Source organism: Bacillus sp. 11C, assembly GCF_055486375.1.
The window spans coordinates 315,227-372,897 of sequence record NZ_JBUPVZ010000001.1; the positions used below are offsets into that span (position 1 = coordinate 315,227).

Here is a 57,671-nt window from a genome sequence, read left to right on the forward strand (position 1 = left end):
AAAGACACAACCGGAAACAGTATAACAAGAACAAACAAGTAAAGCGCAAGCAATATGGCAAACGGCCAAGAGAAGAAGCCAAGCGCGATTACTGAAACAGCATACAGAAGCAAGGCCGAGATCGCAGGAAAAATCGTTTTTAAGAAGGCATCCTGCAAATGCTCAATATCCTCCGACAAAATGCCGAGCATATCCCCCGTGCGAAATCGGGAACGCAGCATCAAAGCACCCGGCTCAAGCATGTTGTAAAGGCGGACGCGCATGTCGGACACGATTTTTAAAATGATGTGATGGCCGACAAGGCGTTCCGCATATCGTGACACAGACCGTGCAATCCCAAAGGTGCGCACAGCGACAATCGGCACATAAATGAGCAGGATGTTTTCCGGCCTTGTCGCCGCCTTCGAGATCAAAAACCCTGAGGTGAACATAAGAAAAGCAGCAGAAAAAATCGTCACCGCGCCCAACAAGATAACCAGAACGAACAGACGGGCATTTTGCTTGATATACGGCAGAATCCATTCTTCTTTCTTCATGCTCTTTCCCCCAGTTGTGCCTTCACGAGTTTGGTGTACACACCGTTTTTCTCCAGCAATTCATCGTGAGTCCCGATTTCCGCAACCCTGCCCCCGTCAAGCACGATGATTTCATCCATATCGAGCATCCAGTGAAGGCGGTGTGTCGCGAGAAAGACGAGCTTATCCTGAAATAAATCCAGCATCGTTTCTTTTAATTCATATTCTGTTTCGATATCAAGATGGGCGGTCGGCTCATCCAGCAGCAGGATCGGACGGTTACCTAAAAAAGCGCGGGCCAGTGCGACACGCTGAGCCTGGCCGCCGCTGAGCGCCCGGCCGCCTTCCCCGATCCTTCCCTCTAATCCGTCCGGAAGTTTGTCCACCAGCTCCGTCAGCCCCGCCGAGGCAGCGGCGCGGGCTGTATCCTCAGCCGACGCGCTTGGATGGTAAAAGCGAATGTTGTTCGCCAGCGTGTCATCAAAAATGTACGGATGCTGCGGGATATAAAGGAGGTTTTTCTGCCAGCTTCCGTCCTGCAAGTGGGACCGGCTTGAACCATTGACCTCGATCATACCGTCATCAGGCTCCAAAAATCCGCCAAGGACATCAATGAATGTTGATTTTCCGGCACCGCTTGCACCGATGATGCCGATTTTTTTCTTGCCTTTCAATGACAAATCAATATCGGACACCGACCGGCCGACTGACACACCTGACACTTTCAGCTCATCCTGACCGGACCACGTCCCAAGCTGAAGCGGCGCCTCTTTTTTAAAACCAGGCTGCGACAAGATCTCTTGAATGGTCTTGCCTGCTTCCTGTCCGTTCAGCGTTGCATGATAATCATTCCCCACTTCCCGCACCGGCAAAAAATACTCAGGTGCCAGAATGAGCGCCGTTAAGGCAGGACCAAGCAAAATATCTCCGTCAATAAGGCGCAGGCCCAAAAACACTGCAACTGTCGCCACTGACAGCATCGTGAAAAAATCGAGGGCGAATGAAGATAAAAATGCCACCCGAAGTGTGCTCATCGTTGCTTTGCGATACCGCTCACTAACGTAGAAAATGTTTTTACTGTGCGACTTGCTCAAACCTAAAAAACGCAATGTCTCCAGCCCGCGAAGAGAATCAACGAAATGATTAGAAAGTCTCTGATAGGATTTCCACTGGCGATCCGCTTTTCTCTGCGCGACAAGGCCGAGGAGAATCATAAAGATGATCAGAATCGGCATCGCAGCAACTAAAATGACAGCTGACGTGCGATCCTGAAAAAACACATAAATGACAACCGCCGCCGGCACAATCGCCATGCTGACCATTTTCGGCAGAAATAGCTCCAGGTAGCGGCGGAACTGGCTGATGCCTTCCATCGCCAGCGTTACCATTTGCCCCGTCCCCTCTTTCTTTGCAAAGCGGGGACCTAACCGGAACAGCTGATCAAGAAAACTCTTTCTCAAATCTGCTCCTGTCCGGGCGGCATATTGATAGACGATTTTCTGGCGTGCCACCGTCACCCCGTGCCGGGCGACAAAAGCGATGAGGAAAAAGCCGATCACCGGAAACAGGGAGGCCATGCTCTTCCCGTTGAACAGCCCGGTTACGGCTTCACTCAGCCACTCTGCCTGCATAATAATGGCAGCTGTCTGAATCAGCGTTAAACAAGTAATCACGGTGAGAATCCGCTTCATTCCTTTATATCGAAACAGGTCTTTTCCCATTAATAAGTCATAGGCTCCTTATGGCTGACGCGCTTCCGGAAGACATAATAGCTCCAGATCTGGCTGCCGATGACAAACGGCAATAGGGTTAATGCCGCAATTGACATGACTTTAAGCGAATAATCACCGGAAGAAGCGTTAGCTACTGTTAAATCGTACGCGCTTTGAAGCGAGCTGACCATGACCCGAGGGAATAATGAAATAAAGATCATCCCTACCGTCAGCCCCAGCCCCGCGCCAGTCATCCCAAATGTCCAGCCGTCTTTTTTCTTACGGATAAAGACAGCTGCGAGCATAAAGCAGATGACAATCAAAACAACGAGCGGAATGGTTATCTCACCGCGGCGGGTAAACATGTCTGTCTGATAGGCAGAAAGAGCCGCGAAGGCAAGAACCGCTATAAAAACAATACCCATTATCTTTTGCGCCATGTTCCGGGCGCGTTTTTGCAAATCACCGATCGTACGCAGCGTGATAAACATTAATCCGTGCTGGAAGCAAAGAAGTGTTACAGTCACACCGCCAAGTACAGAGTACACATTGAAATAATCGGATACTTGCGCGTGAATGTTCATATCGGCATCAATCGGCATCCCGCGGAATAATGTCGCGAACAGCACACCAAGCACAAACGGAGGAATCAGACTGCCGAAGAAAACGACCCAGTCCCAAACCTTTACCCATTTTAAATGATCAACCTTGCCGCGGAACTCAAACGCGACCCCGCGGCCTATTAATGCAAGCAGCACAATGACAAACGGAATGTAATAACCGCTCAGCATCGTTGCATACCAGTTCGGAAATGCCGCGAAAATGGCGCCTGCACCAGTCAAAAGCCATACTTCATTCGCGTCCCAAAACGGTCCGATCGTGTTGATCAGCACTCTGCGTTCTAATTCATTATGGCCAAGAAAACGGGTCGCCATGCCGACCCCGAAATCAAAGCCTTCCAAAAAGAAGAAACCTACAAACAATACAGCAACGAGTATAAACCAAAGATCATGAAGAGACATGGTATACCTCCTGACTAAATGGATCTGTTGATACAGGAGCATCATGATGATCACCATGCTCCGCACCTTTTTTAATTTCACGGACGAATAAGAAGGCAAGCAGCGCCCCCAGAATCAAGTACATCACACCGAACGCGATGATTGAGAATAACAGAGAGCCGGCTGTTACGTTAGGCGACACAGATTGAGCAGTTGTCATTAAGCCCATAACCGTCCACGGCTGACGTCCGATTTCTGTCATAATCCAGCCCGCGGAGTTCGCAATAAACGGGAAGGAAATCAGCGCGATCATGATGCGCAAATACCATTTGCTGTTTTCAAGCTTTTTGCGGCGGTTTAACCAAAGGCCGCCTAACGCAGCAAGAATCATGACAACACCTGCGCCAACCATGATGCGGAAGCTCCAGAATGTCGTTTTTACAGGCGGAATGTAATCGCCTTTTCCGTATATTTTTTCGTACTCAGCCTGAAGTGTTTTCATCCCTTTGACACTTCCGCTGAATTTTTGATACGCCAGGTAGCTCAAAGCATAAGGAACTTTGATTTCATTTGAGCTTTTTTCATTTGTTGTATCGATCGTGGCAAAAGCTGTCCAAGCAGCAGGGTCACCGCTGTCTTCCCAAAGGCCTTCGCTGGCAGCCATTTTCATCGGCTGTGATTCCATCAAGTGCTCAGCCTGCGCGTGTCCGCTAAGTGCGACGCCAAGACCGGCACAAAGGCCGACAATCATTGCGAGTTTAAAAGATTGTTTGAAAAACGGCACTTCTTTTTTCTTCAATAGTTTAAAAGCACTCACTCCGGCGATAAAGAAAGCCCCGGTGGCAAGCGCACCGAAAATGACGTGCGGAAATTCAACCCAAAGCTGAGGGTTTGTAATCAGCGCGGCAAAGTCGTTCATTTCCGCGCGGCCGTTTTTGATCGTAAAGCCGACAGGCTCCTGCATAAAGGAATTTGCGGTTAAAATCCAGAAAGACGACATAATCGTTCCAAATGATACGAGCCAAATGCAGAGAACGTGAATTTTTTTCGGCAGGCGGTCCCAGCCGAAAATCCACAATCCGATAAAGATCGATTCCATAAAAAACGCCAATAATGCTTCAATCGCAAGCGGAGCGCCAAATACATCTCCGACAAAACGGGAGTAATCAGACCAGTTCATTCCAAACTGGAATTCTTGCAAAATCCCCGTTACAACACCAACTGCGAAATTTATTAAGAATAAGTGTCCCCAAAACTTTGCCATTTTGAGGTACAGCTCATTTTTTTTCACAAGATAAAGAGTCTCCATCAACGCAACCATAAACACAAGCCCAATAGACAACGGCACAAACAAGAAGTGAAACAATGTTGTTGATGCAAATTGAATGCGGGCTAAAACTAATTCACTCATGCTTTCTCCTCCATTTCCGGTTAAAAACTTCTATTTGCTCACTATTTCACAAATAGAAGCGATACTTTGATCACCAATTCACAAAGTAGACGAAAAAAATATTTGTTCAACATTTCACAAATGTGTCAAAAAATCATTCAATATGATTCCTGATTGCCAGACTGATCAAATGACACATTCTCTTACTGGTTCATATTAAGTACTTTACAACGATTTATTTCAAAAATAAAGACCAAAATACCTAAAAAGTCCCGCACTGTGTGACGGATTATTGTCTATTTTGTTGATGATTTATGACGGACGCTAGGATAAATGACCCTTTATTATCGTACATCAACATTTCGTTCCTTGCGAATAAAATGCTTGTCCGTCACCAGCCCTCGCTTCTCAGCACTCCGTCATAGACCGTTTTTAGTCGGAATGCCTCTTTTCATTTGAACCGGGAAGATTTGAAAACCTGAATAGTAAATTTTTAATATATTAAACATTTCAATTTTTTAGTATAATTCATGTAGTGAACAATTTTACTACATCAAGAATAGGGGAGGTTTTTCAATGGGAGAGCTTCAAACCCAAATGCAATTGCAAACGGATACAATTCACGAAGGGGTTCGAAAAGAGAATTGGTTTGCGAGAGCCATGAATATAAAAGTAGGCATTATACCGCTTCCTGTGTATGCCTTGCTGTTTATATTAATCACTGTTTTTGTTATGCATCACGATGTGAAAAGTGACATCTTGACATCCATTGCCGTCATGGCTTTTTTCGGGTTTACCTTTGCCCAAATCGGTAAATCGATACCGATTGTTCGTTCTATCGGCGGCCCGGCCATCCTAGCTACTTTTATTCCGTCCGCTGTCGTCTACTATCACCTGCTGCCTAATGATATCGTCAAATCCACCACAGAATTTACAGAAAACTCAAACTTTCTTTACTTATTTATCGCTGGGATTGTTGTCGGAAGCATCCTCGGCATGAAAAGAGAAACACTCGTAAAAGCATTCATGAAAATCTTTATTCCGCTTATTGCCGGTTCTGCCGCGGCCGCTATTGTCGGACTGGCTGTCGGCACATCGCTCGGGCTCGGATTTCAGCACACATTGCTGTACATCGTCATCCCTATCATGGCAGGGGGTGTCGGAGAAGGCGCTATCCCGCTGTCCATCGGTTATTCTGACATCATGCCGATGTCTCAAGGGGAAGCGTTTGCACTTGTTCTGCCGTCGATCATGCTGGGCAGCCTGTGCGCGATCATTCTAGCGGGATTGCTGAACAGAATCGGTAAGAAAAAACCGGAATGGACAGGCAACGGCAAAGTGGACCGATCTGAAGAAGAGCCCCCTGCGCTGGAGGAATCGCAAAGCGGACAGCAAATGTTCAACCTTTCCTTATTTGCGTCAGGTGGTATCCTTGCTGTTTCTTTATACTTAGTCGGCATGCTCGCCCACGACTTTTTTGGATTTCCGGCACCCGTTGCCATGCTGTTACTGGCTGTTCTGATTAAGCTGTTCAGATTGGCGCCTGCCTCAATTGAAAATGGCGCGTTTGGGGTGTCCCGCTTCTTTTCAACCGCTGTGACCTACCCGCTGCTCTTTGCGATCGGGGTGTCCATGACGCCGTGGGACAAGCTTGTCGCCGCCTTTAATCTCAACAACATCATTACGATTCTGTCTGTCGTTGTGACCATGATGGCCGTCGGCTTCTTCACCGGAAAGTGGCTGAACATGTATCCGATTGAGACCGCCATTATCAATGCGTGCCACTCAGGACAAGGCGGCACCGGGGACGTCGCCATTTTAAGCGCCGCAGAAAGGCTTGAATTGATGCCTTTCGCCCAGGTGTCTACCCGAATCGGGGGAGCCATTACAGTGTCCTTAACCTTATTGCTGCTTCACCAGTTTTATTGATACACCGCAAGCAAGTTCTTCGTCAAACGAAAGAGCTTGCTTTTTTTACATATTCCTGTTTTTGCAAATTCCCGCGCCATGGTATAGTAATAGTTGGAAATACCAGATAGAAAGGACTCTAGCATGCCTATGGGAATAGATCTATTTCTCGTTATGATTCTCGGGCTGGGATTATATTTTATATCAGCCCTGGCAGCAAAACTCATTCCGTTCATAGACTTCTGGATTGACATCGTTCTTTGGGTTTGCGCTGCTGTTTATATCTTCTCTCATCAATCATTCATGGACGGCATTGTCTCGATCGCGACAATGTTCTACTGTTACTGGACCGCAATGGATCTCACAGTCTCAGAACGTGCGGAAAAACCTTCGGGAGACTGGCAGGAAATCGAGCTTGCCAGAAACAAAACACGCCTCCTGTCAGACATCATGCTGACCGCCGTTGTGTTTGCGGGCGCCATTATTTTTTTCATCTATGGACCTGATCCAAGCGCTCTCAAATATGTGATCCTTTTCGGCATGATCTCCGGCGGAGGAGCACTGGTGAAACGAATCTGGAATGTTTTCAGTGTAACCGTTTTGTATTCGGCGTCCTTAGAAAAATTGCACATTAGCTCGCGTTACGAAACCCGTACATACCCGCTTTCCGATTTGAAAGACATCCAGCTTGAATCAACAGCTGATCTCTTAAAGCTCCATCCGCTTCTGACGATGTATTCATCTCGTTTAGATTTGACAACAAGCTTTCAGCAAGTCATCAAACTGTCCCTTCCCGGTGAAACGCTGTTTCTGACGGTGAAGGAACCGCAAAGATGGAAAGCGATTCTCCGGGGATACACAGACGTGGAAAACAACGAGGACACTATGATTTCTGTTTTGCCGTTTTATCATAGAAAAAATGTGAAGCGGCTGCTTGGGAAGCTTTATTTTGCTGCCAGCGTAAAAGGCGTGTCAGCTTACGCCTTACTGGTGCTCGCATTATACGGATTACAAACCTCTCCATGGGTCATGGCCGTTGCCGTGATGTTGTACTGGATTTTCAATATGTACCTGTCAGACATTGTTTTGCGGGCGGCAATGGATGCCAAGCCTTGTGATCATCCGCATGTACAGGCAGCGGCCGACAAGATTTTCCGCAAAGCCGGCATTTCCCATGTCCGCATATACGAAACAGAGAGTGATGATTACAACGGAATGGCAGTCGGCATGAATGTCGGAAGGTCGATGGTCATACTGACAAGCGCCACACTAACACTTCCGCAGCGTGTCATCGAAGGCATTCTGGCCCATGAAGCGATTCATATTAAAAAACGTGACGTTTTGTCATCACAGCTTTTGCGTTTTCTATATCTTGGAGCCGTCGTTGGGATCATCCTCTTATTTGAGCAGCATATCGCCCATCCCGCGGACCATAAAGTGGCGCTTTGGGTCTTCATCATGGCAATCATCATCCTGTTTCAGCTCTATCAATCCTTTTGTTCACAATGGATGGAGGTGCGCGCTGACAACCTTGGCGCCTCACTGTTGGAAGGCGGGTACAAACAAATGGCGGAAGCATTGAGGATCTTGGCGGTTCGGCAGGATGAGGATATACAGAAACAAAGCGCCTACAGCTCTGAAGCAGATGAGGACGAGCTTACCATTGACTCTCTCTCCCGTGATAAAAGCTGGCTTTTCAGATTCATTGATTTTCAGTTCGCACCTCATCCCCCTATGTATTGGCGTGTCAGCACGTTATTGTCAAACAAAGGACACGGGGTGTTGAAGCGCTGGTTCAGAGACCGGCTGAAGGAATCGATTTCTCTGAAATGAAACCGGCCAGCGTTTCGTCCGTATAACATATATGGTGAAAAAAGGGAGTGACCAGAAGTGATTGTGATTATCTTATTCATTATAGCGATTATTGTTTTCGTTTCAGTCGTACAGCCAAAGCCCTTGGAAAACAAAAGCCGCCAGCATGCGGACAGCGGGTTTTTCGGCGGTTATTCAGACCATGGCTCGCACCATAACGGAGGATGCGGCATTGACGGCAGTTTCAGTGATTCCGGCTGCGGAGGAGGAGACGGCGGCGTTTAAGCGCCGCCTCAGATTGTTGACAAAATCCTAAAACGGTTTAGTTTTAGGATTTTGTCATCTTTTCAGCGTGGTTGAAAACCCTTGAAGTCTAGGAAAGGCGAGCATTGGAGCGGAGCGAATGTCCTAATTCGTGAGCACCAACGCACAGGCTTGACAACGAATGCAAGGGTTTGTCGACACGCTGCGGCGGCGTTTAAGCTCCGCCTTTTTTTATTTCATCGATTCAATGTATGCGCCAAAAGCCGCACCCGACATGCCCGGAGACACGCGCACTCGGTGGAGGGCGTACATTCCCTGGTCTCTCGATGCCGCGCCCGGTTCTGTCGTCACGCCCATTTGATAGCCTGTTTCTTTGGCTGCCTTCAGCGTCTCCTCATTGTAGCGCCCCACTGGATAACTGATGATGGAGGTTTGCTGGTGAAACATGCCGTCAAACAGCTTTTTTGAATCGGCCATCTCACTGTATTGCTGCTCAGGTGTTAACCCGTTCAGCTCTAAGTGGTTAATCGTATGGCTTTCAATTGATATGCCATGCTTCGCCATTTCTTTCATTTGGTTCTCTGTCAGATGATGTTTATGTCCGATCGATTTGCCGATCATAAAAATCGTCGCCTTCATCCCGTACAATTTCAGCACCGGATACGCGTCTTGATAATTGTCGGTGTATCCGTCATCAAACGTGATCAGCACGCATTTCTCACTCGGCTTTTTGTCCTGCGTCAGCATGAGATACGCCTCTTTCGGCGTTAATGTCTGATAACTGTTATCGTGCAGCCATTTCATATGCGCTTCGAATTCTTCCTTCGGGACACGGAGGCTGTTTCCTGAGGAAATGCTGTGGTACATTAAAATCGGCAGCTTTGCCGGTTTCTCTGTTTTGATCCATGCGGATGTATCATCCTCTTTTTTCTGAACATGTATTGTCTTTTCTTCCGGTTTCTGTTGTTCCGCTTTCGGCATCTGCTGCTCCGCTTTCGCCTCTGTGTCAGCGCAAGCGGCGAGAGCCAAGCAGCTGACCAAGAGAAAAATGCTTAGGATAAAACGTTTCATCGGTTCCCTGCTTTCTGTCTATTTCTTCCTCCTTTTTCATCGGTTTTTTTCTGAAATTTTCAAGCAAAAAAACCGGACATGGAAGTATGACCGGCTCACATTTAAGAAAACTGATTCAGAACCAGCGAGGTTAACAGCCCAAGAGCAGCGATTAAACCTGTCATTGGACCGCTGTCTTCGTACGCCTCGGGCATCATCGTCGACGCAACCATCGCAATGATCCCCCCGCCCGCAAACGCCGCGATTGCTGACATCACTTCTTCAGAAGCACCGTTTAGAAAGAAATAACCTGACCATGAAGCGAGAATTGAAATCACGAGCACTGCGGCCCAAAGCAGCAAAATTTTCGTTCTGGTATACCCGCTGCTTTTCATTCCTGTTGTACTGGACAGCCCTTCAGGTATATTGCTGATAAAAATAGCGATCACCAAAAGGAAACTGACCGATTGTTCTTCGAGAAGACTGGCGCCAATCATAATCGATTCCGGGACAGCGTCCATGACGGTGCCGATAAAAATGGCGATTCCTCCTCCGCCGGCAGCTGCTTGTCCCGATCTTTTTCTATGTGACGCGCCTCTTTTAGAAACCGCGTAATCAAAAATCGTAAAAACGACCGCCCCTGCAATAAATCCGGCGCCCGTCGACACCATCCCGCCTTCTGCCGCTGCATCCCCAAGAAGTTCGTAAGCGGCCGCGCCAATTAATACTCCTGTGCCAAAAGCCATAATATAGCCGATGATCTGCTTGCGAATCGAAAAAAACATGGACGCCAGCGCGCCCAGCAATACAGCAGAGCCTGAGATCCCGCCCCACATTGCCGCATGCCACATCTCTATCTCTCCTTTCTTACCAACCACTACCCCCTGCGGTTTTTTCTGTAAACCTTTTAGAGAACACAAAAAAGCCGGGCATGTCTCCATGTCCGGCTTTAGAACTTATCGAATTCTCACTTCTGTCTCACTGTCAAAGAAATGGCTTTTATTCATATCAAACGCAACCGTCAGCTCATCACCTGATTGAATATCGAGACGGGCGTCGATCCGCGCAATAAAGTCTTGGTTTTCGATCTGCGAATAAATCATGATTTCTGAACCTAGCAGCTCTGCGACATTGATTTTCGCTTTAATCGAAGAGTTCTTATACGATTCCACGACAATCAATTCATCATGAATATCCTCAGGACGAATGCCGAAGATGACTTCTTTGCCGATGTAGCCCTTTTCACGCAGCACCTTCATTTTTCCTTCCGGCACGGTTAATGCCGCAGAACCGATTTTGATGACGCCATCCGTCAACTTTCCTTTGAAAAAGTTCATCGCCGGTGACCCGATAAAACCGCCGACAAAGACGTTTTCAGGGAATTCATATACATCCTTCGGCGTCCCGATCTGCTGGATTTTTCCGTCTTTCATGACCACGATCCGTGTCGCCATCGTCAGCGCTTCTGTCTGGTCATGCGTCACGTAAATCGTTGTGGTTTGCAGTCTCTGGTGGAGCTTAATAATTTCCGCACGCATTTGCACCCTCAGCTTGGCGTCCAGGTTCGACAAAGGCTCATCCATCAGGAACACCTTTGCATCCCGCACGATCGCCCGTCCAAGCGCGACCCGCTGTCTCTGTCCGCCTGACAGCGCTTTCGGTTTGCGGTGCAAATATTCCTCCAGCCCGAGAATTTTAGCGGCTTCCTCTACTCTTTTTTTGATTTCAGGCTTCGGCATTTTCCGAAGCTTCAGCCCGAATGCGATATTATCGTAGACCGTCATATGCGGATAGAGCGCGTAGTTTTGAAAGACCATCGCGATATCCCTGTCCTTTGGCGCTACATCATTTACCCGTTTCCCCTCAATATAAAAATCACCTTTTGAAATTTCTTCAAGTCCTGCCACCATCCGCAGCGTCGTTGATTTCCCGCAGCCGGACGGGCCGACGAATACGATAAATTCCTTATCGTCAATGTGAAGGTTAAAGTCATCAACAGCCGCTTCCTTCTGCTCATAATATTTATAAATGTGCTCCATCCGCAATTCAGCCATCTTGATTCCCCCTTTGTTATTGTAAACGCTTTCCTAACTTGAGTGTAACAGCATTTCCATATCACTGAAATGGGCAGTGTTCATAAAATCAACCAGCCATTTTCGTGCATATTTCCAATTTATTCTGAACCTTTGCTTTGCAGGCAGATAAAATAGGCGAGCAACGCGCCTTTATATGTTTTAATGTCTATCCCTGACCGCTCAACAAACTTGTCAATTCGATATTGCAGGCTGTTGCGGTGCAGATGCAGCTGTTTCGCCGTTAACGTCACGTTTGAGTTGTTTTCAATAAAGAGCTTGATGGTCTTTCTCAGCTCAGATTCATTTTCAAATAAAAGCTCAGCTTCTTCAGAGAGCAGCGTTTGCAGCTTTTCTTTTTCTGTTTCTAATAATAAAAAAGGAAAGATCATGTCAAAGGTCACACTTTGCATCTGAGGCAGCCGCTTTTCAGCAAAGAGGAAATACGTCTGTTCACGGGCGTAATGAGTACGGAGACTCTCATCCGGTTCATAAAATCTCCCGGCGTAAAAACGGACACTGAAGTAGAAATCACTCTCAAGAACCTTAGCTAGCGATTCCAGTTCATCCTTCCCCGCCGCCGCTTCACTTTCCTGCTCGACAATCACGCCTCTGTCCTCATGCATCCACACAATCACAAAAGACACCGGCCAAAAATGGCGAACAGCTTCCGCAAATGACGTCCGCTCTATATCACCGATCAAATGAAAATGAACAAATCTCGTTCGCTTCTTTATATCCGCCGGCACTTCCCCTCTAGAAAAAAGAAACGCAAACCACTTGTTTTCTTCCGCCGACTTCAAAGACATTTGATTGACCTCATCCGCAGGCGTCAAAAATGACTGCAGCAGCATTATTTCTTTTTCGCTGATCTCTGTTTTTGGAATGGAGATATATCTCTGACTGTTCTCATCAAAAAAACATAGACAGCCTTCCTGTACGCAAAGCTCTTCAGACACAATCGAACCGGGATAAATAGCCAGCAGCGATTTCATATGGTCTCCTCTCTTTATGTAAGGATCTGTATATCCAGTATAAGGCGAAACACACATGTTCTCCAATAAAAAAGAGTATATCCGGCACAACAGACGAGAAACTGAAAGGGAAACCCCATTCGTTTACATATCGGTCTCAACGGAAATAGAAGAAATAATACGGGACCAAAGGAGGATGATCATCAATGGCTTTAGAAACGTCAAACAAAAGTTTTATCAACGGAAAATGGACAGAAGGGGAAAGCGGACGTAAAGAGGATATTTTGAATCCATACGACCAGTCTGTGATTACAACAGCATCTTTGGCAACAAGCAAGCAGCTGGAGGATGCGTTTGACATTGCACAGCGGGCGCAAAAAGAGTGGGCCAAGAGCACAACAGAAGATCGAAAAGCAGTTCTGCAAAAAGCGCGAGGCTATTTACAGGAAAACCGCGATGACATCATCATGATGATCTCCCGCGAAACTGGCGGAACGATCATTAAAGCCACGATCGAGCTTGAACAAACCATTGCGATTTTAGATGAAGCCATTACGTATACCGGCGAATTAGGCGGCATCAAAGAGGTTCAATCCGACATTGAAGGGAAAATCAACAAGATTTACCGCCTTCCGCTCGGCGTGATTTCATCGATTTCTCCATTTAATTTTCCGATGAATTTATCAATGAGAACGATTGCGCCTGCGATTGCGCTGGGAAACAGTGTTGTTCACAAGCCTGATATCCAAACCGCTCTTTCCGGCGGAACCATCATTGCGAAAGCGTTCGAACACGCCGGCCTTCCTGCGGGTGTCCTTAACGTCATGTTGACGGACTTAAAGGAAATCGGAGACGGCATGCTGACAAACCCAATCCCAAGATTAATCAGCTTTACAGGATCAACCGCAGTCGGGCGCCACATCGGTGAAATCGCCGGGCGCGACTTCAAGCGAATGGCCCTTGAGCTCGGCGGCAACAACCCATTTGCCGTCCTTTCCGACGCGGATGTCGATCGTGCCGTAGATGCAGCGATTTTCGGGAAATTTATTCACCAGGGACAGATATGCATGATTATCAATAGAATCATCGTTCATCAAGATGTGTACGATGAATTTGTTGAAAAATTCACCGCACGTGTCAAAGAGCTTCCGTACGGCGATCAAACCGATCCGAAAACCGTAGTCGGACCGCTGATCAATGAGGGCCAAATCGAGAAAGCGCTGGAAATCATTGAGCAGGCAAAAGCAGACGGCATCGAGCTTGCGGTTGAAGGAAAACGCGTCGGAAACGTACTCACACCGTATGTCTTTGTCGGCGCCGACAACAACAGTAAAATTGCCCAAACCGAGCTGTTTGCCCCGATTGCCACCATTATCAAAGCCTCCAGCGATCAGGAAGCGATTGATATGGCAAATGATACTGAATATGGGCTCAGCTCGGCGGTTTTCACTTCTGATTTAGAAAAAGGTGAAACGTTCGCCCTGCAAATTGACAGCGGCATGACCCATGTCAACGATCAGTCTGTCAATGATTCACCGAATATCGCCTTTGGCGGAAACAAAGCAAGCGGTGTCGGCCGCTTCGGAAATCCGTGGGTGGTCGAAGAGTTTACCGTGACAAAATGGATTTCGATACAGAAACAATACCGCAAATATCCGTTCTAAACGAACAAATCCCTCTGCTTCAAACGCAGAGGGATTTTTCTTTATTTCGATATATCAACAAACCCTTCGCCAAACACATCGCGTACGTCATGAACGATTACAAATGCTTTTTTGTCACAGCTTCTGATAATTTTCTTCAGTGTGGATAGCTCCTGTTTGTTAATGACAATATATAAAATCTCTTTTGACTGGCCCGTATAGCTTCCCTTCCCTGATAAAATCGTCACGCCCCGATCCATCAAGTTATTTACCTTCTCTGAAATCTCACTTTTCTGTTCTGAAATGACCGTAATGGCTTTTTTCGTATTCAAGCCTTCAATAATGAAGTCCATCACTTTCGTACCGATATACAGCATCACGATCGTAAACATCATTTTTTCCGCGCCAATGATAAAATAAGAGCTAAATACCACGATTAAATCAAAAAACAATAACGCATAGCTAATATTCCAATCTAAATATTTATTAGCGATTCTGGCCAAAATCGCAGAGCCGGCTGTCGTCCCGCCGACCCGGATAATCATTCCGATCCCGACTCCCGCAAAAACACCAGCGAAAATCGTATTAATGATCAATTCATCAGACGGAGTGCTCCACCCATGTGTCAGATGGAGGAATAGCGAATTCGCCGCAACAGCAATGATGGTATAGACCGTGGTTTTACCGTCTAGAAATTTGTAGCCGATTAAGAGCAAAAATGCATTTAAAATAAAGTTTGTCACACCGGGAGACCATTGAAAGATATAGTATAAAATCAGCGTAATCCCAGTGACCCCGCCTTCCCCAAGGTCATTGGGAATCGCAAACAAATTCACCGCAAGCGCGAAGAAAAAAGCGCCAATCACAAGCATCAGCACATCAAGCATTTTCTTTTTCACCACAAAACACTCCTTCTCCAGATAGTATCAACAAAAAAGCCCAGGAGTACGCTCTCGCAAAAGAGCAGAAACTCCTGGGCTTTTATCCCACCGTGTCATAACAGCCGGGCTGTTATGTGTTTTCTCTCGGTCACAGTCCAATATGCATTGCGGAACCCTAGAAAACCAATGTTTTTATCCTATCATTTTTTCTTTCCAATATTAGCATTATAAGGGACGGTTTGAATTGGTTCAAGAGGTATTTGCGGAGATTTATTCAAGAAATTAAGAGAAACAAAAAAGATCATCAACTGTTAATAAATGAAAGATTCGGTCGATATGATACAAAGTACCTTTTTAACCAGATATAAATTAAAAGATTTTTTCCAATTTATCATTGACTACATGAAAATATATAGGCAAAATAGAACATATATTTCGAGAAATTAATTACATAGGAGGAAATATAATGTCAGGAAAGCTACTACACTGTAAAGCTTGCGGCCAAGAGATTGCAAAAGGTGTGAAGAAATGTCCGAATTGCGGTAAAGACCAACGTAATTTTTTTATGAGACATAAAATCATTACGTTTATTCTAGCAATAGTAGTCATTATCATAATTGCGAACATCGGAAACAGCGGAGACTCTCAAGCTTCTACTACAACCAGCTCCGACTCTACAAAGTCAACTAAAACAGTACAAAAGGCTGATATCGAAAAACTATATACTAATGCCGATCAATTTAAAAATTATAAAGTCGATCTGTATGTAAAAGTTTTTGACGTTGAACAAGACGACGATGGTACATATCTTCAGGGCTATAATAATCCGGAAAAGTTAAGCAAAAATACTCTCATTATGATCGACGACTCTGATTTAGATATTAAAGATGACGACATTATTCATGTAGTAGGTACGGTGAAAGACAAATATGATGGTGAAAACGCATTGGGCGGTTCTGTTTCAGCGCCGAGAATCATTGCCGATTCCATTGAAAAAAGCGACTATGCAACAGCTTTCGCCCCAGCTCAAAAAACAATTAACGTAGATAAAACACAGAACCAGCACGGATTTGCGCTCACACTTCAAAAAGTTGAACTTGCTGAAAAAGAAACTCGCCTGTATGTAAAGATAGAAAACAAATCACAAGATGAAATCAGCTTTTATGACTTCAATGCCAAAATTACAGCTGATAATAAACAGATTGAGCCTAAATCCGACCTTTCAGAGTATCCTGAAATTCAAAGTGAAATCTTACCGGGCGTTAAAACTGAAGGAATTATTGTCTTCCCTAAAATCGAAAGCAAAACAGCAAATGTTATTTTAGAAGGTTCTTCCGAAAACTACGATATTACAATTAATCCATTTACATTTGAAGTAAACTTGGATCAATAAAAGAAGGGCTGGGGAAAACCCCAGCCCTTTTGTTTATAATTTTACACTCTTATACCCATTCACATTCAAAGACTGCCATCTCCAGGAGTCGGCACACATTTCCTCAAGGCCGCGTTTCGCTTCCCAGCCCAGTTCCCGCTTGGCTTTTGCAGGATCTGCGAAGCAGGTCGCAATGTCTCCAGGGCGGCGGTCCGCAAAACGGTACGGAACCTCTTTCCCTGACACTTTTTCAAAGGCTTTGACCATTTCTAGCACGCTGTAGCCTGTGCCTGTTCCGAGGTTGTACGCATCTGCTCCTGTGGTGTTCAGTACTTTTTCCAGCGCTTTGACATGGCCTTCTGCGAGATCAACGACATGAATATAATCGCGTACGCCTGTCCCGTCTTTTGTCGGATAGTCATTCCCGAATACGCTTAATTGCTCCAGCTTTCCTACCGCTACCTGCGCTACATATGGCATGAGGTTATTCGGAATGCCGTTCGGGTCTTCACCGATCCGTCCGCTTGGATGAGCGCCGAACGGATTAAAGTAACGAAGCAGCGCAACGCTCCACTCATTGTCGGCTGTATACAAATCACGCAAAATTTGTTCCAGCATGAGCTTTGTCTGCCCATAAGGATTGGTCGCACCTAATGGGAAGTCTTCGGTAATCGGCGATGTTTCCGGAACGCCGTACACCGTCGCGGATGAACTGAACACGATTTTCTTGACGCCGTATTTCTCCATGACCTCACATAACATAAACGTTCCCGTCAGGTTGTTATGATAATATTTGAGCGGAATCGCAACAGATTCACCGACCGCTTTTAACCCCGCAAAATGAATCACAGCTTCAATTTCATTTTCCGCAAAAACAGAATCTACCGCTTCCCGGTCCAATAGATCCGCTTCATAGAACGTTACATCTTTTCCTGTAATCTCCTTGACGCGGTTCAGCGCCTCAGCCGAACTGTTGGACAGATTATCTAGAACGACAATCTCATAGCCGCTGTTTAATAATTCAACACATGTGTGGCTTCCGATGTATCCCGCGCCGCCTGTAACAAGTATTGCCATGATGTATAACCTCCTAAAGAGAATGTATTGTTTAATATTATAAAGTTTTTAGAAGCTTTCTACATCCATTTTCCAAAAGTTTAATTGTTTATTAATCGTTTCTTCATATTTTTTGCGTATCGTTCGATAAAGTACATCCCCCATTTCCACGCCATGTTACATGACTTTATGCAGCGCGAACAAGTATAGCTTCTGAAAAATCAATCTGCCGGTTGACGTTCTCTTTTCCAATATTCGCTATGCTTAATGCGGAAAGGATTTGATGGCATGGCGATGAGCTCATATATTTATTTTTATTATTTTATCAATGTATCGAGAACGAATGGTAAAGCCCGGGACATGTTCGATCATTCCGCTTAACTAAAAATATAAGTGAGACATTTCGCGCGAAGCAACAGACACAAGCTGATGAACTGGCAGAATCGTTTACCAAAAGAGAGCTCGAGGTTCTTCAGCAAATGGCCTACGGGTTGAGAAATGAAGCGATTGCTGAAAAGCTTTTCGTCAGCGAGAGCGCTGTGAAGACCCACGTTCACCGTATCCTGCAAAAGTGCAACGCCCAAGACCGGACACAAGCAGTCGTGTTTGCCATCCGTAACGGTATTGTGCAATAGAAATCTCTCGTCCCGCCATGATAAGATAAGACAAAGGAGATGATTGGAAATGAAAGAAGAAATCATTGAACGGTTTACTACATACGTAAAAGTCGACACGCAGTCTGATGAATCCGTCGACACCTGCCCTTCCACACCCGGCCAATTGACGTTAGGAAACATGCTTGTTGATGAATTGAAATCTATCGGCATGCAGGATGCAGCGATTGACGAAAACGGTTATGTGATGGCGACTCTTCCCTCCAATACTGAAAAAGACGTGCCGACAATCGGCTTTCTCGCTCACGTCGACACCGCTACAGACTTTACTGGCAAAAATGTGAATCCGCAAATCGTTGAAAGCTACGATGGAAAAGACATCGTTCTCAATGAAAAACTGCAGGTCATCCTGTCACCTGATCAATACCCTGAGCTATCTGGCTATAAAGGCCACACACTCATCACCACTGACGGCACAACCCTGCTCGGCGCAGACAATAAAGCCGGGATTGCCGAAATCATGACAGCCATGGATTACCTCATCAAACACCCTGAAATCAAGCACGGCACCATCAGAGTCGCGTTTACGCCTGATGAAGAAATCGGAAGAGGACCGCACAAGTTTGATGTCAAACGGTTCAATGCGTCCTTTGCCTATACAGTTGACGGCGGCCCGCTTGGCGAACTTGAGTACGAAAGCTTCAATGCCGCGGCCGCAAAAATCACAGTCAAAGGCAACAACGTACATCCCGGCACGGCAAAAGGAAAAATGATCAATTCCGCGAAAATCGCGATGAAGCTGAACAGCCTGCTGCCGGCAGATGAAGCGCCTGAATATACAGAAGGCTACGAAGGCTTCTACCACCTGCTGTCAATTCAAGGAGATGTAGAGGAAACAAAGCTCCACTACATTATCAGAGACTTTGACAAAGAGAAATTCCAAAGCAGAAAAGCAACGATGAAGCGTGTCGTTGAGGAACTTCAAAACGAATATGGGCAAGACCGGATTCACCTTGATATGAACGATCAATACTACAACATGAGAGAGAAAATCGAACCTGTCATCGAAATCGTCAACATCGCCAAGCAAGCGATGGAAAACCTCGGCATCGAACCGAAGATTTCCCCAATCCGCGGGGGCACGGACGGTTCCCAGCTGTCCTACATGGGGCTTCCGACGCCAAACATCTTTACAGGCGGCGAAAACTTCCACGGCAAATTTGAATACATCTCGGCCGACAACATGGTTAAAGCCGTAAACGTCATCGTTGAGATTGCAAAGCAGTTTGAAGAACAAGCATAATGCCAAAAGCCAGTCCAAAAAAAAGGACTGGTTTTTTACGTGAAAATGAAACATTTTTCATACGTCCTTCGTAAAACAAGTATCAACGGATGAGGGGGAAAAACAATGACAAAACATGCAATCGCTGCAAAAAGTTTATTGAAAAAATGGATCATGACCCGGCCGCTTAACACACAAAAGAAATCGAGCGCATTTCAAAAGATTAGAAAAATGTTCAAACGCTTCTTCTGATCAGTCATCCAAATCCTCAAAACCACAATCTGCATACCCTCGTACCGCCCAAATGCTCCGTGATTTGGGTTTTTTGTGTTTAATTAAGATAAATAGGGTATACATCAAACAAGCAAGAAAAAAACATCCAAAAACAGGTAGTTAGAATCACATAATTTTAGGTTAAAAGTTATATAAAGGAATTTATTTCCCTGCCGATAGTAACTATAGAACTAAACATCAACTAGAACATTCACCGTGATTCAAGACTATTTTCAGGTCATCAGGTTAAACTGTTTTAGAGGGGCAGTTATTTATTTTTGATTGATTTAGAATTTTTTGAATACTTTTTGACAATTTATCCGTACAATAGAGAATACCAAAACTTTTTTTGGGAGGTATGTAAAATGATCCTATTTATTATCATCGCATTATGCGGCTATCTTCTTTTTTCTTTCAGCAAGGACAATCGCCGCAAACCGCAAAAGACAAGCCCTCTGCCAGCAGCTGCACCTCATCATAACAACCTAATCGACCTTGACGCCATCCGCCAAAAACGCCGGATGCATCTTTCCTAAAACGATATTTCAAACGAAAAGGCTGCTGAACAATGCAGCCTTTTTTCATTTTGGAAACATGATTTGGACTTGAAACCTTTTTGCCCCCTGTCCGTAATCTTTTACAAGGCAAATTCAAAAGGAGACTGCAGCAATGATCGATTTATTTATGAAACAAAAAATGTTCTCGTTTAAAAATACATTTCACATTTATGACCGGGATGAACAAGAGCGATTCAAGGTCGAAGGACGGTTCTTTTCGTTAGGGGACTCATTACAATTGACAGATTCATCCGGGAAAACGCTCGTTTCCATTGAACAAAAAGTGATGTCATTTCTGCCGCGATATGTGATTTCAATTGGCGGGAAAACGGTTTGTGAGGTGACGAAGAAATTAGCGTTTTTCAAACCGAAGTTTGAGATTTCCGGCCTTAACTGGCAAATTGACGGTGACTTGTGGAAGAATGAATTCCAGCTGACTGACGGGGAGAATGTCCGGATGTCAGTGAGTAAGAAGTGGCTCAGCTGGGGTGATTCCTATCATTTGCAGATTACAAACGAGGAAGATGTGCTGATTTGCACGGCCATCGCTATCGTGTTGGATATGGTCTTATATGACGATGAAGATGAGAGTCTTTTCTAAAAAGGTGTTGACAATTGATTCAAAAGTAATAATATTAAGATAATTAAAATGTAAATATGAAGATGTACCTTATCAAGAGAGGTGGAGGGACTGGCCCTATGATACCCGGCAACCGCTGTTTTAAACAGAATGGTGCTAAATCCTTAAGAACATTGCGTTCTTGCAGATGAGGCGGAGATTTGATCATTCAAGCTCTTCCTTACTCAAAGGAAGAGCTTTTTTCATGCTTACCCTATTTCAGAAAAGAGGCGAATGACATGGCTCAACAAACAAATGTTGCAGGACAAAAATCAGAAAAACAAAACAAAGCTCCTTTCCGCGCCGATCATGTCGGCAGTTTACTGCGTTCCGCTCCGGTGAAAGAAGCCCGCCAGAAAAAAGCGGCCGGCGAGATCACAGCTGAACAGCTTCGTGAGATTGAAAACAAGGAAATCACTCGCATTGTCAAAAAACAAAAAGAAATCGGTCTCGACGTGGTAACAGACGGTGAATTTCGCCGTTCTTGGTGGCATTATGATTTTCTCGAAGGGCTTGACGGTGTGGAACCGTTCATTCCCGCTGAAGGAATTCAGTTCCATAACGTAAAAACAAAAGCACGCAGCATCAAAGTGACGGGAAAACTCGATTTTACGAACCACCCAGCGCTTGCTGATTATCAATTTTTACATGAGATTGCTGGCGACGCGACACCTAAATTGACGATTCCGAGCCCGAATATGCTGTTTTTCGGTGAAAAGGCCGATAAAGGAATTTATGACGATCAAGAGGAATACTTTCATGATCTGGCCCAAGCGTACAAAAAAGCAATCAACGCCTTCTATGACGCTGGATGCCGCTATCTTCAGCTAGATGATACATCATGGTCTCTCTTCTTTGAGGAAAAAGGCAGAGAGGTCGTTCGGGCACTCGGCGGCGACCCTGAAACATTGCCCGCCTTGTTTGCCAAAACGATTAACGATGCAGTCGCGGACCGCCCTGATGATTTAACAATCACGATGCACATTTGCCGCGGCAACTTCAAGTCGACTTGGGCAGCATCAGGAGGCTATGACGCTGTAGCGGAAACGATTTTGGACGGCTTAAACTTGGACGGCCTGTTCTTGGAATATGATGATGACCGCTCCGGAAATTTTGATCCGTTCCGTTTCGTGAAACGCAAGGATCTGCAAATTGTTCTTGGCTTAATTACATCAAAATACGGCGAGCTCGAAGATCCTGAGGATGTGAAACGCCGAATCAATGAAGCGGCGCGCTTTGTCAGCCTTGACCAGCTGTGCCTCAGCCCGCAGTGCGGTTTCGCCTCTACAGAAGAAGGCAATCTTTTGACAGAGGAGCAGCAATGGGCGAAGCTGCGCCACGTCATCGACATCGCCAACGATGTGTGGAGATAATCTATCATTGACAGAAATGTAAAATGTGTGAATAATAGATACTATCAGAAAATTTCATAAAAAGGTTTTCCTTATCAAGAGAGGTGGAGGGACTGGCCCTGCGATACCCGGCAACCGCTGTTTAACAGAATGGTGCTAAATCCTTTAGAGCATTGATTGCTCTTGAAGATAAGGTTGAGATTGTCACGCAAGCTCTTCCTTATCCAAAGGAAGAGCTTTTTTATATTTGAATGGAAAGAAGGAATGAACAACATGCCACAACAAACAACACCCGCAGAACAAAAATCACTTCAAAGACAAAAACCGCCATTTCGCGCGGATCAAGTCGGAAGCCTGCTGAGATCTGAGCCCGTCAAAAAAGCGCGGCTGCAAAAAGCCGCCGGCGAGATTACGGCTGAACAGCTTCGCCAGATCGAAAACGATGAAATCATCCGCATTGTGGAAAAACAGAAGGAAACCGGCCTGAACGTCGTGACAGACGGCGAATTCCGCAGAGCGTGGTGGCATTTTGATTTTCTGGAAAACTTGGATGGGGTTGAGCCGTTTATTCCTGAGCACGGCATTCAATTTCATAACGTACAGACAAAAGCACGCGGCATTAAAGTCACAGGTGATATCGACTTTTCAACTCACCCAATGCTTGAAGATTATTCATTTCTCCATAGCATTGCCGGTGACGCGACACCGAAGATGACGATCCCAAGCCCGAATATGCTGTTTTTCCGCGGAAAGCTTGAAAAGGATGCGTACAAAAACGACTATCAGCTTTTCCAGCATGATGTATCCAAAGCATATAAAAAAGCGATTCAAGCGTTTTATGACAGAGGCTGCCGCTACCTCCAGCTTGATGATACGGCATGGGCTGTTTTCTTATCTGAAAAAGGCTTAAAACAAATCGAAGCATTCGGAACAACGCCAGACGAGCTTCGTCAGCTGTTTGCGAAATCCATTAACGACGCGATTGCGGATCGTCCGGATGACCTGACGGTGACAATGCATATTTGCCGCGGCAACTTCCAATCCACTTGGACAGCTGAAGGCGGCTATGACGCGGCAGCCGAAACCATTTTTGACGGTTTGAATCTGGACGGGCTGTTCTTGGAATACGATGATTCACGCTCAGGCGGATTTGAACCGCTCCGTTATGTGAAGCGCTCTGATCTTCAGCTTGTCCTTGGCTTAGTGACCTCTAAATTCGGCGAGCTTGAACATCCGGACGATGTGAAACGCCGTATCGAAGAAGCGTCTCGTTATGTGAGCTTAGACCAGCTTTGCCTCAGTCCTCAATGCGGATTCGCTTCCACTGAAGAAGGCAACAAGCTGACTGAAGAACAGCAATGGGCGAAGCTCCGCCATGTGGTTGAGATCGCTAATGATGTTTGGAAATAAGCAAAGAAAAAACACACTTGATTCCATGGCGGAGCAAGTGTGTTTTTTATGTCATTAATTCCCGTCAAGCGTTTCATTTGATCACAGACTGGCTGACAGCGAAATCGGCTTCTGTTTTTTCATAAACCTCTTCCATTGTGACACCTTCCTGAAGTTCAGTCAGTGTCATGCGGCCATTATCAAAATCAAACACGGCCAAATCCGTAATCAGCCTGTGAGCAACTTTCTGCCCCGTGAGCGGAAGGGAGCATGTTTTTCTCACCTTTGACTCTCCATGCTTATTGACATGCTCCATGATGACAACGATCCGTTTCGCCCCATTGACGAGATCCATCGCGCCGCCCATCCCTTTGACCATTTTGCCGGGGATCATCCAATTAGCCAAATCGCCTTGCTCTGAAACCTCCATCCCGCCAAGGATTGCCAAATCGATATGACCGCCTCTTATCATCGCGAATGACTCGGCGCTGTCAAAATAGGAAGCGCCCGTCACTTCAGTGATCGTTTCCTTTCCCGCATTGATCAAATCCGCGTCTTCCGTTCCTTCCGCAGGATACGGGCCGATCCCAAGCAAGCCGTTTTCTGACTGAAGCATGACGTGAACGCCATCGGGTATCTCATTTGCGACAAGCGTCGGCATTCCGATCCCGAGATTGACGTTCATGCCATCCTTGATTTCTTGTACAGCCCGTTTGACCATTCGTTGTCTCGCTTCCTTCATTTCGCCTCACCCTTTCCCGCCGCCTGCCGAACGGTTCGTTTTTCAATCCGTTTTTCATGGCTGGCTCCAAGCACCACATGCTGTACGTAAATGCCCGGTGTGTGGATGTGATCTGGATCAAGCTCTCCCGCTTCCACGATGTCTTCCGCCTCGGCAATCGTGATCTTGCCTGCCATGGCGGCAACGGGATTAAAATTCCTCGCCGTTTTCCGAAAAACCAAATTCCCCATGGTGTCCGCTTTCCATGCTTTGACAATCGCCACGTCGCCAGTAATGCCTCGCTCCAGCACATACGTCCGGCCGCCGAACGTTTTATGTTCTTTTCCCTCAGCTATTGAAGTGCCGACACTAGTCGCCGTGTAAAATCCCGGTATGCCCGCGCCGCCTGCCCGAATTCTCTCGGCGAGCGTTCCTTGGGGAACAAGCTCGACCTCAAGCTCTCCGCTTAAAAACTGCCGCTCAAAAATTTTATTTTCGCCGACATAGGATGAGATCATTTTCTTGATTTGTCTGTTAGCCAAAAGCAAACCGAGCCCCCAGTCATCAACTCCGCAATTGTTGCTGACAACGGTTAAATCCTTGACTCCCTGATCTCTTATCGCCAAAATGAGCTGTTCAGGAATGCCGCACAGCCCGAATCCTCCTGCGATCAGCGTATCTCTATCACGAATCAATTCCGCAGCTTCCTTACTTGATGCCAGCACTTTCCCCATATTCATGCCCCTTTCGTTTTCTCCATCATCCTTACGAACGAAAGCGTTTACAATTATCTCGGTTGTTTTCTTCCCCTTTCCATATGTACGGGGAGCGGAGGCCAACTATTCCGATTAAAATATGGATTTTCCCGCTTAGGCATCATATATAGCCGATGAAACTTTATAGTTAAAGAAGTAAAATCGCTGATCCATGTGGTTGCCCATCAAAATCATTCCAACATAGCAATCCAGCGTGTTCTCCCTTTATTTTCTCATTTCAAAATATAAATTTTATTATTGTGAAAATAGTTAAAAAGGTTGATTTTCAAAAAGTGAAAGGATAAAATACTGCTATCATCATAGAAATAGACATTCTTGTATATGATCAGAAATATGGTCTGATTGTTTCTACCTAGTAACCGTAAAAAACTAGACTACAAGAAAGTTTGAATAAATTTGAACGAGTTGAAAAGGACAAGTTCTTTTCTGTTTGCTCTTATTTTTCACACTTTCTGCACTTCCAGAATTTGTGAAGAATAAGAGCTTTTTTTGTTTCCAAAATAAACCTCATAGGAGTTGCTATCATGTACTTTTTATTAAACCTTGTCGGTCTCATTGTGATTATGGCAGTTGTATTCCTATGTTCTCCGCAGAAAAAGAAAATCAAGTGGCGCCCGATCATTACGTTAATTGTTCTGGAATTGCTGATTACTTGGTTTATGCTGGGAACAAAAATCGGGAGCTGGACCATCGGTAAAATTGGTGATTTCTTCACTTGGCTGATTGCTTGCGCCAGCGATGGTATCGCGTTTGCCTTCCCGTCAGTGATGGCGAATGAAACAGTAGACTTTTTCTTTAGCGCGCTTCTTCCAATTATCTTTATCGTCACATTCTTTGATATTTTAACCTATTTCGGAATTTTGCCTTGGATGATTGATAAAATCGGCTGGTTGATTTCAAAGGCTTCCCGCCTGCCGAAATTAGAGAGCTTTTTCTCTATTCAAATGATGTTTTTGGGAAATACTGAAGCACTTGCGGTCATCCGCCAGCAGCTGACGGTATTAAACAACAACCGCCTGCTCACGTTCGGCTTGATGAGTATGAGCAGCATCAGCGGCTCCATTATTGGATCTTACCTGTCAATGGTGCCGGCGACATACGTGTTTACAGCTATACCGTTGAACTGCTTAAACGCGCTGATTATCGCAAACTTGCTGAACCCTGTTCACGTGCCAGAAGATGAAGACATCATCTATACGCCGCCTAAAGAAGAGAAGAAAGACTTTTTCTCTACAATTTCTAACAGTATGCTTGTCGGCATGAATATGGTTATCGTGATTTTGGCAATGGTGATCGGGTATGTCGCATTAACGTCTGCAGTCAATGGCATTCTTGGCGTTTTCGTCCACGGCCTGACCATCCAGACAATCTTCGCTTATCTCTTTAGTCCGTTCGCGTTCCTGCTGGGGCTGCCGGTACACGATGCGATGTATGTCGCTCAGCTGATGGGAATGAAATTGGCAACGAATGAGTTTGTTGCGATGCTTGACTTGAAAGAAAATCTCACATCACTTCCGCCTCACACAGTTGCGGTGGCGACGACATTCCTGACGTCATTTGCCAACTTCAGTACTGTCGGCATGATTTACGGCACGTACAACTCGATCCTTGACGGCGAAAAGTCAACGGTCATCGGAAAAAACGTGTGGAAATTGCTCGTCAGCGGAATTGCGGTATCTTTACTAAGTGCTGCGATTGTCGGCCTGTTTGTGTGGTAGAAACCTTGAGCCATATCCCTTTCCCGGATATGGCTTTTTTGATTATTGATAAATAGACGAAGGCACCTGCACATCACGGATTCCGGCCGCATAAGGCCCTAAGTCATACTGGCCGAAGACGATGGCGATCCCGTTTTTCGTAAAGTAAAACACTGTGTCTTGGTTAAGGGTAATATCCTCTTTCTTTACATCAGGGAAAAACAGCGTGTCGTGTTTTTTGATATAGCTGTATAGATAATCTTTCGTTTTGCTGACTTTTGTTTTGGTATTCAGAATCTGATTCAGTGTCACACGCTTTTTGGTTTTCAAGTCATAGTTGAAGGACTGAACAGACGTTAAACCATGGGCGCCGCCTGAATATATATAATTGAGTGTTTGAATGCTAAGCTTGCCCGCCGCATTATATTTGACGCTGAACGATGTTTGATATTCCGCTTTGAAACCCTGCTGTTCACCGGCTTTTTTGTTTTTTAAGTATTCTTGATACGATTGTTCAATGTAGGCTTTCAGCTCTTGATTGATTTTCTTTTCAAACGCGGCATTTCCGATGTGATGCACCTGAGGATACTTTAATTCCTTAATCTTTTTGTACGTATGGCTGCTGACAGCCGGTGTTTTCGCTTGAAACGCTTTTAATGATGGAGCCGCAGCATAGGCAAATACAGAAAAAAGCAAAACTGCAACCCCCGCGGCTTTCAGCATGTTATTCCATTTCATACACTCTCCTCCTTTGGTGTCGTTGTTTATCATTCCCTAGTACTGATAAAATCAAAAGAAGTTTCCAAATAAAAAAAGAGACAAGATGCCTCTTTTTTTACTGTTTACGCTCCAAAATCGCTTCATGAACCGCTTGTGCCAAATCTATATTTCCAAACATCTCCAACACCGCAATGACGGTCTGGTCCGGAATGTGCTCGGATTCGTGTTTCGGCACGGCCAGTTCGTCCATGGTTTTTCTCAAACTTTCATTGAGCTTTTGCTGCGGATACGCCTTGGCGTACAGCTCCAGCGGATCAAGGTCATGGTTGACGCACCATTGGGCAAACACCAAAATCATCATATTTTCATCGCGTTCGTAAGCTTCGGCGAGCTGTTTTTCGTTCATCTGTCATGCTCCTTATGAAAAGTATCTTCTTTTAAGATACAGGAGCGGATCACATTCGTCTATCCCAATGGCGGTGAGCGGCGACCGCCTCGATAAACGTCTTGCTGAAGGCGTTGTAATCAGCTTCATCTTTAGCAGTCACAAGGCCCGGCCCCTCTGTTGTCCCGACAGCTGATTGAAGAAGATCAATTCCTTCATTTGCCGCACCGATCGCCTTATAGTGATTGTAGGCTTCTCTGATAAACGCCATCGCGTGTTTGTCGTCTTTTAACTCTGGTCCTCCCGCGGCATAGACGGCATCATACAGAACAGAGTCAGTTGTCAGGAACGTGCCGCCTGCCTCAAGCTGCCGGCCGTTGCCGCTCGTGATGTACCCCAGCGTTTGGCTGATGATATCCGCTGTGATCCCTTCTTGCTTTAAGGCATCCAGCACGGTTTGCAGCTCTTTTTCATGAAATCCGTTTCCAGCGAGAACAGCCACTTTTCTTGATGACGCTGTTTTCACTGTGCGGGCTTGGCTTAACGCAGGCGAGGTCAGGATTTCTTTAGACGCATTACGTTTCGCCGGCGGCGCCACACCTACTCCTTTGGCGATTTCTTCCGCTAAGCCTTCATCCACATTGCTGAAGACATCAACGACCTGCCGCTGCACATCCTTGCTCTTGACCTTCCCGACCTCGAAGCAGAAGGCGGAGATGATGTGCTGTTTCTCGACAGGAGACATGCTGTTCCAGAACAGCTTCGCCTGTGCGTAATAATCGTTGAAGCTGTCGCTCCGCTGGCGGATTTTTTTGCCCTCGACTTTTTCCTGATAGTGGACATAGCCGCCTTCTTCGGCTGTCGCAGGCGACGGGTCATTGTTTTGCAGAGAGTTTTTATGATAAGCGACCGGCCCCTTATTGATCGTCATCCGGTGATAGCCGTCGTACTGGTTGTTATGGAACGGACATACCGGGCGGTTAATCGGAATCTCATGGAAGTTCGGGCCGCCAAGACGGATCAGCTGTGTGTCCGTATAAGAGAAAAGCCGGCCCTGCAGAAGCGGGTCATTTGTAAAATCGATGCCCGGCACGACATTTCCCGGGTGGAATGCGACTTGTTCTGTTTCCGCAAACACATTGTCCTGGTTGCGGTTCAGCGTCATTTTCCCAATGATTTTCACCGGCACGAGCTCTTCCGGCCACAGCTTGGTTGGGTCAAGAATATCAAAATCAAATTTGAACTCATCTTCTTCATCAATCATTTGCACGCCGAGCTCATATTCAACCATGCCGCCGTTTTCAATCGTTTCCCACAAGTCGCGGCGGTGGAAGTCGGGATCTTTCCCGGCAATTTTCTGCGCTTCATCCCATACGAGAGAATGCACGCCGAGCACTGGCTTCCAATGGAATTTCACGAAACGCGCCTTTCCTTGTTCATTAACAAAACGGAATGTGTGAACGCCGAAGCCCTCCATCATTCTGTAGCTGCGAGGGATGCCTCTGTCAGACATCGTCCACATCACCATATGCGCTGACTCAGGATTGTTGGCGACAAAATCCCAAAACGTATCATGAGCGGTCGCGGCTTGAGGCATTTCATTATGAGGTTCAGGCTTAAACGCGTGAACCAAGTCCGGAAATTTGATCGCATCCTGAATGAAAAACACCGGGATGTTATTTCCCACAAGATCATAATTTCCTTCTTCCGTATAAAATTTCGTCGCAAAGCCTCTGGCGTCGCGCACCGTGTCTGCGGAGCCTTTAGAACCCGCGACCGTCGAAAACCGGACAAATACCGGTGTCTTCACTGAAGGGTCCTGAAGAAATTTGGCCCGTGTATACTCGGCCATCGGCTCGTAAACCTGAAAAAAGCCATGTACGCCATACCCGCGCGCATGCACAACACGCTCCGGAATCCTCTCATGGTCAAAGTGCGTCATCTTCTCCCGGAAGTGAAAATCCTCCATCAGCGTCGGACCGCGAACCCCGGCTTTTAACGAGTGCTCATCCTCTGACACCCGCACGCCTTGGTTTGTCGTCATTTTCTTCCCGCTGTTATCGGCTCTGTACTGCTCAAGCTGCTCGTCCTTTAAGTGTTCATTTACACGTTTGCTTTGATCATCACTCATGTCCGTTCCCCCTTTTATTGATTCCATATCTAAAACGAAACATTCTACAGCACATTTACCCGCGGCCTTCTTCAGATAAACTGCTAATCCGTTCAATAGGATTTTAGGTCTACCTATCAGTATGAGGACATACATATTTGAAATAAGCCTTCTGTTCAGAAAGAAAAGGTGGAAGCGCTTACTTAAAATCGACTGAGGGAGGTCATAGCGTGCTTGCCATACTCGGTTTTGTGATGATCATTGTCTTTATGTACCTGATTATGTCTAACCGGCTTTCCGCTCTTATTGCATTGATTGTTGTTCCTGTTGCATTTGCCTTGATCAGCGGATTTGGCAAAGATCTTGGCGAGATGATGATTCAAGGTGTAACAGACCTCGCTCCGACCGGCATTATGCTGTTATTTGCCATCCTGTATTTCGGCATAATGATTGACTCCGGTTTGTTTGATCCTCTCATTGCCAAAATCTTATCGCTTGTCAAAGGAGACCCGTTAAAAATCGCCGTCGGCACAGCGGTTCTGACGATGACCATTTCGCTGGACGGGGATGGGACAACAACCTATATGCTTACCATTGCGGCTATGCTGCCTCTGTACAAACGGCTCGGCATGAATCGATTGGTATTGGCCGGAATTGCGATGCTCGGTTCGGGAGTCATGAATATTATTCCGTGGGGCGGGCCGACTGCGAGGGTTTTGGCTTCCTTGAAATTGGACACGTCGGAGGTCTTCACACCGCTGATTCCCGCTATGATCGCCGGCATTCTCTGGGTGATTGCAGTCAGTTATATCCTCGGAAAAAAAGAGCGGAAGCGGCTCGGCGTCATTTCGATTGAACACGCGCCTGCCTCCGATCAGGATGCAGATCCGCTCAAGCGTCCCGCTCTCCAATGGTTTAATCTTCTGCTGACTGTCGCCCTCATGGCTGCGCTGATCACCAGCCTGCTTCCGCTCCCTGTTCTTTTTATGACCGCGTTCGCCATCGCCTTGATGGTCAACTACCCAAATGTCAAAGAGCAGCAGAAACGGATCTCGGCGCATGCGGGAAACGCGTTAAACGTTGTCTCGATGGTGTTTGCGGCAGGCATATTCACAGGCATTCTTTCAGGCACGAAAATGGTGGATGCGATGGCCCATTCTCTCGTTTCACTCATCCCTGAGGCCATGGGCCCGCACCTGCCGTTAATCACAGCTATCGTCAGCATGCCATTCACCTTTTTCATGTCGAATGACGCCTTTTACTTCGGTGTTCTTCCGATCATCGCAGAAGCCGCTACCGCTTACGGAATAGACGCCGCCGAGATCGGAAGGGCCTCCTTGCTGGGCCAGCCGGTGCACCTCCTCAGCCCGCTTGTGCCTTCCACCTATCTATTGGTCGGAATGGCAGGCGTCAGCTTTGGCGACCATCAAAAATTCACCATCAAATGGGCCGTGGGGACAACGATTGTGATGACGATTGCGGCGCTTTTGATTGGGATTATTTCGTTTTAATGAGAAAAGGATTTCCGCTGGCGGAAATCCTTTTGTTCTGCATAATTTAAAAATCGAAGACCATACTATGGAAAAATCAAAATATAAAGGTGATTGCATGAATTTTGCTTGGGAAGCACTCATTTTAATTATATCCGGCATCATATTGCTAAGAATTTCAGGAAGAAAGTCAATCTCCCAGATGACATTAGCACAAACTGTGGTGATGATTTCCATTGGAACGATTATTGTCCAGCCGATTATAGAGACAAGTTTATGGAAAACCCTTGTGGCAGCCGGTATTTTTACTGCGGCTTTAATACTCATGGAATGGTTCCAGGTGAAGGCCAATTGGATGGAAAAGTTCTTAACCGGCAAAGCGAAATTAGTGATTGAAGATGGCAAACTCAATATAGAAAATATGAAAAAACTGCGGCTGACAGTTGACCAGCTTGAAATGCGATTGAGGATTCATGGAATCTCCAGCATAAAGGACATTAAGAATGCAACGATTGAAGCGAACGGCCAAATAGGATATGAATTGCGTGATGACAAGAAACCGCTCACGATTGGTGAATTCAAGAAATTGATGAATATGCCGGCCGCAAACACAGTTCAACAGCCTGAACCAGAAAATCAAGAAAACATTTTTCAAGAAATAAAAAACGGTCATTCTACACCTTCTGGCAAACTAAAATAAGGCTGTTCCTTGTGCGGAAACAGCCCGAGCGAATGACCTTATTGGATATATGAAATGACTGGCAGACTTTTAACACCCCATGCATAGTAGTAATTGAAAACGCTGAAAGAATCGATTGCTTTGCCGGTTTTTACATCTACGATTAAAATATGATATCCGTAGCTTTGATCATTTGCATCTAGTCTTCTAGGTGTTTTTTTCCTAACGTATCTGAAAACATTGGATTAATCAGACCGATAAAAAACTGATTTTTATGAATCAAAGGAGGACTGATATAATCTCGGTAAGTATTGCCCAGACCAGAAGATTCATGCCAACAATTTCACATTACAATCATAAGAGCATGGCTATTATTGAAGCAGCAGGCTCTTATTACATTTGACATTATTTTTTTGTATAACGCACCCAGTCGTAATGAGCGTATAGCGGTGTTACACCATTGTAGGAACCGAGCCATTCATCAACACCCGTACCATTCCACAAGTTCATCATGATCTTTCCTGGTGTTTTCGGAATTTGGCTTGTCGCAGTATGTTTTAATTGCCCATCGACATACCATTTAATAGAGTTTGGCTGCCAATCGAACGCATACGTATGATGAGCAGTGGCTGCATCAAATCCGAGATCCACTATCTTCTCATGGTTTCCTGCACCATTTGTATAATAGTTAAATTGAACCTTTGTTGTGTCTTTTCCTAAAAATTCGATATCAATCTCATCCCAAGGAGTTCCATCCGTTGGTCCTGTGTAAGTGAAGAACGATGAAACGATCCCTGTGTTTTTAGCTGGTTTCATTCTGACTTCATAAAGTCCATATCCATATGTTTGAACAGAGCGGTTTTCCCCGCAGTCAAACTTGTTATAAGATGGACTTGTTAGCGCCAAACGCATTTCACCTAATGACGTCATTGATACGTTATTTGCACGCCAAGTGCAGTTAAACATATTTCCATTCGAATAACCATTTGCTTTTTGCCATAATCCGGAGTTATAGCTGTTAAAAGGGTCAAAAAACGATCCACCTGTTTGAGCCGAGGCATTAGAAGTGACTGCAGAAAAACTCATAAACAATCCAGTGACAAGAATCAACAACACTCTTTTCATACAAGATGACATGTTGGCATTCCCCTTTCTGAGAAAGCGTTTTCTTTGTCGATCATACATGATTTTTATAAAGGGAACATCGGTCAAAATAATGATAATAAAGAATCTTACTTACTAGAATCCTGTACTATCATTTTTAGATTATACTTAGACTCAACTTTAACAAAATGAAAGTGATGAATGTATTGAATTCAACATGTTTGGTATTCCTTCTTCAACGCTGCGCTTTTATGAAAAGGAAGGAATTAGTTCCGGAAATGAATCGAGATACAAGCGGCCGAAGAGTCGATGATTTGTTGATCGAGTACAAGAGATAGCCGCTCTGAAAAATTGTACGCCGGCTCAGCTTGCACTTGCATAGACGATGGCAAATGAAGTGATTCGTATCCCTGGAACAAAGAGAATCCCTTATTTAGAAGAAAACGCATTTTCTTCCACGCCGGCCAGCTGTAAAATGCCTTTTGCCGCTGCTAAGAATCCCCATTTTTCATCCCTTCTGCTAAAAAATAAAAAACCTAAACTACCCCTATCGCAATAGGAACGAGTAGTTTAGGTTTTGCCTGCCTGACCAGTAACAATCCTATGAAACGCCCTCATCACCCTCTGAAAAAAATAAAAACCTAAATTACCATCAGTACAGACAGAGATCATCCGCACTCATTGCAATTTAGGTTTTGCCTGCTTAGCAGTAACAATCCTAACATCCTCATATGTGAATGTAAGAAAAAATCAACACAAGAAAATAAAAATGTCAACGCTTTCATTTGACGACCCTTTCGATGTGAATCGTTAAATACAGCAGCTCGTCACTGGTGAGCTTGTGTTTATACTCCCGCTCAATGTAGGTTTGGATTTTTTTCGTGCATTCATACGCGTGATGGTACTTTTCTATCACTGTCTCCAGTAAAAAATCGTCCTGGCTTTCCATGTGCGTGCCATTAAAAAGACGCTGCGCGAAAAACTTCAAATGGGTGACAAACCGATAATAGTGAAGCGTTTCTTCGTTGAATTCAATCTTAAAATGGTATTTTACGATACTCAAAATCTCTTGCATGACTTTTGTAATATTGATGATATTAGGCATCTCTTCATTCAGCTCGGCATTTACGATATGCATGGCAATAAAGCCAGCTTCATCCTCCGGCAGAGACACGCCAGTCTTGTTTTTCACCATGTGCAGCGCTTCTTTTCCGATTGCAAACTCGTCTTTGTACAGCCGCTTTGTTTCCCACAGCAAGGCGTTTTTGATATCAAGCCCTTTCTGATTGCGCTGGATGGCGAAGTTAATATGGTCGGTCAGCGACACATAGATGCTGTCGTTGAGCTTTTTGCCGAGCTTTAATTTCGCATAGCTGATAATCTCTTCGGATACTTCCATACACTCGATCGGTATATCATACAAAAGGGTTTTGAATTTTTCTGATACATCCTTGTTATCGAGCGTGAACACCTTCTCAATGCGGTCTTCATCGACATCATCGCCGGTCTTTTTCTGGAACGCGAGCCCCCTGCCCATGATGACCAATTCTTTTCCCTGTTCATTGACCACGCTGATCACGTTATTGTTGATCACCTTCGCAATTTTCATGACATGTTCCTCCAATCAACTAAGAACAAACTACACCTTGATTGTACATTCTTTTTGTACTAGGTCAATATCATCAGGGAAAGAGCAGGAAGCAGGTCAATACAATCCACTCAGCACCGGCTGCCCGGGCTGTTTTTGAAGCAGTGCCTCCAGATGTCGTTCAAATGATGCCTTGTCAGCCCCCTGCTTTTTGACAATGCTGTTCATGATTTTGACGCTTTCGGCACTGTATTGCGTATATTGTTTTTTCAGCTGATCCAGCTGCTGTCTTGTCTTCTTCGCGTTTTTCGGTGTGACTTGGCTGATGAGTTTGATCATACGTTCTGTGATCTCAAAAAAAGCAGCACGATTTTCTTTCAGCTGCTGCATTTCGTTGCGGCTCATTCCATGATTGCGGGTTTTTTGAAGCAAAGCGATTGCCTCGGTGTTTTGTTTTTTGAGCGGTTTGTTTTCATGTTGAATCGCTCTAAGGTTCTCCTTCGCAATGTCTGCTTCTTCTTCAGTCATGCTGCTCCGCACAAAGTATTCAGGGTTGCCGATTCCATAATCAAATGCTTCGCTTACACGTATCATGGAACTGAATACAATCGCCAGCTGCATATCGCTTGGAAGAGTCTGGAATTCCTGTTTATTCTTATTGCTCATCGGTTTGGCTGTGGTTTGTTTGACCGTCTCTTGATCACGATCTGCAAACGTCTGAGCCTCATCTTCACTTTCGCATGCGCTCATCACAAGAACTGTGACCAGCAGGCTTATACACAAGCCTATTCGCCTCATGCTCTGTCTCCTCTCTGCTGAATCCCTTCTGGAAAATACGTAAAATGTAGTTAAATGGTACCAGATATACCTATCCCCATCAATAAACCAAAAGTTTGATTTGAAGCACAAAAACATAAACATTTTGTAAAAATTTACGTGCTTTCCATTCTTTTCAGCCCCATTTCTCGTACAATAAAAGTATTGTTACCAGAGAAGGGGGCTTGTGATGAAACGTTTTACGAAACAAGAAAACAGCTGGATTTTATATGACTGGGCAAATTCTGCATACTCGATTGTCGTGACCACCGCGGTGTTTCCGTTGTTTTATAAAGCAGCTGCGGCGGAAGGCGGTGTCGGAGCTGCTCAATCGACTGCCTATTTGGGATATACCATTGCGATTTCAACGTTTATTCTTGCGATGCTCGGGCCGATTTTAGGCACGATCGCCGACTATGAAGGGTGCAAAAAAAAGTTCTTCGGTTTCTTTGTGTCAGCCGGTGTTGCCAGCACCGCGATGCTTGCCTTTATCCCGAGTGAACATTGGCTGCTTTTGTTGCTGTTTTATACCATATCGGCTATCGGTTTTTCCGGCGCCAACGTGTTTTATGATGCCTTTCTCGTTGACGTCACTTCAGAAAAACGGATGAATATCGTCTCTGCACGGGGTTTTGGCTTAGGCTACATAGGAAGCACGATTCCATTTATCATCAGCATTGCTGTCATCCTGCTTGCTCAAGCAGAGTCGATTCCGCTGTCTGTATCGGCCGCAAGCCAGCTGTCCTTTTTCATAACGGCTGCCTGGTGGGGGCTGTTTACCATCCCGATGCTGAAACATGTCCATCAGCGCTATTTCATCAAAAGAGAACCTCATATTGTTATCAACAGCTTTAAGCGGCTCGGCCAAACGATGAAACGGATTAGGCAGTACCGGGCGCTGTTCCTCTTTTTGCTTGCTTATTTCTTTTATATCGACGGAGTCGGCACGATTATTACGATGTCGACCTCCTATGGGTCTGATTTAGGGATCAGCCCCTCAAGCCTCCTGATCATCCTGTTTGTCACTCAAGTCGTCGCCGCGCCGTTTTCCATTGTATACGGAAAACTGGCAGAACGCTTTACGGGAAAAACAATGCTGTACGTTGGAATCGTCATTTATATGATTGTCTGTGTGTACGCTTATTTTATGGAAACAACGCTAGATTTCTGGATACTGGCCATGCTTGTCGCCACTTCGCAGGGCGGCATTCAAGCCCTCAGCCGTTCTTATTTCGCCAAGCTCGTGCCAAAGCGCCACGCCAATGAATTCTTCGGCTTCTACAACATTTTCGGAAAATTCGCTTCGATTATGGGGCCATTGCTCATCGCCGTTACCGCCCAGCTGACCGGGAGATCCTCGACTGCGGTGTTCAGCCTAATTGTTTTATTTGTAATCGGCATTGTGATCCTCGCTTTTGTCCCGGAGGAGACCAGCGCGGATATAAGCCAGCAGCAAAATGACCTGCCCCTTTAACCGGGAGCAGGTCATTCATCATTTATTCGCTTTATTCACCTTGAGCTTCTTCCCTTTGACGGATGTGTTTTTCATCACTTTGAGAACTTGAGGGCCTTTTCCGTTTAAAATCTCCACGTAAGAGGCGTTATCCATGATTGTGATAATGCCGATATCATCAGCTGTCACACCATCAATTTTGGCAATCGTTCCTACAAAATCAACGGCTCTGATTTTCTTTTTCTTTCCGCCGTTAAAATACAGCTTCATAATGTCTTTATTCAGCTCTTCGCTTTTGTCCTTTTTGAATTCCGGACGGTCATTCAATTTGGATAGAAAATCAGGTTTCTTCTTGGCCGCTTCTTCTTGAGAAGGGGCTTCTATTTTTTGAATCTCAAATCCGATATAGTCTTCAATGTCAGCTAAAAACCGTTTTTCGAAGGCTGTGACAAACGAAATGGCCTTTCCTTTGTTTCCTGCGCGCCCCGTCCGGCCTGTGCGGTGGACGTAGCTTTCCTTCTCAAGCGGCAGATCATAGTTGATGACAAGAGAGATATTTTCAATATCAATCCCGCGCGCGGCGACATCTGTCGCGACTAAGTAACGGTACTCGCCCCGTTTAAATTCATCCATGACATCGAAACGGTCTTCCTGAATCATTCCGCCGTGTATTTTATCGCACGGATACCCTAAGTTATCCAATTCATCGGTCAGCTGATTGACATGTTCTTTCGTCCGGCAGAAAATGATGCAGCTATCCGGATTTTCCGTTATTAACACATCTTTCAGCAAAGAAAACTTATGCTCTTCTCTGACTTGGATCACCGCATGTTCAATATTCCTTGTGGTAAGGCCGGCCGCTTTGATCTCAATATGCTCCGGGTTTTTCATATATTGACGGCTTAATTTCTCAATATCCTCCGGCAGGGTCGCCGAAAACAGCATCGTCGTACGCTCAACCGGCAGATGCTTGATGATCGCCTCCACCTGCTCAATGAAGCCCATATTCAGCATCTCATCGGCTTCATCAATCACCAAATAGGACAGACGGTCTAACGGCAGCGTGCCCTTTTCGATATGATCCAAGACACGTCCCGGCGTGCCGACAACGATGTGGCTTTTTTGCTTCAGTTCAGCTTTTTGTTTATCAAAGGAAGACTTTCCAAACACGGCAGTCGCTTTAATTCGTTTAAAGCGTCCGATGTTTGTGATATCCTCTTTTACTTGTACGGCAAGCTCACGGGTCGGTGTTAAAATAAGCGCCTGCGGCTTGTTTTCATCCCAATCCGCCAGCTCACAGAGAGGAATCCCGAAAGAAGCCGTTTTCCCGCTTCCCGTCTGTGATTTGACGACAAGATCCTTTCGTTCTAGGGCAGCGGGAATCACGCTCTGCTGCACCTTGGTCGGTTCTGTATATCCCAGTCCTTCTAATGCTCGTAAAATGTCATGACTGATTTGATAGTTTTTAAAATGACTCATGTATAAACTCCTGTCTCTTGCAGATGTTCTCATTATACGCTAATTCACGCAGGCATATGTGTTTTGTCGAAAAATGACGTATTAAAATCCTTCAATTCTCTGGCGTTTCAACTCCTGAACGGCTAACCGCGCCAGTGCGTCGGCTCCCGCGCGGTTAGGATGCAGCGTATCTCCGTCCATATATAACGCGAGTGTTTTTTCCGGACCGATTGATGTAAAGTAAGCCGAACTGAGGACATTTAAGTCAATGAGGTGCGTTTTCTCCTCTTCGGCCAAAGCCAAAATAGAAGCCCTGTACCATCGGTTGACAGACGAATGAATGCCTTCAGACGTAAAATCTGTCGCCCGTCCCTGTGGTGTTGAAAGGATGACTTCCGCACCCTTCGCTTTCACCTCGCGGATCATATCTCGCATAATCTCCTTAAATTCCGCTTCAGATTCATTATGCTTCGGATTTGTGTCATTAATGCCCAGCTGCAACATAAAATAATCGCCCGGCTTGATATACTTCAAGATCGCCTCAAGCTGCCCGTCATTTCGAAACCCTCTCGCGATCTGCCCGCCTGACGCCATGTTTCTCACTTGAAATTGTTTGTCGACATAGTGAGGCAGCATCTGCCCCCAGCCCGCCTGCTTGCTGCTGTTGAGCGGATAATAATTGCACACCGTCGAATCGCCGCCGACATAAATGGTTCGGTTCGTCACCGGCTGATCAGACAATTTCTTGATTTTCAAGGCGCTGAGCGTAAAAGCGGTGCCTGCTTTTCCCTATGTCACCAGCAGATTCAGCTGCCCGTCGGTAACAGGAATTTGGAACGTATCCTCCGCACCGTCTCCCGTCATATTGATGACCTGAAACACACCCTCCGCCGCCACACTGGCCCTTGCCGTATTGCCAAGCGTCACCTTCACCTCGTAAAGGCCATTTGGAAGATCCACGCTAAACGTATTGTCGCTTTTCGTCCCATACGTCAAAAACTGAACCGCATCACTCTTCACACCAGTCCCGGGCGCCGCCACATCCTTCATATTCTCCGGTGTTAGAAACCCGTAGCCCTTTGACCGGTCATACCGATCAGACGCCCTGACACCAATGTAACCAGGCTCAACCGAACCGCTTCCAAAATCAAACTGATACACCTTCGGCTCCGCCGCCTTCACACTCTCATTCCCGCCGAAACACAATATCAGCATCATCACAAAAACCGCCGCCATCCCTTTTTTCATCAAAACTCCCCCTCTATGAAAACGTATACATTAATGCATACTCGGTGATTGTTTCTTTATGATGACTGAATGCAGAATTGACAAAACAAAAGGAAGATTTCATTATATCAATAAGTGATATATCATTAGTTGATATAAGAAATGAGGTGACCCCTTGCCAAAACAACGTCAGGAAATGGATCAGCTTACCGATCCAGCCTATTATATTGTCTTAACATTGCTAGAACCAAAGCACGGATATTCGATCATGCAAGAGATGGAGAAAATGACCGATGACTCCTTTACGATCGGCCCGGCTACTTTATATACATTGTTAAAGAAATTACTGCAAAAAGAGATCATTGAGCTTATCAACAATGACAACCCGCGCCGCAAAGTATACCAGACCACCCTGCACGGCCAAGAATTACTCAAAAAAGAAATTCAGCGCAGAAAAGTGATGGCTGAACACGGCGAACGCGCTTTTCAACAAAGGAAAGGGGATGAATCATGAAACAGAAAAAATATATGATGTCCGAAGGCTTGGCGTTTTCAGAAGAAAAGGATATGAAGAGACTAAGCGATATGGCCGGCAAAGGCTGGGTGCTCGATTCATTTGCGTTTATGGGGTATAAGCTTAAAAAAGCTGAGCCGCGGAAGTTGATATACAGCATTGACTATCATGATGTTGAGGAAGAAAGCTTGGCGGAATACACCGAGATGTTTGAAGCGGCCGGATGGGAACGTGTTTGCTCTGTATACGACACACACATCTTTGCTGCTGAACCCGGAACGAAGCCGATTCACTCCGACCGTTCAACTATGATTGATAAATATAAACAAAGTGAATCTTCCCTGCGCTATATCACATTGTTCATGCTCTGTCTTACCGCGGCTGTCACTGTCATCAGGAATACATTTATTTCTGGTGATGCTTCCATACTTCATAACACCGTCCACGTCCTTTTTGTCTTTATCATCGCTATCACTATCCCGGCTATTCTCACTTACGCAGCCTCTGTCTTTAGAATTTGGCGAGTCAAACGCAGAAACCCCAACCTTGAGTGAAGGCTGGGGTTTTGCTTTTTAATAACTTTCCGTGCCTGTTCTAAATACATTTCTAAGCTTATACTATCATTTCAAATTGAAAGTAGTACGTACCTATTTCTTAAAAGTGCTAGCTAATTAGAAATTATATTAATTAATAATCTCCTTGCTTGCTCGTGTAGTTCTAGTTCTCGCTTTAGTGCAGGATAGTTTTCTAAAATTCCATTCATTTGAGAGTACCTTGGGTATAGTTCAAAAAAAGATTTTGATAATGAATCAAGTTGGCGTTTGGGCAGTTTTTTATCTGCCAAAACATAACTTAGACTTCCAACAATGAGCATAAAAAATTCATAAAAATCTTCCGCTAAACAAAATTCATTATAATCGTCCTCTAATTTCTCAATATCAGAAGGAAATGGACCTTCTAAATCTCTTTTAATTCTCTCAAGGGTGGAAATTAATTCATTATCTAAATTGTAACGTTTATACTTTTTTATTATTATCCCTCCACAAATAATTAAGACCGCTTAGGCCTTTTTACGTTTTCTCTATTAGTGTTACTGAATTTGTTCAATATCCTTACCCTCAGCGACCACATCCGCTTTCCCCTGCCTCCTGACAAGCGTCAAAGCCATGCCCGCAAAGATCATCACGATGCCTAGTGTTTGATAGAGGTCTGGACGGAAACCTGTGAAGACGGTATCCAGCACGATCGCGACAGCCGGGTCGAGGAAGACAATGATTGAAATAAATTTCGTTGATAAAAAACGCAAACTGTCAAAAAACAGCAAATACACAATACCCGTATGAATGATACCGGTAGACACCACCATAATCCAGTTCCCCTGAGACAGGCCGGCAAAAGCGCCAAAGTGAATAAACGGAATCAGGATAATGATCCCTAAACCGGTTTGCAGGAAGGTGGTCGCGTAAGGGCTGAGGTTGTGAATGCCTTTTCCCAATAAAGTAGTGAACGCATAAAACAGTGCGGCGAGAACGGCCCAAATGATTCCTGACCCCATCAGCTGCGTTAGTGATGTGCTGCCATTAATCCCGGAAATCAGCGCAGTTCCCAGAAAACAGATGATAATGGAACTGACAGAGATGACGTTTAATTTTTCTCTGTAGATGATGCTCCCCAGGAGAAGAACAAGCACCGGTGCAAGGTGATAAACCGAGATGGCGATCGTGACAGATGTTTCTTCAAAAGACTTAAATAAGAACACCCAGTTGAATACAAGAAAGAAACCGCACGCCAATGTTTGCAGCACTTCTCTCTTGCTCCACTTTTCGGTTTTATACTGGCCGGACGCCAGCCAGCAGAAGCTTAAAAATAGCGTCGCGCAAAGGCAGCGGATGAATACCAATTCAAATGACGGCAGATTGGTATGCTCTGAGAAAAAGCCGATGGAACCGAAAATCACCATGGAGATGACCATTTTCAGCACGGCTGTTGATTTTTGGTTTGACGATAAGGAAAGATCCTGTTGCATCAAGAGTATTCTACCTCCAGTTATGTATAGGGAAAGCACCCCAGCTGCAAGGTGCTTTTCCCTTTATTATAGTTTCTTGCCGGCCGTCCAGCCGCCGTCTATGACAAAGTTTGAGCCTGTAATAAAGTGCGCCTCATCAGAAGCTAAAGATGACCTTTTAAATAATCCTGCTGATAATTCAAAAAAATTCCTTATTCCGCCGCATTGATTAAGATACCGGAATCAAATGGTTTTGTTCAGGCTTTGGCATCAAAGATTCTGCCTGCTGAACATCAGACAAGGCTGCTTCCTTCATGTGAAAGCATTGTTTACTATAAATTCTGACATCTTATCCGTTTCATTATCTACTCCAACGACACGCTGGCCGCTAGAAGTTGCTTTACCGCCTCAAAGCCTTTGCACTTGTATTCATTATATTCTTTTTTTCACCATTTTACATTATGACTTTATTCATTTTGGTAATTTTAAACAACACAGATACTATACTTAAATTGATGTATCACTTATCTTTTAGCATGTTGCACATGTAGATTTCTGGTTTTTGCCAACACGAAGAGCCCCCAAGAAATACCAACCTACTCAATTGGATTAACGATAGATGAGAAGGGGAATGCTGTTGATATCGCAACTTTTACAGCACACTTTACGTTTTAGAAAGGAACGATGTTAATGGAGTCTATCTGGCTGGAATATGCCTGGACATTGTTAATTTTAATCGGATTAGAAGGACTGCTATCGGCTGATAATGCCCTTGTACTGGCAGTTATCGCCAAGCATTTACCCGATGATCAGAAGAAAAAAGCGATAAATTATGGAATCATCATGGCATTTGCCTTCAGGTTTGCGGCGCTTTTTGCCATTTCGTTTATCGCGAATGTCTGGCAGATTCAGGCGATAGGAGCAGCGTATCTTCTTTACCTGGGCTTAAAGCATGTGGTGAAGGCCCGTTTCGGGAAAAAAAACGAGAATATTCATGAGGAGGACAAAGAGGAGGCTGCCGGGAAAGGTTTCTGGCCCACAGTCGGAAAGATTGCTTTAGCGGACCTCGCTTTTGCCATTGATTCGATTCTTGCTGCGGTTGCTTTAGCTCTCGGCCTTCCGGAATCACCGCTTGATGATTTCGGCGGCATGGATGGAGGACAATTTATTGTTGTTGTCCTAGGCGGAATTGCAGGCCTTATCCTGATTAAGTTTGCCGCAACCTGGTTTGTAAAACTTCTTAATCAGCGCCCCGCACTGGAAACAACCGCATATGCCATTGTGGCCTGGGTCGGTGTCAAACTGGTGGTCATTACCCTTGCCCATGAGGATATTGGAATCCTGGACCATCACTTTCCGCACAGCACCACCTGGACGCTGATCTTCTATGGCGTTTTAGTGGCCATTGCTTTATTCGGTTGGTTTGCGCCGGCCAATAAAGCAGCAAAGAAATAGCATCCGGGACTATTATGTGAACAAGGCGCTAAACACATTGAAAACAAAAAGAGGCGTCATCCCTTAGGTATCAATGGGAGTCGCCTCTTTTGGTAAAGATTCGCATCAAAAAACATCTTGTATTTTTAGTTGTGTTTTCTTGGAACATAAGAATAACAGTTACAAAATTACAGAAAATACAAACTCTACTCTTCTTCAAACAGTGTTCACTTATACAGCCATTTAATCAAGTCTACCATTGAATCACTCAAGTGTGATTTTCGGACGTCAGCTAGTCACTATAAAATTAGCAATACAAAAATTCAAACGAGTAGTTTTTGGAAAATGAAGATATGTATCGCTAACTGTCTAAGAAACACACTAGTCATATTAAAAATCAAAATTGGCGCTTTCATCAAGCAATTAAACACCATAAACTTTTGTCCAGAATAATGGTCACAATAGGTTATATCTTCTATAGTTTACCGGCTAGGGAAAATAACTCTGTTCTTTTGATTGCATATTGTGTATAAATCCTCAGATTTTTTCCTTGGACTAGATTACATTGAATGAAGTCATTTATTTGATTTGAAAGTATGGAACTACAATAAATAAAGAAGCAAGTAAGACTAAAGCAATTATTATGACTGTATATATGCTTTTTATTAAAACGCCAAAAACCATAAGTAACAAAGGCATTAATATAGTGAATACTCCAATTATAAATAGTATAATCCCCATTCTTTTTGATAACTTATCCTTATCACCTAAAAAAGTAAAGTCATTATAATTTATTAATAGAACTAATATTTTTTTTACACCAATTAAATAGGCAAATAATAAGCATATAAACCCGCCAATAATATAGTTCATCAATCTCTTTCACCCTTTATAATGGCTTCTAAAAATTGCTTTGAATCAAATCCTAACTCTGCATCGGCTTGTTTTTTTATTTCTGTTTGATTGTCTAAAAAGAGCTTATACTTAGAACTTATTTTATATAACATATCACTAAATTTACTTCCTTCTTTTAATTGTGGAAAGTCATTTCCGCTACTTACTTGTTTAATAAAATTCTCTTTAAACTCTTCACTCGTTTTTACATTTTTGACCAAGTCTATTATTGCTTGTTTTTGTTGCTTAATTAGTTCAGGGTCTTTATTAATTATTTTATTTACAGTATCATAATTGCTCTTCTTAAGTCTTTCCAACTCTTGCTCATTTTCCATAATTAACTTCATAATCGGATGATTATCCTCTACCTCTTCAATGTCATCCAAATAACTAACTAAATTTAACCAATCCAAGCTTTTACTCTCATTATCAATAGTAACTTCTAAAAAAGGCTCAAACATAACAACAACAAATTCACCAAATTTACCTGGGAATATTCTCAAGATTTTATCCAGTATATATTCTTTCTTTTCTTGATCTTTCAACTGCAAAGTGTCTTCTAAAATTTTAATCTTATCACTAAAATCATCTATTTCATTTATGTTCTGTATGAGAGTCTCTGTTAATAATTTCTGTTGCTCAAGCTGCTTTAAATTTATATTAATTTGATTTAACTGTTCATTTAATAATTCTGAAAGCCTTCTTTCTCCAATTAGAAGAGATTTAATTTCTTTTATAGGCATATGAAGCAATCGAAGGGACGCAATTAAGTTCAACTGAGAAACTTCTTTTTCGGAATATTCTCTATACTGATTCGTTGGGTTTTTATTAACTTCAATTAATCCTTCAGATTCATAATACTTAATCGCTTTTTTAGTTAAACCTGTTAATTCAGATACTTGTTTAATATTCATGAAATTCACTCCTTAGAGATTTTCACTTTTATCTTAAAGGTGTCCGTGAGGGATATGTCAATAAAAAAACGGATCTTAACTTGTTAAAATTAAGATCCATTTTAGAGTTTAATTTAATCTCTCCACCATGTTTTTAGTAAGCATTTCATTCATCAAAGAGGTTTTATCATTGGTCACAGTGGAAGCTACAACAACTGCTCCGGCCACAACAGCTACCCATATAGCAGCTACTGCCGTCCACGTCACAAATGTGACACAAGCTCCTTCGGCAGAGTCAACTTGAGTATTTTCAGATATGTTTGGATCAACCTTTTTTAGAATTTTTCCGCTTCTTGTGAGAAGTTCCTTTACTTCTTTTGGATCTTTGTTTTCATAAATGGCTTTCTCCAAATTATTGAAGTAGTTTGGATCTACTTCCTTCATTTCTGCGATTAACTTAAGTGCTTTTCTTTTTGATTCTTTTGTAGATAATTTTTCTAAATTCTCTTTACTCCAAACTTCCGGAAAAAGTTTTGCTACATCTCCTTGCCCAAAGGCCACACCAGCATAAATTTCTTCGCCAGAAAATTTATGGCTTTCGATAGCCTTAGCAGAGTTAAAATGGCTTGTAATTGATGAAACTAACAATACAAATAGAATGAATATTAAGTTTTTTCTGTTGATAAAATTCCCTTTCATTTTTCTTCCTCCTTTATTATTTAATTTAATAATTCAGAACCTTTTGTTTATCCCCCCTTTCTAATAAACCTTTTTTAAGTTTAATTTCTTTCAACTTGAAAGGTTTGTCTAAAGGTCTTAAATATAAAATTAAAATACTGCACATAATCATAGAAAAACTAATCAAACCAAACATAATTGCAAAAATATCATGCATGAGCAGTCCTATATAGAATAAAAGATTCCAACTTTTTTTCGGTGCCAGTATAGCTGCAAATAATAAAAACTGAATGAGCAATGTTCCCCAAGTAGCTACCACAATATATTTACTAGTGATTATAAATTGAAACACATGAAGTATCGGCTCTGGAAATCCCAACATTAAATGTTGAGAATAGTAATAAACTGCTGTTCCATTAATCCAGTCTTCCTCACCTAACTTAGCTATAAATGAATTAAAATATAATATAGAAACTTGTACTCTTATTACAACAAAAGAGACCAACGCTATCATCCTAGCATAAAACTCTCCGTTGCTTTTAATGTTACTTACTTTATTATTATACCAATGCCATTTCCTACCGTCGGTTAATGTTATAGGTAAGAGCAATAGAGTAAAAACCGCATTCACCTGTTCGCCACCATCAATCGTAAGTGCAGAAACTTGCAAACTATAACAGATCCACCAATGGAAAAACCCAGTGATTCTCGGTCGCCAGCCAGTTGCTATAATTATCAATAACAATACACAAATCCACCGTACTATATTCAGATGAAGATAATCATTTGAGGTAAGGCAAAAAACACTTGGAATAGTTTTTGGACAATAAGGATAAGTATCTATTCCGCTAGCTGGTCTAAAAAACACACTGGCATCATTAAAAATAAGCGTTAGAGCTGTCGACAAAGCCATTAAACTTCTTGCTAATCCATAAACATTTGTCCAGGGATAGTTACAATTAACCCAATTAAAAGTTTTTTCATTGAATGTCTTATAAACACCTCCATTTAAGAACATTTAACTTCAACTCTCAATACTTTAGATTCTTTTGAAATATTACTTCTACTTTTATTGCTCCATGCCCAAGGTATAAGTGTTTCTCTGGATAAACCTAAGTTTCCGCACAAAGATGGATTAGGTGTTTTATTTTTTATAGCAAATAAAGTATCAGTCTTTTTTAAACAAGCTCTTGATCCGTCATGACAGTTCTTCCATTCTATAGAGCTTGGAATCTGTTCGATTAAATATCCCAACTCAATCCCTTGCGCTCTTCCATGTCTGTCTAACCCGAAAATGTTCTTAAAGCTATTATTTGGCCAAGAAACTGCCTGTGTATAATTTTTAGTTTCATAGACATTTACCATTTCTTCTCTAGGATTTTTACTGAAAAACCCCCAACCCTGAGGATATAGAGTTTTCATGAAACTTTGTTCATCTAAATTTGAAGACCAGTTTTTTGATAAAAAAAAGAGAGCTTATTAGCTCCCTCTACAAATTATTCAAAATCATCCAAATTTTTTTTACTATAAATCACTAACCTTTTTCTAATTTTTTCGATGTTTATAAGATTTCTTAATTTCATATTCGTAATTTAATTTTTTATTTTTCTATTAGACCTAATCACTTATTCTTTTATCGAACAATCAATACCGGGCAGGGCGATAATTGAGACACTTTATGGCTGACGCTTCCAAGCATCATTTCTTTGAGGCCGCTGATGCCCCGGCTGCCGACTACGATCAGGCTGACGCCTTTCTCTTTTGCGGTATTTAGTATCTCATGCGCCGGCTCGCCCTGCGCGTAAATCGTTTCAGCTTGAACACCGTTTCCGGCTGCTTTTTCTTTTGCATTCTCAAGAATTTTCAGGCCTTCTTTTTTAACCTGGTCCCTGATTTCTTCAATAAAATGTTCAGGCACATAGACCATTCCCGTCAGAGAAGAAGTCGTGACGACGGCTTCTCTCCCCACATGAAGAATGCTTAGTTCCGTCTGCTGCTCTTTAGCCAAATGCACTGCGGCATCAAGCGCTTTTGCACTCATATCTGATCCGTCAATCGCAACTAACATTTTGTTAAACATGCTCTTCCCGCCTTTCGGACTGTGGGTGGTTCATCTTTCTCTTTTATTGTCCGCCTGCTTCCGGTTATTGTCAATTGAAGCGCATGAGTATTCAAAAAGTTGTCAGAGACTCTCTCCATTTGTGGCGATGACTCGCTGATACCAGCCGAAGCTTTTTTTCTTGATGCGGTTTAATGATCCGTTTCCTTCATTGTCCCGATCAACATAAATGTAGCCGTAGCGTTTTTTCATTTCCGCAGTGGAGGCGCTGACAAGGTCAATCGGTCCCCATGACGTGTATCCGATTAAGTCGACACCGTCAGCAATCGCTTCCCGGGCTTCAATGAGGTGTTCTCGCAGATAGTTGATTCTGTAATCATCCTGAATAGAGCCGTCCTCCTCCACTTTGTCTGCCGCACCAAGGCCGTTTTCCACGATAAACAGCGGCTTCTGATAGCGGTCATATAACGTATTAAGCGTGGTGCGCAAGCCTTTCGGATCAATCTGCCAGCCCCATTCTGATGATTTGAGATATGGATTTTTCACACCGCCCAGCAGGTTGCCCCCTGATTTTGCGAGTTCTTTCGGATCAGTGCTTGCCGCCATCGACATATAGTAGCTGAATCCGATGTAATCCACCGTATGTTCTTTCAAAATCTCTTCATCGCCATCAGCCATTTCAATTTCAATATGATTTTCTGCCAAGAAGCGTTTCATATATCCCGGGTATGCGCCTCGTGCCTGCACATCTGAGAAGAAAAGTGTTTTGCGCTCATTCTCCAGTGCCGCGAAGACATCCTCCGGCTTAGATGTCATCGGATAGGTTGTCGTTGCCGCAATCATACAGCCGATTTTTGAATCAGGAATGATCTCATGCCCCGCTTTGACAGCGCGGGCGCTGGCGACAAACTGGTGGTGCGCGGCCTGATACATCGCGTTTAATTTGTTTTCTCCTTCTTCAAAAACAAGCCCGCCGCCGGTAAATGGCGCATGGAGCACTACATTAATTTCATTGAACGTCATCCAATACTTCACTTTGTGTTGATAGCGTTTGAAGACGGTTTTGGCATAACGTTCATAGAACTCGATGACCTTGCGATTCTTCCAGCCGCCATACTGTTTCACTAAACCGAGCGGCATTTCATAATGTGAGATGGTCACGACTGGCTCAATCTGATGCTTTAACAGTTCATCAAACAGATCGTCATAAAAGTTGAGGCCTTTTTCATTAGGCTCCTCTTCATCGCCATTCGGAAAAATTCTTGTCCACGCTATTGATGTGCGGAATGCCTTAAACCCCATTTCCGCAAACAAAGCGATGTCCGCTTTATACCGATGATAAAAATCAATTCCGTTATGATAAAGATTCAAGGAAGACATCGACTCATCAAATGGAGACATGATGCCGTTCGGTGATACGTCAGCCGTCGAAAGCCCCTTACCGCCCTCGTTATAAGCACCTTCCACTTGATTGGCAGCAACCGCGCCGCCCCATAAAAATCCTTCTGGAAATCGTTTTGCATTTGCACTCATATTGATCACCTCATCAGTTTTTTTAAGATAAAGCTAGCAATGCTTCTTTTGTCTTCACCTTGCCGATTTCTTTTACAGGCGAAAACGAATATTGGTCTGTGTTGGTCACGATCACCGGGGTGATGACGTCATATCCCGCCGCTTTGATTTGTTCCAGATCAAAGGACACGAGCAAATCTCCCGGTGCGACCTTGTCGCCTTCTTTGACGTGAGCTGTAAACCATTGCCCCTCCAGCTTCACAGTGTCCAATCCAATGTGTATGAGAATTTCGGCTCCCTGATCACTCGTCATTCCAATCGCATGCTTTGTTTTAAAAACAGTGGTAACGCTTCCATGAACAGGAGAAACAACTTCTCCTTCTTCAGGCTCAATAGCGAATCCTTTTCCCATGACCCCGGCAGAAAACACCCCGTCATTCACTTCACTTAATGACTTTACTTCACCTTTAATCGGGCTGTGAATGATTTCTCCGCTGCCTTCATGCACAGACGGCCGCTGATCACTGTCAGACGGCACATCCTCGAATCCAATAAGATAGGCTGCCGCTGTTCCCGCCGCAAACGCAATCACAAGGCCGATTATGGCGTAAATAAACGTTGGGCCGATAAAGACAGGGATACTCGGCAGACCCGCATTCCCCCCGACAATATAGGAAGCAACACCCGTCACACCGTAAAACGCTCCGCCGGCCGCGCCACCCAGCAAAGCCGCCGCGAACGGTTTTTTCAATCTCATATTCACGCCGTACATCGCGGGTTCTGTAATCCCCATCAGCGCCGTGACACTCGTTGTGAGTGCAAGTGATTTAAACTTTTTGTTTCTGGAGCGAAGGAAAACGGCAAAGGATGCCCCGGCCTGCCCCATATTCGCCAAAAACATAGCGGGCAGCAAGTAATCGTGCCCGTTTTGGGCAATGTTGTTAATCATAATCGGCACCAGTGCATAATGCATGCCCGTCATAATGATTAAAGAGAATGTTCCCGCAAGCAAAATCATCGCAATAAGCCCTGCATGATCAAATAAAACGTTCACACCGACAGACAAGTATTCTCCCAAAATAGCGCCAAGCGGACCGACTGTAATCAGCGTCAGCGGCACAACAATCAGCAATGTCAGTGCCGGAACCACAATCAGCTTCAGAGAAGAGTGGGTGATCCGGTCAATCCACTTCTCAACATACGATGCGATCCAAATCGCCAGCAAAATCGGAATGACTGTTGACGAATACGTGGCAGCGGTGACAGGAAGCCCGATAAAGGAAATCGGTTTCCCCGCACCAAGCAGCGCCGTCAAATCCGGATGCAGAATCGCCGCCCCAATCGCCGCCGCTACATATGGATTGCTTCCGAACTTTCTCGCCGCGCTCATTGCAAGCAGGAGCGGCAGGAAATAGAACGCGCCATCACCGACAGCCGAGAGAATCACATGCGCCTGACTCGTCTCTGTCATCCAGCCGAATGTAACGGCTAACGCGACAAGCCCTTTGATCATCCCTGCTCCCGCAATCGCCGGAAGAATCGGGGTAAACACACCAGAAATCACATCAAAGACCGCACTCAGCACATTCTTTTTCTGGGATGATGAACCGGCACTCTTCTCATCACTGAGCTTACCGTGCTGCAGCATCGCCTGGTACACCTTGGGCACATCATTTCCTATGATAATTTGAAACTGACCACCGCTGATATTAGTGCCCATCACACCCGGCAGCTGCTCCAGCTGACCGCGATCCGCCTTCGAATGGTCATGAAGATTAAAACGAAGCCTTGTCATGCAGTGAATCACGCGCTGAACGTTGTCTTCACCGCCTACGAGTTGTAATATGTCTTTCGATAACTTATCATAATCCATGTGAATACCTCCTTTTTATGGGGGAACCCGCTGGATGAAAGGTGGCCGCCTTTCACCAGCTTTTTTTGTATCAAATGCCGCATCACCTCCTAAATTGAGAATAAAAAAAACCTAAATGACACAGATTGCGAGAGTCTCCTCCTGCACCTGCACCATTTAGGTTTTGCCTGCTTTCGCAGTAACAATCCTGACGGGTCGCTTTATTTGTTTGTAGGTATACTTTAGCACTAGGTTTATAGGATGTCAACGCTTTCATTTTTGGTTTTTGACTAAGGGAATTAATAATTATGTAATATTTTTGTTTATAGCGGTAATCCATTTAGTATAGTTTGTTTTTCTTTTACTAAAAAGTCTTGAAACAAATTGCATAATTTATTTATATTTTTTTCATATGAATGTAAACGCGGATTGCATCCGTCATTAGAAGGCTGTCAGAGACTATTTGTTCTTATAATACATCTGCTTTTAGCTTCAGTTTGTTCCCACGCCAATTCAAGGATATTCTCACCTTTCATATTAAGATTATTCCCTAGATAATTAACCGCATAATTTATAATTTCTTGTGAAGAAATTAACTTAAACTGCCTAAACAACGTAATGCAGTTACATTCAAATTCATTTCCCTTGATTATCCCAACTTTATACATCCTTCTATCTCTTCCATTCTGGTTTATTTCATCTGATACTTTTCCACCTCTTTAACGTAATATTTAAAATTAGGAGCTTATTCTACAATAGGAAAAGCTTATTCCACTCCACATAACTGTGTGAGAATAAGCTTTAAAAAGTTATCATTTGCTTTTAAGCATTGTTGCATAAACAATGCTATAACAAATTATTAAGAATGAACCTTCTCAAGGAAGTCTTCATGTATTTTCTTAACCGGGGCACTTGCTCTTGGCAATTTATCATTTATTCGCTGTAGTATGGATGGATCGCTCAATATCATTTGTTTACTCTCGGGAGTCACAAAGCTTCTTAGAGAATCTATGCATACCTCAAATAGCTCTTCATTATCAATACTAAGTAGTGATAGTAATATTGAAAATTCATGCGAACTTCCGTTATTATCCATACAGTATGCCAGTTTTTTTTGCCATTCCAAAGGTTTAGTAAGTGCTTCGTTTTTTAATTTTCCCCAATCATCTGCTCTAAAATCTGACAATATATCACTTGCAATTATACAACCATCATCGTACCATGAGTCCTCAGTTGTTTCAGCAGATAAAAGATTATCCAATTCTCTATACATTTTTTAAACCTTTCAATTATTTAATGATCCATTAATTTTCTTTATCTTCTTTAATATCTCAAAATTTGAAATTTATTGGATATCTCGCTCTTTAGAATGCATATTCTCTTTGTTTACTTTATAAGCTTTATTCTAGTCCAGAATAAGGATTTTCAATATTCCCTTCTAATTCCTCTATAGTTTCCTCTATTAGCTCTTGAATATCATCACTTAGATTTTCTTTTATCATTTCTTGCAATGCCTTGTAACTCTCTGGAAGGCCTAAATAAGCAATTATTGATGTAGCATTATCCATTAGATCATAAGAATTTGGATCCAATAAATCGCTTATTATAAAATCTACTTTGTGTTTAATTTTTTCGTCTAATATCTTATATGTATTCCACTGTCTTTCTGAAAGTTGATAAATTGCTTCAGAAAACTCAATATTACTGACATTATCCTTTTTATTTGCATAAGCATCAATAACCTCATTAAAAAACGCTTCTAATGTTTCTACAGATAAAGCATCGGGTAGTTCATTAAATTTAGAAATATCCATATTTTATTCTCCTTGAACTGGAATGTGTGTTATGTTACTTGGTTTTTTATAGAGTTTACCATCTTGACCAAGAAGTTTTTTTCCTACTTTTATTTGGGCAGTCCACATATTTCCTGAATTACTATCTGGAAACTTTTCTTTTGCATTTAAATCTGGGGAATGCCACTTCACTTCTACTTTTTTACCTTCAATTTCAAAATTGTATTTATATCCTTTTTCTATAGTTTCACTTGCTTTAAATTTATTCGGTACATCCTTTGGTATCATTGATTTTAAATCATCCGCAGAAATTTTTCCGTTCTTGAGCTTATTAGTCGCAAAACTCAAGTCAAAATCTTTAACTTTGTCCAGGTTCTGATTAGATTTTTGTGGGGTTTTCTCTTCTGATTTAGAGATTTTCTTCTCAGTTTTCTCCCTTTTCTCAACTTTCGAAACTTCATCAGTGGCTTTCTCTGCTTTCTTAGACACTTTAGCTAGTTTATTTCCCCGTCGAATCCATTTGATAACTTTAGCAGGCGGCGTTATATTAACACCGGCTTTAAATCGATCTAGAAGTGAGAGTTTTTCATGTGTATGAGGGTCATATCCTAATGCTGCTCGTTCCCAATCGTCTGCACTAAATAACTCCAAACCCATTTCTAAGTATCTCTCTATATCACTTTCATTGTCATCTGGTTCTGGAGATTCATCAACACACTCTATCTTGACAATTATATTTCCATCTATGTAGGCACAGTAAGTTATTCCATCAATAGTTTTATAAATTTTCTGTAGTTTTTTTATATCCTCTTCACTATATACTTTCTTGGTGACTTTTTGACTCTTTATCATTTGTTCTACGCGATTATGGGTAGCCAGCGAATCAACTTCAGGGCCTTCTTTCTCTCCTAGCTTCTTCAACATCATCTCCATCGGAGAATCATCCGCCTGCTTCATTTGCGGGTTAATGGCGCCGAAGGTTTGGTTGATGTTTTCTTCTTCCTTTGATTTCAAGATCGAGCCGCTTTTGTAGCCTGTAATTTCAATTTTCGGGCCGGTGTACATCGTTTCGAGCTGATCTATGTATTTTTTCATTGTTTGAAAATCTGATTTTGCTGTTTCCAGCGCTTGGGTTTGCTGGCCGTCAAATTGAAAGAGCTTATGCAGAGTGTCCGTGATCAGCCTTTCAGCCTGTTCTGTTTCCATCCGAAAAAAGGAGTCATTGACTGTCGGCAGGCTGACGATGTGGTCGATGGCTGATGTCTGGCGATTGACTGCGTCTGTGAGCTGTTCTGTCACTTCTCGCGCATGCTTGATCCCGTGTCTTGCGTCATGTGAGAGAAAAGCCTCCGCAATCATGCCATGAGAGTCGGATTCTACAGAGGAAATGCCGTGCTGCGTTTGTTTCAGCACTTTTTTGTATTCGTCGATAAACATGCCGAAGAAAAGGAGAAAGGGCTTGTGGCACTCCTCGTAGAAGGTTCGGATCGCATCTCCGCCTTTTCCTTTTAACGCATCCTTCATGCCTGCCAGATGCTCAACGCTTTTTTCCAGCTTCTCCAGCTGCTGTTTTTGCTTGTCCAGTTTTTCAATCGTATGCTGAATGCCCTCGTGAAGAGCGTGGACATCTAATGTTTTCAATCCCTTGTCCTCCCGCACTTTATTTCATGGAAGATGATATGTTTTCGTCCGTTTCCTTCATGGCGTTTACCGCGCTTTCCGTTTGTGCGATATGCTTGGCCAGAACGGATGCATATGCTTCAGTGAGCTCTTTGATGTCCTCATTTAATTGCTCGATGGACTTCACAACGTTTAAATGGTTTCTGCCTGAAAGGTGGCCGGGTACGGAGGACTTGAGTTCAGCTGAGTTCTTGAGCTGAGAAAGCCCTTGCTTCACTGTGCCATAGACCATTTTAATTTCCTGTGCCATTTGTGCTCACCTCACTTTTTATGTTTTTCCTGCTCTATTTCATGCTCTATTCTCGTGATTTGCCGTCTTATGGAATATACATCGCCCTCTAATGAATGGATTTTCCCTTCGATGCTTTCGATGATTCCGCTGACCTGTTGGCTTTTGATTTGATGATATGATTTGTTCATTCCATCACGAATATCTTCAAACCGCTCAGCGTGTGTTCCTCTCCATACATCCCGGTTAAGATGCGGCCGGTGAATGAGATGCTGAACCTCGGAAAAATCGTGTTTGATTTGCCTGATTTCGTGCAGCACTCGTTTTAACTGATGGATCTGTTCCTGTTTTTCATGTAAATCGGCTTTGACCGAATGTAACAACATTTCACTATGCATGCCGCAACACCTCATGTTTCTATCAAACTGTGTAAATTCTTTACAATACAGACTATTTTCATATTACATGATGGGTCATATTGGATAAATAGGCAAAAAGGTTTGTCTTACAGAGAATATAAATAAGTATATTTATCTATTATCCTTTTCATTCGACTTTCTCGCGAGTAAAATCCTGCTTATACAGGACAATAAGATCAGGTACAATTGTCCTCATTTGATTCGCGATGCCATTTACAAATATCTGTTACCTATAGTCAATAATAATGATAAAATTAGGATCTATATAAATCTAAAGTGAGAGGGGGCAAATATAGCTTCGATGGGGATTAATTAAGAAAACCATTTTAAAACCTAGATGACTAATCCTCTTATTATCTTTTAGAGTATCCATCTTTTGTTGCTTTTATAAACTTTTCAATTTTATCTATTGCCATGTTAAAATCTTTCTTGAATTCATGCTCCCATATCCTTAAGATATTCCAGCCTTTCTCCTTGTAATAAAACGTTACTTCACTATCCCTGATCTTATTGCGTTTTAGTTTAGCCTCCCAATATTCTTTATTGCTCTTGGGCATATTTCCATGAATATCACAACCATGCCAAAAACAAGAGTCAATAAAGATCACTATTTTATATTTTTTTATTGCAATATCAGGTTTTCCCAATAGAGATTTTACATTTCTTCTAAAACGCACTCCTCTTCTCCATAATTCAGCAAATGCTTTATCTTCTAATTTAGATTTTGATTTTATAGCTTGCATGTTTTTTCTTCTTTGTTCTTTTGTATGTGTATCAGACATTAAATCACTCCTTCGACCTTTTCAATATTCATTTTTCCCCGTTTAATTAAACTTAAATCTTATAAAAGGTAAAAACAAACGTTCCCCTTGCTGCAAAAAAATATGTTATAGTTTATAATATGTATTACTTAGATTAATTAATGGAGGTTTTTATATGATCTTCCGTAAAGGAGAGCTTTTTAGCGGACCCGGAGGACTTGCTTTAGGTTTAACAAGCGCGTGTATTGTTGATGATTCTGGTAATGAATATAAAATCAAACACGAATGGTCTAATGATTATGATGAATCAGCTTGCAAAACATATAGACGAAATATTTGCCAGAACATAGATGACTCGAGTGTAATTGAAGGTCCTGTTCAGGAACTTGACATTGAAAGCCTCCCGCCGATAGATGCTTTAGCCTTTGGATTCCCTTGTAATGATTACAGTATAGTAGGGGAACATAAAGGAATGAGCGGTGATTATGGTCCGCTTTATTCTTATGGTGTTAAAGTGCTTAATTACCACAACCCAAAGTTTTTTGTTGCTGAAAATGTTGGCGGACTGCAAAGTGCAAATGAGGGAAAAGCCTTTATACAAATACTAAAAGAACTTGCCGATGCCGGACTGGGTTATCAATTAACACCCCACTTATATAAGTTTGAAGAATATGGTGTTCCTCAAAAAAGGCACCGTATTATAATAGTTGGTATTAGAAAAGATCAGGATGTAATATTTAAAGTACCTGCACCAACTACACCGGATAAATATGTTTCTGCAAAAGAGGCTCTGCATAATCCTCCGATTCTTGATTTTACAGAAAACCACGAACGCACAAAACATAATCCTAAAACGATTGAAATGTTGAACTATATCCCCCCCGGCAAAAATGCTTGGTATGAAGGGATCCCCGAAGAATTGCGTTTAAAAGTTAAAGGTGCCCGAATGAGCCAGATTTATAAAAGACTTCATCCGGATGAACCATCT

General features: G+C 43.6%; 52 protein-coding genes, 5 pseudogenes and 4 riboswitches (2 of these 61 running past the window's edge). Of the genes and pseudogenes, 20 read left to right on the plus strand and 37 right to left on the minus strand.

Annotated elements, in window-relative coordinates:
• The 4 genes in view from cydC to cydA are tightly spaced (each overlapping or abutting the next) and all read right to left on the minus strand, a layout consistent with a single transcriptional unit that may run on beyond the window.
• Positions 1–536, minus strand: partial view of a thiol reductant ABC exporter subunit CydC gene (gene cydC, locus ACY3LV_RS01595; protein ID WP_464863273.1) — the 5' portion only. 1,192 nt of this gene lie to the left of the window's left edge; 536 of the gene's 1,728 nt are visible here — the first part of the coding sequence; it begins with the start codon at positions 534–536; the stop codon falls past the left edge of the window.
• Positions 533–2,236, minus strand: a complete 1,704-nt coding sequence (gene cydD / locus ACY3LV_RS01600; protein WP_333561695.1) for a thiol reductant ABC exporter subunit CydD — start codon at positions 2,234–2,236, stop codon at positions 533–535. The genes cydC and cydD overlap by 4 nt, the downstream gene beginning before the upstream one ends.
• On the minus strand, positions 2,236–3,249 hold the full coding sequence (gene cydB, locus ACY3LV_RS01605) for a cytochrome d ubiquinol oxidase subunit II (RefSeq protein ID WP_333561696.1): 1,014 nt from the start codon (positions 3,247–3,249) through the stop codon (positions 2,236–2,238). Before cydB ends, cydD begins: the two co-directional genes overlap by 1 nt.
• Positions 3,236–4,639: a cytochrome ubiquinol oxidase subunit I gene (gene cydA, locus ACY3LV_RS01610; protein WP_087993246.1), complete on the minus strand. Its 1,404-nt coding sequence runs from the start codon at positions 4,637–4,639 to the stop codon at positions 3,236–3,238. The genes cydB and cydA overlap by 14 nt, the downstream gene beginning before the upstream one ends.
• Positions 4,640–5,194: 555 nt before the next feature.
• Between cydA and cimH the strand changes: the two genes are divergently transcribed.
• From cimH to ACY3LV_RS01625, 3 genes are all read left to right on the plus strand, one after another.
• On the plus strand, positions 5,195–6,547 hold the full coding sequence (cimH, locus tag ACY3LV_RS01615; RefSeq protein WP_414955996.1) for a citrate/malate transporter CimH: 1,353 nt from the start codon (positions 5,195–5,197) through the stop codon (positions 6,545–6,547).
• A gap of 123 nt (positions 6,548–6,670) precedes the next feature.
• Positions 6,671–8,359: a M56 family metallopeptidase gene (locus ACY3LV_RS01620; RefSeq protein ID WP_464863274.1), complete on the plus strand. Its 1,689-nt coding sequence runs from the start codon at positions 6,671–6,673 to the stop codon at positions 8,357–8,359.
• 57 nt (positions 8,360–8,416) lie between these two features.
• Positions 8,417–8,623, plus strand: coding sequence for a hypothetical protein (locus ACY3LV_RS01625; protein ID WP_464863275.1), 207 nt, complete (start codon positions 8,417–8,419; stop codon positions 8,621–8,623).
• A 210-nt stretch (positions 8,624–8,833) separates the two neighbouring features.
• Here the strand turns inward: ACY3LV_RS01625 and ACY3LV_RS01630 are convergent, their stop codons facing one another.
• From ACY3LV_RS01630 to ACY3LV_RS01645, 4 genes are all read right to left on the minus strand, one after another.
• Entirely contained in the window at positions 8,834–9,673 is an 840-nt protein-coding gene (locus ACY3LV_RS01630) for a polysaccharide deacetylase family protein (RefSeq protein WP_333561700.1), read from the minus strand.
• A gap of 101 nt (positions 9,674–9,774) precedes the next feature.
• Positions 9,775–10,503, minus strand: a complete 729-nt coding sequence (locus tag ACY3LV_RS01635) for a ZIP family metal transporter (protein WP_289348744.1) — start codon at positions 10,501–10,503, stop codon at positions 9,775–9,777.
• A gap of 105 nt (positions 10,504–10,608) precedes the next feature.
• Positions 10,609–11,706: a maltodextrin ABC transporter ATP-binding protein MsmX gene (gene msmX, locus ACY3LV_RS01640; RefSeq protein ID WP_148963339.1), complete on the minus strand. Its 1,098-nt coding sequence runs from the start codon at positions 11,704–11,706 to the stop codon at positions 10,609–10,611.
• 119 nt (positions 11,707–11,825) lie between these two features.
• Positions 11,826–12,719 carry a PucR family transcriptional regulator gene (locus ACY3LV_RS01645; RefSeq protein ID WP_464863276.1) on the minus strand — a complete coding sequence of 298 codons (894 nt, stop codon included), beginning with the start codon at positions 12,717–12,719 and terminating at the stop codon, positions 11,826–11,828.
• Positions 12,720–12,904: 185 nt separating this feature from the next.
• Here ACY3LV_RS01645 and ACY3LV_RS01650 point away from each other — a divergent pair, with 185 nt between their 5' ends.
• Positions 12,905–14,362: an aldehyde dehydrogenase family protein gene (locus ACY3LV_RS01650; RefSeq protein WP_464863277.1), complete on the plus strand. Its 1,458-nt coding sequence runs from the start codon at positions 12,905–12,907 to the stop codon at positions 14,360–14,362.
• A 41-nt stretch (positions 14,363–14,403) separates the two neighbouring features.
• Here ACY3LV_RS01650 and ACY3LV_RS01655 read toward each other — a convergent pair whose 3' ends face one another.
• On the minus strand, positions 14,404–15,240 hold the full coding sequence (locus ACY3LV_RS01655) for a YitT family protein (protein ID WP_464863278.1): 837 nt from the start codon (positions 15,238–15,240) through the stop codon (positions 14,404–14,406).
• 69 nt (positions 15,241–15,309) lie between these two features.
• A riboswitch (guanidine-I (ykkC/yxkD leader) is annotated at positions 15,310–15,412 on the minus strand.
• Positions 15,413–15,688: 276 nt separating this feature from the next.
• Between ACY3LV_RS01655 and ACY3LV_RS01660 the strand changes: the two are divergent.
• Positions 15,689–16,027: pseudogene (locus ACY3LV_RS01660) on the plus strand (DUF4352 domain-containing protein); the annotation flags it as partial.
• A gap of 621 nt (positions 16,028–16,648) precedes the next feature.
• Here the strand turns inward: ACY3LV_RS01660 and galE are convergent.
• Positions 16,649–17,671 (minus strand): UDP-glucose 4-epimerase GalE, encoded by a 1,023-nt coding sequence (gene galE, locus ACY3LV_RS01665; protein ID WP_464863279.1) that lies wholly within the window; start codon positions 17,669–17,671, stop codon positions 16,649–16,651.
• A gap of 362 nt (positions 17,672–18,033) precedes the next feature.
• On the opposite strand from galE, the pseudogene ACY3LV_RS01670 reads away from it, so the two are divergent.
• The 7 genes and pseudogenes from ACY3LV_RS01670 to ACY3LV_RS01700 all read left to right on the plus strand — a co-directional run.
• Positions 18,034–18,285 (plus strand): annotated as a pseudogene (locus ACY3LV_RS01670) (response regulator transcription factor); the annotation flags it as partial.
• 49 nt (positions 18,286–18,334) lie between these two features.
• Positions 18,335–19,567, plus strand: a complete 1,233-nt coding sequence (pepT, locus tag ACY3LV_RS01675) for a peptidase T (RefSeq protein ID WP_464863280.1) — start codon at positions 18,335–18,337, stop codon at positions 19,565–19,567.
• A gap of 105 nt (positions 19,568–19,672) precedes the next feature.
• A complete protein-coding gene (locus ACY3LV_RS01680) occupies positions 19,673–19,798 on the plus strand; it encodes a hypothetical protein (protein WP_277986971.1) in 126 nt (41 codons plus the stop codon).
• A 299-nt stretch (positions 19,799–20,097) separates the two neighbouring features.
• Positions 20,098–20,355, plus strand: a complete 258-nt coding sequence (locus ACY3LV_RS01685) for a hypothetical protein (protein WP_333518998.1) — start codon at positions 20,098–20,100, stop codon at positions 20,353–20,355.
• 133 nt (positions 20,356–20,488) lie between these two features.
• Positions 20,489–20,977 (plus strand): LURP-one-related/scramblase family protein, encoded by a 489-nt coding sequence (locus ACY3LV_RS01690; protein ID WP_148963331.1) that lies wholly within the window; start codon positions 20,489–20,491, stop codon positions 20,975–20,977.
• A gap of 66 nt (positions 20,978–21,043) precedes the next feature.
• Positions 21,044–21,150, plus strand: a riboswitch (SAM riboswitch).
• 84 nt (positions 21,151–21,234) lie between these two features.
• A complete protein-coding gene (locus tag ACY3LV_RS01695) occupies positions 21,235–22,368 on the plus strand; it encodes a 5-methyltetrahydropteroyltriglutamate--homocysteine S-methyltransferase (protein ID WP_464863281.1) in 1,134 nt (377 codons plus the stop codon).
• Between the two features lie 68 nt (positions 22,369–22,436).
• A riboswitch (SAM riboswitch) is annotated at positions 22,437–22,543 on the plus strand.
• A gap of 77 nt (positions 22,544–22,620) precedes the next feature.
• Entirely contained in the window at positions 22,621–23,757 is a 1,137-nt protein-coding gene (locus tag ACY3LV_RS01700) for a 5-methyltetrahydropteroyltriglutamate--homocysteine S-methyltransferase (protein ID WP_148963329.1), read from the plus strand.
• A 73-nt stretch (positions 23,758–23,830) separates the two neighbouring features.
• Here ACY3LV_RS01700 and ACY3LV_RS01705 read toward each other — a convergent pair whose 3' ends face one another.
• Complete coding sequence (locus ACY3LV_RS01705; RefSeq protein WP_464863282.1) at positions 23,831–24,478, minus strand: CoA transferase subunit B; 648 nt, start codon at positions 24,476–24,478, stop codon at positions 23,831–23,833.
• Complete coding sequence (locus ACY3LV_RS01710) at positions 24,475–25,191, minus strand: CoA transferase subunit A (protein WP_464863283.1); 717 nt, start codon at positions 25,189–25,191, stop codon at positions 24,475–24,477. Before ACY3LV_RS01710 ends, ACY3LV_RS01705 begins: the two co-directional genes overlap by 4 nt.
• Before the next feature lie 337 nt (positions 25,192–25,528).
• Positions 25,529–25,630: riboswitch (purine riboswitch) on the plus strand.
• Between the two features lie 127 nt (positions 25,631–25,757).
• Between ACY3LV_RS01710 and ACY3LV_RS01715 the strand changes: the two genes are divergently transcribed.
• Positions 25,758–26,951, plus strand: coding sequence for a NupC/NupG family nucleoside CNT transporter (locus ACY3LV_RS01715; protein WP_202327847.1), 1,194 nt, complete (start codon positions 25,758–25,760; stop codon positions 26,949–26,951).
• A gap of 42 nt (positions 26,952–26,993) precedes the next feature.
• Here ACY3LV_RS01715 and ACY3LV_RS01720 read toward each other — a convergent pair whose 3' ends face one another.
• From ACY3LV_RS01720 to ACY3LV_RS01730, 3 genes are all read right to left on the minus strand, one after another.
• Positions 26,994–27,668 (minus strand): DUF3298 and DUF4163 domain-containing protein, encoded by a 675-nt coding sequence (locus ACY3LV_RS01720; RefSeq protein ID WP_464863284.1) that lies wholly within the window; start codon positions 27,666–27,668, stop codon positions 26,994–26,996.
• A gap of 97 nt (positions 27,669–27,765) precedes the next feature.
• Positions 27,766–28,056, minus strand: coding sequence for a hypothetical protein (locus tag ACY3LV_RS01725; protein WP_087993269.1), 291 nt, complete (start codon positions 28,054–28,056; stop codon positions 27,766–27,768).
• 49 nt (positions 28,057–28,105) lie between these two features.
• Positions 28,106–30,166, minus strand: coding sequence for a catalase (locus ACY3LV_RS01730; RefSeq protein WP_202327846.1), 2,061 nt, complete (start codon positions 30,164–30,166; stop codon positions 28,106–28,108).
• A 209-nt stretch (positions 30,167–30,375) separates the two neighbouring features.
• Between ACY3LV_RS01730 and citH the strand changes: the two genes are divergently transcribed.
• Both citH and ACY3LV_RS01740 read left to right on the plus strand, forming a co-directional pair.
• Positions 30,376–31,656 carry a citrate transporter CitH gene (citH, locus tag ACY3LV_RS01735; RefSeq protein ID WP_202327845.1) on the plus strand — a complete coding sequence of 427 codons (1,281 nt, stop codon included), beginning with the start codon at positions 30,376–30,378 and terminating at the stop codon, positions 31,654–31,656.
• Positions 31,657–31,753: 97 nt separating this feature from the next.
• Positions 31,754–32,335 carry a DUF421 domain-containing protein gene (locus ACY3LV_RS01740; protein ID WP_202327844.1) on the plus strand — a complete coding sequence of 194 codons (582 nt, stop codon included), beginning with the start codon at positions 31,754–31,756 and terminating at the stop codon, positions 32,333–32,335.
• 384 nt (positions 32,336–32,719) lie between these two features.
• Here the strand turns inward: ACY3LV_RS01740 and bglS are convergent, their stop codons facing one another.
• The 3 genes from bglS to ACY3LV_RS01755 form a co-directional block, all read right to left on the minus strand.
• On the minus strand, positions 32,720–33,451 hold the full coding sequence (gene bglS, locus ACY3LV_RS01745) for a beta-glucanase (protein ID WP_087993272.1): 732 nt from the start codon (positions 33,449–33,451) through the stop codon (positions 32,720–32,722).
• 748 nt (positions 33,452–34,199) lie between these two features.
• Entirely contained in the window at positions 34,200–35,027 is an 828-nt protein-coding gene (gene licT, locus ACY3LV_RS01750) for a transcriptional antiterminator LicT (protein ID WP_087992012.1), read from the minus strand.
• Positions 35,028–35,123: 96 nt separating this feature from the next.
• Entirely contained in the window at positions 35,124–35,804 is a 681-nt protein-coding gene (locus tag ACY3LV_RS01755) for a hypothetical protein (RefSeq protein WP_464863285.1), read from the minus strand.
• A gap of 205 nt (positions 35,805–36,009) precedes the next feature.
• Here ACY3LV_RS01755 and ACY3LV_RS01760 point away from each other — a divergent pair, with 205 nt between their 5' ends.
• On the plus strand, positions 36,010–37,296 hold the full coding sequence (locus ACY3LV_RS01760) for an MFS transporter (protein ID WP_333561713.1): 1,287 nt from the start codon (positions 36,010–36,012) through the stop codon (positions 37,294–37,296).
• A gap of 18 nt (positions 37,297–37,314) precedes the next feature.
• Here the strand turns inward: ACY3LV_RS01760 and dbpA are convergent, their stop codons facing one another.
• Positions 37,315–38,754: an ATP-dependent RNA helicase DbpA gene (dbpA, locus tag ACY3LV_RS01765; RefSeq protein ID WP_464863286.1), complete on the minus strand. Its 1,440-nt coding sequence runs from the start codon at positions 38,752–38,754 to the stop codon at positions 37,315–37,317.
• Between the two features lie 81 nt (positions 38,755–38,835).
• Positions 38,836–39,981 (minus strand): annotated as a pseudogene (locus ACY3LV_RS01770) (rhamnogalacturonan acetylesterase).
• 154 nt (positions 39,982–40,135) lie between these two features.
• Between ACY3LV_RS01770 and ACY3LV_RS01775 the strand changes: the two are divergent.
• Both ACY3LV_RS01775 and ACY3LV_RS01780 read left to right on the plus strand, forming a co-directional pair.
• Positions 40,136–40,474, plus strand: coding sequence for a helix-turn-helix transcriptional regulator (locus tag ACY3LV_RS01775; protein WP_464863287.1), 339 nt, complete (start codon positions 40,136–40,138; stop codon positions 40,472–40,474).
• The gene (locus ACY3LV_RS01780) at positions 40,471–41,028 is read left to right on the plus strand and encodes a DUF2812 domain-containing protein (RefSeq protein WP_464863288.1); all 558 of its coding nucleotides are present in this window, start codon (positions 40,471–40,473) and stop codon (positions 41,026–41,028) included. Before ACY3LV_RS01775 ends, ACY3LV_RS01780 begins: the two co-directional genes overlap by 4 nt.
• Positions 41,029–41,141: 113 nt before the next feature.
• Here ACY3LV_RS01780 and ACY3LV_RS01785 read toward each other — a convergent pair whose 3' ends face one another.
• The 3 genes and pseudogenes from ACY3LV_RS01785 to ACY3LV_RS01795 all read right to left on the minus strand — a co-directional run.
• The gene (locus ACY3LV_RS01785) at positions 41,142–41,525 is read right to left on the minus strand and encodes a YxiJ family protein (protein WP_333561755.1); all 384 of its coding nucleotides are present in this window, start codon (positions 41,523–41,525) and stop codon (positions 41,142–41,144) included.
• Between the two features lie 39 nt (positions 41,526–41,564).
• A complete protein-coding gene (locus ACY3LV_RS01790; protein WP_148963446.1) occupies positions 41,565–42,500 on the minus strand; it encodes a DMT family transporter in 936 nt (311 codons plus the stop codon).
• Positions 42,501–42,566: 66 nt separating this feature from the next.
• Positions 42,567–42,647, minus strand: a pseudogene (locus tag ACY3LV_RS01795) (SDR family NAD(P)-dependent oxidoreductase); the annotation flags it as partial.
• Positions 42,648–43,169: 522 nt separating this feature from the next.
• Here ACY3LV_RS01795 and ACY3LV_RS01800 point away from each other — a divergent pair.
• Positions 43,170–43,934, plus strand: coding sequence for a TerC family protein (locus tag ACY3LV_RS01800; RefSeq protein WP_464863290.1), 765 nt, complete (start codon positions 43,170–43,172; stop codon positions 43,932–43,934).
• 558 nt (positions 43,935–44,492) lie between these two features.
• Here the strand turns inward: ACY3LV_RS01800 and ACY3LV_RS01805 are convergent.
• The 14 genes and pseudogenes from ACY3LV_RS01805 to ACY3LV_RS01870 form a co-directional block, all read right to left on the minus strand.
• Complete coding sequence (locus ACY3LV_RS01805) at positions 44,493–44,786, minus strand: hypothetical protein (protein ID WP_252400969.1); 294 nt, start codon at positions 44,784–44,786, stop codon at positions 44,493–44,495.
• A complete protein-coding gene (locus ACY3LV_RS01810; RefSeq protein ID WP_464863291.1) occupies positions 44,786–45,721 on the minus strand; it encodes a MerR family transcriptional regulator in 936 nt (311 codons plus the stop codon). Before ACY3LV_RS01810 ends, ACY3LV_RS01805 begins: the two co-directional genes overlap by 1 nt.
• A 108-nt stretch (positions 45,722–45,829) precedes the next feature.
• Positions 45,830–46,399 carry a sporulation delaying protein family toxin gene (locus ACY3LV_RS01815; protein ID WP_148963304.1) on the minus strand — a complete coding sequence of 190 codons (570 nt, stop codon included), beginning with the start codon at positions 46,397–46,399 and terminating at the stop codon, positions 45,830–45,832.
• 25 nt (positions 46,400–46,424) lie between these two features.
• Positions 46,425–47,396: a sporulation-delaying protein SdpB family protein gene (locus ACY3LV_RS01820; protein ID WP_333561720.1), complete on the minus strand. Its 972-nt coding sequence runs from the start codon at positions 47,394–47,396 to the stop codon at positions 46,425–46,427.
• A pseudogene (locus ACY3LV_RS01825) lies at positions 47,387–47,809 on the minus strand (SdpA family antimicrobial peptide system protein); the annotation flags it as partial. The gene ACY3LV_RS01820 and the pseudogene ACY3LV_RS01825, both read right to left, overlap by 10 nt.
• Before the next feature lie 202 nt (positions 47,810–48,011).
• The gene (locus tag ACY3LV_RS01830; protein ID WP_148963301.1) at positions 48,012–48,458 is read right to left on the minus strand and encodes a universal stress protein; all 447 of its coding nucleotides are present in this window, start codon (positions 48,456–48,458) and stop codon (positions 48,012–48,014) included.
• Between the two features lie 102 nt (positions 48,459–48,560).
• Positions 48,561–49,970: an aryl-phospho-beta-d-glucosidase gene (bglH, locus tag ACY3LV_RS01835; protein ID WP_464863292.1), complete on the minus strand. Its 1,410-nt coding sequence runs from the start codon at positions 49,968–49,970 to the stop codon at positions 48,561–48,563.
• Positions 49,971–49,992: 22 nt separating this feature from the next.
• On the minus strand, positions 49,993–51,822 hold the full coding sequence (locus ACY3LV_RS01840) for a beta-glucoside-specific PTS transporter subunit IIABC (RefSeq protein WP_464863293.1): 1,830 nt from the start codon (positions 51,820–51,822) through the stop codon (positions 49,993–49,995).
• A gap of 838 nt (positions 51,823–52,660) precedes the next feature.
• Positions 52,661–53,074, minus strand: coding sequence for a hypothetical protein (locus ACY3LV_RS01845; RefSeq protein ID WP_464863294.1), 414 nt, complete (start codon positions 53,072–53,074; stop codon positions 52,661–52,663).
• A 127-nt stretch (positions 53,075–53,201) separates the two neighbouring features.
• Entirely contained in the window at positions 53,202–53,615 is a 414-nt protein-coding gene (locus tag ACY3LV_RS01850; protein ID WP_394715481.1) for a hypothetical protein, read from the minus strand.
• A gap of 3 nt (positions 53,616–53,618) precedes the next feature.
• Positions 53,619–55,235 carry a T7SS effector LXG polymorphic toxin gene (locus tag ACY3LV_RS01855; protein ID WP_464863295.1) on the minus strand — a complete coding sequence of 539 codons (1,617 nt, stop codon included), beginning with the start codon at positions 55,233–55,235 and terminating at the stop codon, positions 53,619–53,621.
• A gap of 19 nt (positions 55,236–55,254) precedes the next feature.
• Positions 55,255–55,524 (minus strand): YwqI/YxiC family protein, encoded by a 270-nt coding sequence (locus ACY3LV_RS01860; RefSeq protein ID WP_044160050.1) that lies wholly within the window; start codon positions 55,522–55,524, stop codon positions 55,255–55,257.
• Between the two features lie 11 nt (positions 55,525–55,535).
• The gene (locus tag ACY3LV_RS01865) at positions 55,536–55,901 is read right to left on the minus strand and encodes a YwqH-like family protein (protein ID WP_087991918.1); all 366 of its coding nucleotides are present in this window, start codon (positions 55,899–55,901) and stop codon (positions 55,536–55,538) included.
• A 374-nt stretch (positions 55,902–56,275) separates the two neighbouring features.
• Complete coding sequence (locus ACY3LV_RS01870) at positions 56,276–56,704, minus strand: very short patch repair endonuclease (protein WP_464863296.1); 429 nt, start codon at positions 56,702–56,704, stop codon at positions 56,276–56,278.
• 154 nt (positions 56,705–56,858) lie between these two features.
• On the opposite strand from ACY3LV_RS01870, the gene ACY3LV_RS01875 reads away from it, so the two are divergent.
• A protein-coding gene (locus tag ACY3LV_RS01875; RefSeq protein ID WP_059335253.1) for a DNA cytosine methyltransferase crosses the window boundary here: on the plus strand, positions 56,859–57,671 show its 5' portion. 294 nt of this gene lie beyond the right edge of the window; the window shows 813 of its 1,107 coding nt (coding positions 1–813); the start codon lies at positions 56,859–56,861; the stop codon falls past the right edge of the window.

Bases quoted from the DNA above. Each gene is read 5' to 3' on its own strand.
- ACY3LV_RS01805 (WP_252400969.1), bottom strand. From the start codon at position 44,786: ATGAACTATATTATTGGCGGGTTTATATGCTTATTATTTGCCTATTTA.
- ACY3LV_RS01820 (WP_333561720.1), bottom strand. From the start codon at position 47,396: ATGTTCTTAAATGGAGGTGTTTATAAGACATTCAATGAAAAAACTTTT.
- ACY3LV_RS01810 (WP_464863291.1), bottom strand. From the start codon at position 45,721: ATGAATATTAAACAAGTATCTGAATTAACAGGTTTAACTAAAAAAGCG.
- bglS (WP_087993272.1), bottom strand. From the start codon at position 33,451: ATGTCATCTTGTATGAAAAGAGTGTTGTTGATTCTTGTCACTGGATTG.
- ACY3LV_RS01620 (WP_464863274.1), top strand. From the start codon at position 6,671: ATGCCTATGGGAATAGATCTATTTCTCGTTATGATTCTCGGGCTGGGA.
- cydA (WP_087993246.1), bottom strand. From the start codon at position 4,639: ATGAGTGAATTAGTTTTAGCCCGCATTCAATTTGCATCAACAACATTG.
- ACY3LV_RS01710 (WP_464863283.1), bottom strand. From the start codon at position 25,191: ATGGGGAAAGTGCTGGCATCAAGTAAGGAAGCTGCGGAATTGATTCGT.
- ACY3LV_RS01695 (WP_464863281.1), top strand. From the start codon at position 21,235: ATGGCTCAACAAACAAATGTTGCAGGACAAAAATCAGAAAAACAAAAC.
- ACY3LV_RS01840 (WP_464863293.1), bottom strand. From the start codon at position 51,822: ATGGATTATGATAAGTTATCGAAAGACATATTACAACTCGTAGGCGGT.
- ACY3LV_RS01830 (WP_148963301.1), bottom strand. From the start codon at position 48,458: ATGTTTAACAAAATGTTAGTTGCGATTGACGGATCAGATATGAGTGCA.
- cimH (WP_414955996.1), top strand. From the start codon at position 5,195: ATGGGAGAGCTTCAAACCCAAATGCAATTGCAAACGGATACAATTCAC.
- ACY3LV_RS01680 (WP_277986971.1), top strand. From the start codon at position 19,673: ATGACAAAACATGCAATCGCTGCAAAAAGTTTATTGAAAAAATGGATC.
- ACY3LV_RS01800 (WP_464863290.1), top strand. From the start codon at position 43,170: ATGGAGTCTATCTGGCTGGAATATGCCTGGACATTGTTAATTTTAATC.
- pepT (WP_464863280.1), top strand. From the start codon at position 18,335: ATGAAAGAAGAAATCATTGAACGGTTTACTACATACGTAAAAGTCGAC.
- ACY3LV_RS01630 (WP_333561700.1), bottom strand. From the start codon at position 9,673: ATGAAACGTTTTATCCTAAGCATTTTTCTCTTGGTCAGCTGCTTGGCT.
- ACY3LV_RS01740 (WP_202327844.1), top strand. From the start codon at position 31,754: ATGAATTTTGCTTGGGAAGCACTCATTTTAATTATATCCGGCATCATA.
- ACY3LV_RS01755 (WP_464863285.1), bottom strand. From the start codon at position 35,804: ATGAGGCGAATAGGCTTGTGTATAAGCCTGCTGGTCACAGTTCTTGTG.
- cydD (WP_333561695.1), bottom strand. From the start codon at position 2,236: ATGGGAAAAGACCTGTTTCGATATAAAGGAATGAAGCGGATTCTCACC.
- dbpA (WP_464863286.1), bottom strand. From the start codon at position 38,754: ATGAGTCATTTTAAAAACTATCAAATCAGTCATGACATTTTACGAGCA.
- ACY3LV_RS01860 (WP_044160050.1), bottom strand. From the start codon at position 55,524: ATGGCACAGGAAATTAAAATGGTCTATGGCACAGTGAAGCAAGGGCTT.
- ACY3LV_RS01650 (WP_464863277.1), top strand. From the start codon at position 12,905: ATGGCTTTAGAAACGTCAAACAAAAGTTTTATCAACGGAAAATGGACA.
- ACY3LV_RS01635 (WP_289348744.1), bottom strand. From the start codon at position 10,503: ATGTGGCATGCGGCAATGTGGGGCGGGATCTCAGGCTCTGCTGTATTG.
- ACY3LV_RS01715 (WP_202327847.1), top strand. From the start codon at position 25,758: ATGTACTTTTTATTAAACCTTGTCGGTCTCATTGTGATTATGGCAGTT.
- ACY3LV_RS01790 (WP_148963446.1), bottom strand. From the start codon at position 42,500: ATGCAACAGGATCTTTCCTTATCGTCAAACCAAAAATCAACAGCCGTG.
- ACY3LV_RS01720 (WP_464863284.1), bottom strand. From the start codon at position 27,668: ATGAAATGGAATAACATGCTGAAAGCCGCGGGGGTTGCAGTTTTGCTT.
- ACY3LV_RS01725 (WP_087993269.1), bottom strand. From the start codon at position 28,056: ATGAACGAAAAACAGCTCGCCGAAGCTTACGAACGCGATGAAAATATG.
- ACY3LV_RS01815 (WP_148963304.1), bottom strand. From the start codon at position 46,399: ATGAAAGGGAATTTTATCAACAGAAAAAACTTAATATTCATTCTATTT.
- ACY3LV_RS01865 (WP_087991918.1), bottom strand. From the start codon at position 55,901: ATGCATAGTGAAATGTTGTTACATTCGGTCAAAGCCGATTTACATGAA.
- ACY3LV_RS01645 (WP_464863276.1), bottom strand. From the start codon at position 12,719: ATGAAATCGCTGCTGGCTATTTATCCCGGTTCGATTGTGTCTGAAGAG.
- galE (WP_464863279.1), bottom strand. From the start codon at position 17,671: ATGGCAATACTTGTTACAGGCGGCGCGGGATACATCGGAAGCCACACA.
- ACY3LV_RS01705 (WP_464863282.1), bottom strand. From the start codon at position 24,478: ATGAAGGAAGCGAGACAACGAATGGTCAAACGGGCTGTACAAGAAATC.
- ACY3LV_RS01850 (WP_394715481.1), bottom strand. From the start codon at position 53,615: ATGGATATTTCTAAATTTAATGAACTACCCGATGCTTTATCTGTAGAA.
- ACY3LV_RS01730 (WP_202327846.1), bottom strand. From the start codon at position 30,166: ATGAGTGATGATCAAAGCAAACGTGTAAATGAACACTTAAAGGACGAG.
- ACY3LV_RS01780 (WP_464863288.1), top strand. From the start codon at position 40,471: ATGAAACAGAAAAAATATATGATGTCCGAAGGCTTGGCGTTTTCAGAA.
- licT (WP_087992012.1), bottom strand. From the start codon at position 35,027: ATGAAAATTGCGAAGGTGATCAACAATAACGTGATCAGCGTGGTCAAT.
- cydB (WP_333561696.1), bottom strand. From the start codon at position 3,249: ATGTCTCTTCATGATCTTTGGTTTATACTCGTTGCTGTATTGTTTGTA.
- bglH (WP_464863292.1), bottom strand. From the start codon at position 49,970: ATGAGTGCAAATGCAAAACGATTTCCAGAAGGATTTTTATGGGGCGGC.
- ACY3LV_RS01700 (WP_148963329.1), top strand. From the start codon at position 22,621: ATGCCACAACAAACAACACCCGCAGAACAAAAATCACTTCAAAGACAA.
- ACY3LV_RS01690 (WP_148963331.1), top strand. From the start codon at position 20,489: ATGATCGATTTATTTATGAAACAAAAAATGTTCTCGTTTAAAAATACA.
- msmX (WP_148963339.1), bottom strand. From the start codon at position 11,706: ATGGCTGAATTGCGGATGGAGCACATTTATAAATATTATGAGCAGAAG.
- ACY3LV_RS01870 (WP_464863296.1), bottom strand. From the start codon at position 56,704: ATGTCTGATACACATACAAAAGAACAAAGAAGAAAAAACATGCAAGCT.
- ACY3LV_RS01845 (WP_464863294.1), bottom strand. From the start codon at position 53,074: ATGTATAGAGAATTGGATAATCTTTTATCTGCTGAAACAACTGAGGAC.